The sequence below is a fragment of the Flavobacterium sp. FG19 genome, assembly GCF_057809475.1.
Map to the genome: position 1 here is coordinate 346,029 of NZ_JBMDKA010000001.1, position 57,671 is coordinate 403,699.

Below are 57,671 nucleotides of genomic sequence, written 5' to 3' on the forward strand. Positions count from 1 at the left end.
TAAAATCAATGAAAATATCAACGGACAGTTTCATATAACCGATTTTCAGTATAAATTTTTAACCGGTTTTCCCAATTTTACACTGGCTTTGAAAGAAGTCGAACTGAAAGACCGTCAATGGAACACCCATCATCATACTTTATTAAAAGCACAGGAAATTGAAGTACGTTTAAATGTTTGGAGTTTATTGCAGAAAGAAGTCAACATTCATAAAATCCTGATTAACGATGCTGCGATTTATGTTTATAAAACCAAAGACGGATACACCAATGCGGATATTTTTAAACACAAAAAGAAAAAAACACCCGAAAGTAAATCTGAAACTGAAACCACTATTGACCAAATCGACCTTAGCGATGTTCATATTACTATTGACAATCAGCTGGGAAATAAATTGTTTGATTTTGAGGTTCATAGTTTAAAATCAAAAGTAGATTACGACGGAGATAACTGGAATACCAATTTGTTTATTGAAACCAAAATAAACAGTCTCGCTTTTAATACCGTTCACGGAAGTTTTGCCAAAGAAAAAGAACTCAAAGGAACCCTTTACGTAACATATCAGGCTAACAAACAAAAAATTGATGTAGTAACCAAAAATCTTCAAATTGGTACTGATGCTTTTGATATTACAGCGTTTTTTAATATTGGTAAAAACAATTCGCTTTTTGGCATCAACATCAATACCCGTATTTTATGGAGCAGTGCTTCAAATTTATTATCCGGAAACATCAGTTCTAAACTCAACCGTTTCGATTTAAAGAAACCTATCGATGTAAACTGCGATTTAAAAGGCGATCTCAACGTACATGATGACCCCAAAATTGTGGTTCAGGCTTTGTGCCGAAACAACGAACTGACGATTCCTGACGGACAAATTGACAATTGCAGTTTCAGGGGAATTTTTACCAATAATTTCAAACCGCAAAATGGATTTAACGATCCTAATTCGGCCATTATTTTAACCCGCTTTAACGGGGAATTTGAAAATATTCCGCTTACGATTCCGCAGATTGTCATCAGCAATCTCGAAAAACCTATTGCCACCGGAATGGTAAGTTCTGATTTTGATATAAACAGACTTAACGAAGTCAGCAACGAAAAATGGATTCATTTTACCGACGGCCATGTCAAAGCCAGACTGAAATTCCAGTTTGATATCGTAGACCTTTATATCAAAAAACCGAAATTTATTGGCAATGTCGATGTCGATGATGCCTCTTTTCATTATATTCCAAAAAACATTCAGGCCGTAAAAACCAATATTCATCTTGATTTTACCGAGAAAGCCCTGCTGATCAAACAAATTGCCTACAAGCACAAAAAAAATACTATTTTTATTGAAGGCAAAATCGATAATTTCCTGAATCTATATTACGACGCTCCCGAAAAAATGATCGTAAACTGGAAAATTCATTGTCCCAATATCGATCTGAAACAGTTTTTGGGTGTTTTGGCTTCTTCTCAGAAAAAGAAAGCTACTGTAAAAAACACTAAAAAAACGACGATTTCCAATCATCTTCGAAACGTAATCGATAAATGCGTGGTCGTGATCGATATTAAAGCCGATAAAATCAATTACAACAAACTCACAGCCACGAATACTACAGCCAGTATTCAGATGCTGGACTCGAAACTGGTTATCAAAAACGGTTCGCTGCAGACTTCCGGCGGCAGTATTACTTTTAACAGCGAAGTGATTCCCAGCGGAAAAAACTATGCTTTCAGCTCTAATGCACAGGTAAACCGTGTGGATATTGCGAGTTTTTTAAAGTCTTTTAATAATTTCGGGATTACATCTTTCAATCCAAATAACATCAAAGGGAAGCTCACCAGTACTGCCAATGTAAACGGATTTATAAACAGCCACGGTGAATTGATTACCAACTCCATGCGGGGAAAACTTGATTTTAAGGTCAATCAGGGGGCTTTGATCAACTTTCAGCCTATTGTAAAAATCGGCAAGTTTGCTTTTCCGTTTCGGGATGTCGAAAACATTACCTTCAGCGATTTGTCCGGTCATCTCAATATGCGGGGAGAACAAATAGATGTAAACAACCTCACCATTAGTTCAAGCGTACTAAACATTGATGTCGACGGAATTTATTCTTTCGGCCGAGGCACCAATCTTGCCCTGACTATTCCGCTCCGAAATTCGAAAAATGACGCCCAGCTCGCCAGCAAAGCCGAACGTGATGCCGTTCGGGAACGTGGTATAGTACTACATTTACTGGCCGTAGATGATGATGGAAAAATGAAAATTAAGTGGGGGAAGAAGGAGAAGTGATTAAAACCCGTATAAATACGCTATAATTTCTTTTTAATTATTGATATACTTGCCTCAATAAATATTAAAACTGTAGCATTTTTAAGATCGAAAAGATTACAACAAAATATTTGACAATCTTTTATTAAAAAAGATTAAATATGAGCTAATAACAATAAGTTAAGTGATTATAATATGAATATTGAAGATGATTTCTTAAAATTTAAATCAAAAAGTTTTCCAAATGAAAATGATTACGTCTCAATATATAAAAGATTGAAATACAAACTTGATAAAGAGGTTCATCCAGAAGTTAAAGTCAAAATGAAAGAATATCATACCAACGATTATTATAATGATCATGGTATTGATCATATAAAAATGGTTGTTGATAGAGTTTCCAGAATAATAGAATGCCTTAAGCCCATTTATACACAAAAAAATCAAAGAGATAAATATTTTATTTCTCCTTACGAAATTTTCATTCTCTTAATGTCAATCCAAATACATGATGCTGGCCATCTTTTAGGAAGTAGAAAAGAACATCCTCAAAAAGCCAAATCTTTGTTAGCAAGATTAGATGAGGGTAATGAACTCTCAGCTCCTGAAAAAAAAATGATTGGAGATATAGCAAAAGCTCATAGTGGAACAAGAGACAACCCAATAGGTAATTTACCTAATTCATTTGATTTGTCCCATCAAAACATAAGACCACAATTTTTAGCTTCTTTATTAAGATTAGGAGATGAATTAGCAGAAGATAATACTAGAGCATCAAGATTCCTAATAGAGAATGATGAAATTAATGAAACAAGTAAAATATTTCACCAATATTCTTTGAGTATAAATAGCTTCAAATTATCAGGTAATGAAATTTCTATCAAATTTTATCTCAATAATGTTAATTCAACAGCAATATATAAAAAACAAATTGGCGACAAAACTATTGACGTTTATTTAATAGATGAAATTTATGAAAGAACATTTAAGACATTTACAGAAGCACTATATTGTGGACGATTTCTTCCAGAAAACTGTCGCTATAATTCTGTAAAAGTCACTATATATATAGATGATGATGAACACGAGCAAATAATCGATCCTATTGGGTATGAAATAACTGAAACAGCTTATCCGCTTGTCAATTTTCAAGGTACAATCTTTGATCATTGCAAAGATTTAAAAATAGGCGATTTAGAGAAAGACGGTAAATATTTTGCTGATTTAATTAATTCAAAAAAAGATGAAAAATCCATTTGAAGTAAATACTCCTGAAGGAATTTCTGCAGAAGACGTTCATGATCTTTTTGTTGATGTTTTTTCTGATTTCCATCAAGTCCCTAAATCTGGGCATACCTTTTTAAATGGACCAAGAGGTTCCGGAAAAAGTATGATGTTCCGATATATGATGCCTAATTGCCAAAGAATCATTAAACTTGAAAATGATCAAATCGACTATAAGGATTTCTCTGAATTAGATTACTTTTCACTTTATATACCTATAAAATTAACCGATATCAATCTTAAAGAATTTGAAAAATTTAAGAATGATGCAAATATATTTATAAATGAACATCTTCTAACCAGTTATATCGCTTCAAAATGCTTTTTAGAATTTTATAATTTAAACGAGAATTTAGATAAATATAAATCTGATGTTTCTGATTTTTATAAAAATGTTTTTTTGTGGTATTTAGAATTATCTGGTTTTGATATTTCGAATTATGAAAATCAGGAATTTAATTCTACTAAAGAATATTTCTACCAAATGGTTAAATTAATGGATAAGGTATTCATTACATGCAAAAAATACTGGGTCGATTTAGCAATTAACCCTAATGAAAAAGGATTTTATAAAGGTTCATTGTGCAATTATCTTGACTTTTTACTTCCTGTTCTGAGAGAAATAAAAAAAATTCCTTTTATGCCTCAGGGAAAGCCTATTTATTTACTTATTGATGATGCTGGGTATTTAAATAAAACTCAAACTCAAGTATTAAATACATGGGTATCGTATAGGACTTCAAGCGATCTTTGTTTAAAAATATCTACACAAATAGATTACAAAAGTTACAAAACAACATCTGATAAAACAATAGATGCTCCTCACGATTATTCAGAGGTAAACATTGCAGATATTTATCTAACAACTAATAATAACTACTACAAGAGAGTTGATGAAATTGTAAAAAAAAGAATCAAAAAGTTTCTTCATAAAGATATTGCTTCAGAAGACTTTTTTCCAGCAGATCATGATCAATTTCTGAAAATACAATCAATAAAAGAAGAGTTAAAAGAAAAATTTAAAAATGAAGATAAAAAACATAAGGGAGGAGATGCTTCTAGGAGATATGCAACATCTGAATATTTCAAGCAGATTTCAGGAAATTCATCTACCTACAGCTACTCTGGTTTTGATAACTTAGTTTCTATTTCATCCGGTATAATTCGTCATTTTTTAGAACCGGCTTCAAACATGTTTGCAAATTGTCACAAGAATTTTGAAGTCGTTGATTTCATTCCTGATAATGTACAAAATACAGAAATAATGGAATATTCTAAAAGGTTTTTTGAAGAAGAGTTTGATAAAATCAATGAAGAACATGGAAGTAAAGAAAGCGGAGAAAGGTTTAGCAAAGCAGACAAACTCTATAATTTAGTTCAAGGTTTAGGTGGAGTTTTTAAGAAGATTTTTATGTCTAATAGAACAGAAAGAATTGTTTTCTCAGTAGCTTTAAATAATTTACCAGATACTGAGTTAAGTGAAATTATAGATTTAGCTGTACAATATGGTTATCTTCATAAAAGTACAATAGGAAATAAACAAGGTACAGGAAGAAATAAACTTTATATTCTTAGCAGAACTCTAGCTCCATATTTTAAATTAGATCCCACAGGAATTAAAGGGTATAGATTTATGAGTTCAGAACAGTTGAAAATAAGCTTAACTAATCCTAAAAAATTTATAGATGAGATTTCAAAAAGTTTAGACAATGAGTCTGATAGTTTTATTCCCACATTATTTGACAATATTGAAAATTAGAAAAAGTGATCATGAAAATAAAAAATGTAGATATTGCAGAACACATAGGTAAAATTGATTTACTTTTTTTATCATCAGGATTTGAAGATAGATCACAAACATTAAGTCTTTTTCTTGATAAATCTAAAATTAGTAGAACTGCTTTATTTCATCTTGAAGAAAATTATGCTTTAGCGGTAAATAATATGGATAAAATGATTTCTTTATTCAATATTAAAGATTTAATAAAATATCCTAAAAATGATTCATTCACTACATTTAACTTATTTTATGAAAAAATTGATAGTTTACTAATTAATACTAGAAAGAAAAAACTTAAAATAGTAATAGATGTAACCGCTTTTTCAAGAGAAATTTTGCTAATACTAATTAAAGTTTTAACTAGGCCTATCTTTATTAAAAGACTCGATATTACTTTCATCCATACTCCAGTTGAAAATTATTCTGAAGATGAAGGCCTCTGGCTAACAAAAGGCGTAAGGGAAATACGGCCTATTTTTGGTTTTTCAGGAATTATGACTCCTTCTAAGAAATTATTGCTTGTAGTTTTTAATGGCTTTGAAGAAGAAAGAACAGAAATAATAATTGAATCATTTGAACCTAACGCTTTGATATTAGCAAAACCTTCAAAATCTGGATCAATTAATTCTCAAATAAAATGTCTTGTCGATGCTAAATATGATAATATAAAAGAGAAGTTTAAGAATATCCTATTAGAAGAAAAAGAATTTTCATGTATTGAAATTGATACTTCAATTAATTTACTCAATGATATATTTAACAAATATAGTGAAGATTATAACATTGCTATTTCTCCTTTAAATAATAAGTCTTCTACTATTGGAGTTGCGATAGCTTCAATAAAAAATGAGATATTTCAAGTCTGTTACGCATCTGCAAATCAATACAATATAAATAAAAAATTAATTCCAAGCGATTACTTTTTAGTTTATAATTTAAAAGATTTTTATACATTATAACTAAATAGATTAAAAACTAAAAAAAGCCACTTCTTAAAAAGTGGCTTTTTGTTTATTATTCAACATCAAAATAAGGATTTAAAATTTCGGCCAGTTCGTTGAGCCAGTAATAGCCTTTTTCGAGGCTTACGGTTTCGGATTGCAAAGTTTCGCAGTCCCGGATTAAGCTTAAGGAAATTAAATAGTTCTGCCGCCGGATGGCTTTGGCCAGGTTTACAGGATCAACTGTGTTGCTGAAAAAATCTTTCAATCGCAATTCTGTTTCTTTCGAAAGGGTTTTGGTACTCATAATCTTGAAGTTTAGGAAATAAAAAACCCATATGGGTTAGCTGTCCTACGCCTTCAAGAAAGCGTTGCAGTTGTTTCCAATACCGCCAGCATACCACATGGGCAAGAAGTTTTGTTGTGCTCATAATCTTGAAGTTTTAGGAACTGCAAATATATCAAAAAACTATTGTTATCACCAATAACGCAATATTAAAATGTGAGTAATTTCTTTAAATTAATATGCTGCGAAAAAAAAGAGGATATCATTACGATATCCTCTTTCACTAAAAAACTAAAAAACGCTATAAAATTTATAGGCTGTATTTAATACCTAATGTTAAACCTAAACCAGAAATTCCAACGTATGAACTTAATTCGTCCATTGCTTTCGATGAATCAACACCATTTGGGTTAGTGGCAACGTTGTTTGAATTAACATCTAATCTGTCTCTGTAATTAGTATGAATCTGAGCGGTAGTTCTACCTGCTAAAGCATCCTGACCATTTACTTTAAATTCGGTAGTTTCTTTAGATTTTCCATGAACAGTAAAGTTTCTGTATTCTAACTCAGCAAAAGCAGAAATGTGTTTTCCTAATTTGTAAGTTGTTCCCATAGCTGCTGAGAATCCAATAGTTGGGTTAGGTTTTACTTTATCAACACTATGTACCGGAGCTGCAACAGTTGCAGAAATTGGTGCAATTGCGTCTGTGGTAATTTCTAAATCTCCATGAATAGGCACTAAAACACCAACTTTTGTATATGGTTCAAAACCATGAGCTTCTCCTAAAAACATCACAATCGCCGGAGCCACATCAAAAGCAGTGATTTTACCTTCTGACTTAAAGTTATAAATTGCTTTAGTTCCTTGCATGAAAATTGCATCTGTAGTGGTTTGAGCCATAGTTTTCTCATTACTTGAATAGTAATTCACTCCTAACTCAACTCCTAAGCGTACTGAAAAACGGTATCCTGCAGTAATTCCTGTTCTAAAACCCTGACCAAAAGAACCTGTTATACTTTTTTCAGATACTAACTTTCCTCCTACATAAGTTCTTGCCATTGCATCATTTCCTCCAACTGTTGGAAACTCCGTAGAAGCGGTCTGGTTGAAGTAAGATCCACCTAATTTAAAATACCAGCTTTCTGGCTTATCCGCACTTCCTGTCTGCGCCATGGCGGTCATAGAGCAAACTAATAATCCTAGTAAAAATAGGTTCTTTTTCATAATTCTGATTTAATTGATTTACTCAAATATAAGAATTTATAAACATATTCTTATAATTTAAGTGGTTAGACTTGGAACGAAATCGTTGTAATTTTGGGCAATATTACTAAAAAAGTAGTATGCATGCATATTTTTAACAGTAAAAAAATGCATTTCTCTAAACTTTAACTGTTAAAATTTAATTTAACTTAAAGTTTATCTGCATTTTCTCCAATTCTTGCAGCAATTCGGCCGAAATCTTAACTTTTAATCTGCGGCTTGGCATTGTCAGTTTTGTTACAACTTTAATTTCTTCAACTTCTTCTACTTCCTGTATTTTGGCTTCGGCGGCTGTTTCTCCCTCGTCGTTTTCGTCTTCAAAAACAGCTCCTTCATCGTCTTCAAAATCGCTTGTGGTTTCTACTTCAACCAGACGTTTGATATTTTCGATTTCCATAATCTCAAAAGTTACCGAATTATCTCCCTTATTCTCGTTAAACAAATGACTTAACTTATGAATAAAATCAGGATGAAGGTCTTTGATATTCAGCAGCACTATAAGCTTTTTAGCAAAAGCTTCGAGAATATCCTGCAGCTGGCGAATCTCGACAAACTGCATTCTCGGATCTGATTTTTTACCCGTATCGTGGTTTACCCAGCCGTCTTTGATCAAAATTTTCAAAAAGGCAAAATTGTTCTGAATTAAGAAATGGCGGAATTTCAGGTATTCTTCTCCGAAAATCTTGAACTCATAACTTTCATCATATCCTTCTAAGTTGAAAGCCGCCCAGCCTTTTCCGTTTTTAGCTACACGATGCTGTACGTTATTGATAATTCCGGCAAACATGAGGTTTTTCCCCACATACTCATTCATACTTTTAAGCGATTCCAAACGAGAATTACAGAAGTATTTCATTTCAAACCTAAAATCATCAAGCGGATGTCCCGAAATATAGATTCCGACAACTTCTTTTTCTTTCGCCAGTTTTTCCATTGTGCTCCAGTCCTCACAAGGCGGTACAACTGGTTCTGCAATTTGTACTTCGCTGGTTTCCCCAAATAAACTTACCTGAGAAGAATTTTCATTTTCCTGAAACTTGGATCCGTAACGCATCGCTTTTTCGTAGAATGTGATTCCGTCTCCATCGTCATGGAAATATTGCGCTCTGGTTGTTCCTTCAAACGAATCGAAACCTCCTGCCAATGCTAAATTCTCAATCGCTTTTTTATTGGCAGCACGCAAATCAATACGTTTCGCCAAATCAAAAATAGATTTATATCTTCCGTCTTTTCTGTTTTCTACAATCGTTTCTACAGCTCCGGAACCAACACCTTTAATCGCTCCCATTCCGAAACGAACAGCGTATTCATCATTTACCGTAAATTTATAGTACGACTCATTTACACAAGGCCCTAAAACCTGTAATCCCATACGTTTACATTCTTCCATAAAGAAAGAAACTTGTTTGATATCATTCATGTTATTCGAAAGTACCGCTGCCATATATTCGGCAGGATAATGTGCTTTCAAATAAGCCGTTTGGTATGCAATCCAAGCATAACAAGTCGAGTGCGATTTGTTGAAGGCATAACTCGCAAAGGCTTCCCAGTCTTTCCAGATTTTCTCCAGAATTTTGGCGTCATGACCTTTTGCGGCTGCTTGTTCCACGAACTTAGGCTTCATTTTATCTAGTACGTCTTTTTGTTTCTTACCCATCGCTTTACGCAAGACGTCGGCCTCACCCTTTGTAAATCCTGCCAAAGACTGAGACAAAAGCATTACCTGCTCTTGGTAAACCGTAATTCCGTAGGTTTCTGATAAATATTCGGCACAGGCATCTAAATCGTATTTGATTTCTTCATCGCCATTTTTTCTTCGAACGAAAGATGGAATATACTCCAAAGGTCCCGGACGATACAAGGCGTTCATCGCAATTAAATCTCCAAAAACCGTTGGCTTCAGATCTTTCATGTATTTCTGCATTCCAGGTGACTCGTATTGGAAGATTCCAACTGTTTCACCTCTTTGGAAAAGCGCATACGTTTCTTCATCATCAATCGGGAAAGTATCAGGATCCAGATCAATTCCAGTTCTGTATTTTACCAGTTTTACGGTATCTTTTATCAGCGTAAGGGTCTTCAGACCCAAGAAGTCCATTTTCAGCAATCCGGCGCTTTCTGCAACCGAGTTGTCAAACTGTGTTACATATAAATCGGAATCTTTTGCTGTCGTAACCGGAACATAATTCGTAATATCCGAGGGGGTAATGATAACCCCGCAGGCGTGAATACCCGTATTACGCATTGATCCTTCCAGAATTTTTGCCTGTTGAATGGTTTCTCCCGCCAAATCATCTTCATTGGCAATGGCGATTAATTCTTTTACATTATCAAATTCGTCGGAACGAAGGGCTTTTTTAACCTCATCTTCACTCTCCGAAATAAAACGCGCCAAATTCCATTTAGATGGCATCATTCCCGGAATCAGTTTCGCAATTCTGTCGGCTTCAAATAATGGTAAATCCAGTACACGAGCCGTATCACGAATCGCCGATTTGGTTGCCATTTTACCATAGGTGATAATCTGTGCCACCTGTTTCTGACCGTATTTATTGATTACGTATTCCATTACACGTCCACGACCCTCGTCATCAAAGTCAATATCAATATCGGGCATCGATACACGGTCAGGATTTAGGAAACGCTCAAAAAGTAAGTCGTATTTAATGGGGTCAATATTGGTAATTCCGAGACAGTACGCAACGGCAGAACCCGCTGCAGAACCACGGCCCGGTCCTACTGATACATCCATTTTTCTTGCCTCGGCAATGAAATCCTGTACAATCAAAAAGTACCCAGGATAACCTGAGTTCGAAATCGTCATTAATTCAAAATCGAGACGCTCCTGAATCGATTCTGTGATTTCGCCGTATCGTCTTTTGGCACCTTCCATTGTAAGGTGTCTCAAATATTTATTTTCCCCACGTACACCGCCGTCTTCTTCATCTTCGGGAACCACAAATTCTTCCGGAATATCAAACTTAGGAAGTAATACATCACGATATAGCGAATAACCTTCGACCTTATCAATAATTTCCTGAATGTTGATAATGGCTTCCGGCAGATCGGCAAAGAGTTTTTTCATCTCTTCTTCCGACTTGAAGTAATATTCCTGATTAGGAAGTCCGTAGCGATAACCACGTCCACGTCCAATAGGTGTTGCCTGCTTTTCACCGTCTTTTACACACAGTAAAATATCGTGGGCGTTGGCATCTTCTTTATTTAAATAATACGTATTGTTGGTTGCAATTAATTTAACGTTGTGTTTCTTAGAAAACTCAATCAGGGTTTTATTAACACGATTTTCATCTTCCTGATTATGACGCATTACTTCCAGATAGAAATCTTCGCCAAATTGTTCCTTCCACCAAATTAAAGCTTCTTCTGCCTGGTTTTCACCAATATTCAGAATTTTACTCGGAATCTCACCATATAAATTCCCGGACAGCACCATGATATCGCCTTTGTATTGCTCTACAATCGTGCGGTCAATCCTTGGAACATAATAGAATCCATCCGTATAAGCAATCGAAGCCATTTTGGCCAGATTGTGGTATCCGGCTTTGTTTTTAGCCATCAAAACCACCTGGTAACCGTTGTCTTTTTTGCTTTTATCTAAATGATTTTCGCAGATATTAAATTCACAGCCTACAATTGGTTTTATTTCGGTTTCGGTTGGTTCTTCTCCGGCTTCCACCAAAGCTTTATTTTTTCCGGAAGCCGCTTTATTGTGATTCATAACAGCGCTTACAAAATGAAAAGCTCCCATCATGTTTCCGGTATCGGTCATGGCAACAGCCGGCATTTTATTTTTGGCTGCAGCTGAAACAATATTTCCGATTCCAATAGTCGATTGCAGTACCGAAAACTGTGTATGATTGTGCAAATGCGCAAATTTTGCCGCTTTAAACTCCGCTTTATCTTCTTCTGAAACGACATTTTGGGTGTCATCTCCGGCTAAAGCTTTAAGCTGTTCTCTGATTTTATCAGAAGCCGCTTTTAAATTGATGTGTTTTAAACCAATTAACTTAAATGGCTCTGGATTTCTTACCTGAAAATCTTTGAAATATTCTTTTGGAACATCAAGTTCTTCTTTGGTAAAAACTTCTCTTCTGACCAATTCTAAGAAACAACGCGTAGTTGCCTCAACGTCGGCAGTTGCGTTGTGCGCTTCCGCGAATGGCTGATCGAAAAGATAGCTGTGTAATTCGGTCAAAGTGGGCAGTTTGAATTTTCCTCCACGACCTCCCGGAAGCTGTAATAATGAAGCCGTAACTTCGGTACAAGTATCCAAAACAGGCATTGAAGCCATTTGAGACTCCACTCCCATTCTATGGAATTCGGCTCCCATAATATTGACGTCGAAACCTAAATTCTGACCTACAATATATTTGGTTTTGCTTAAAGCAATATTGAATTTTTCCAAAACTTCGGCCAAGGTGATTCCATCGGCTTCAGCCAATTCAGTAGAAATACCGTGAATACGTTCAGCATCATAGGGAATATTAAATCCTTCCGGTTTTACTAAATAATCCTGATGTTCGACAAGTTGTCCCATTTCGTCATGAAGCTGCCAGGCAATTTGTATACAGCGGGGCCAGTTATCAGAATCAGTTATCGGGGCATCCCAGCGTTTTGGTAATCCGGTTGTTTCGGTATCGAATATTAAATACATAAAGTCGTAAAAGTCAAATTTTAAAGCTCCAACATTTTAAACCCTTATCACATAAACATTTGATTACATGAAGAATACTAAAGTTATGAATTAAAATTGGAGGAAGTTCAAATTTACGCTTTTTTTAAAGAAATAATAAAGTGAAAGTTGTTAACAAAAGCACCAAATAAAAACTGCCGAATGAAATTCTTAAAATTTTAAACACATAGAAGCATAGATCTTACTTTTATAAAGAGACTTTAAAAAAAATCTAGATTTTAACACATAGCTATATGTATTTAAAATAAGTGAAGCGCCTTTTTTAAGGGTTACAAAATCTATGTCTCTATGTCTTTAAAAAACTACACACAAAGCTTTTCAATTTAAAAAACTCCGATTATTCATTTTGGATAATCATTGCACCAAAATGAACACTTTTAAGCTGCAGTGTATCCTGAACTTTGCTTCATCAAATTATAACAATTAAAAAATAATAATCATGAAAACAATTTTTATCACAGGCGCATCATCAGGTTTAGGAAAAGCAACAGCAAAATTATTCCACGAAAAAGGATGGAACGTAATCGCAACCATGAGAACTCCTGAAAAAGAAACAGAACTTTCTCAATTAAAAAATGTAACGCTTTTACCATTAGACGTTACCAATTATGGTCAAATTCAAAACACTGTAAAAAAAGCACTTGAATTAAGTGACATTGATATCGTTTTTAATAATGCCGGCTATGGTTTAATTGGCCCTTTAGAAAGTCTTTCTGATGATCAGATTACCAAACAATTGAACACTAATTTGTTGGGAGTAATTCGAGTTACCAATGCTTTTATTCCGTATTTCAGAGAAAGAAAAAGCGGTTTATTTATTTCAACTACTTCTATTGGCGGATTGATTGCTTTTCCTTTAGGTTCGATTTATCATGCAACAAAATGGGGATTAGAAGGCTGGAGCGAGAGTATGGCTTACGAACTAAATCCGTTTGGAATAAACATTAAAACCGTTTCTCCTGGAGCAATTAGAACCGAATTTTTGCATGGTTCACTTGATACGAGCACTCTTCCTGAATACGAAACAATGACCAATAAAATGTTTGGAAGCGTTGACACCATGTTTGAAATGGCTTCAACTCCGGAACAAATTGCTGATGTTGTTTATGAAGCCGCAACGGACGGAAAAAATCAATTAAGATATGTTGCCGGCGAAGATGCAAAAGCACTTTACAAACAACGATTAGAATTAGGCGCAGAGACTTTTCGCACCGAGTTTGGAAAACAGTTTTTAGGCGCATAATTCATCCAAACTAATACCGTTTAGACTTTCAAAAACTGAACGGTATTAGTCCTTTAATTTTCATACTTTTATATCATGGAAAAGAAAAACAATAATCCGGCAAAAGTCTCTTCTATATCTCAATTTCATGACTTGCTTAGACTGCCAAAACCACTTCATCCGATGGTGAGTTTGGTAGATAATACTCAATTGGTTTTAAATGAAGATTTAGCAAACCATTCTTTTTTACTTGATTTTTATAAGATCTCTTATAAGTTTTCGACCAACGGGAAAATGGGCTACGGTCAAGGTTATTATGATTTTAATGAAGGCGGACTGATGTTTGCTTCTCCTAATCAGTTGATTTTTACTGAAAATGAAGAAGGAGTTGAATATGGCGGTTACACCCTTTTATTTCATCCCGATTTTATTCGAAATTATTCTTTAGGAAAAAGCATCAAAAAATATGGTTTCTTTTCTTATGATACCAATGAAGCTTTACATCTTTCAGACAGTGAGAAAACCATTATTATTGGATTACTTCAAAGTATCAACAACGAGCTCAATACTGCAATAGACGAAATGAGTCAGGACGTGATTGTTTCTTATATAGATGTTTTGCTCAATTACAGCAATCGTTTTTACAAACGTCAATTTATTACCAGAAAAACGATCAGTCACGATTTATTATTAAAGGTTGAAGAAACCCTGGACAACTATATCAGTAATGCCGAAACCTTAAAAAAAGGATTACCGACAGTTGAATTTCTGGCTTCGCAGATTAATGTTTCAAGCCACTATTTGAGCGACATGCTCCGCAATTTAACCGGATTAAATGCGCAACAGCATATTCATTCGAAATTAATTGAAAAGTCAAAAGATTTTCTGATTACGACCAATCTTTCGGTAGCAGAAATCGCTTATCAATTAGGTTTTGAGTATCCACAATCCTTTAGTAAATTATTCAAAAAGAAAACCAGTCTGACTCCATTAGAATTTAAAAATTCGTTGAATTAATTCTCAAAAATACTGCCTTCAAAAAATCAGATTTTGTCTCAAAAAATCACAAAATTTCACAAAAATACACCTCTTGGATGTCGTAGTATTTTGACCTTTTATTGAATCTAAATAGTGTCCTGAAAACTCCTTTAAAAGCTTCAAAAAACCGAAAAAGCATTCTTTTTGCAGAAATTTCAAAACTAACAATTATTACTATTTTTATACATTTTGTTAGATTTTTTCAATCAAATTCTTATATTTTATATTGATTTTGAGATAAATTTGCAAACTATTAAAACAAAAAACAAACAAGAAAAATTAAAGCCGAAAAAGAAAAAGCAAATCAGTTTCTTTATCATTTTTCTGTCAAATTTTAGTTTGCAAAAGCCGTTTGGCAATTTGTAAATTGGTTTGGGTATCGTATATAATGAAATATCGAAATTGACGCTTTTTTATCTTTTTTTACTTTTGTTTTGCTATTATAATGAACAGGAAATTGCTGTGGTTATAGAAATTACAATTAAAAAAAATAAAAAATGAGTAAGACATTATTTGACAAAGTATGGGATTCACATGTTGTGCGTAAAATTGAAGATGGGCCAGATGTGTTTTTTATTGACCGCCATTTCATTCATGAAGTTACGAGTCCTGTTGCTTTTTTAGGATTAAAATCAAGAGGCGTTAATGTGTTATATCCACAACGTACTTTTGCAACTGCCGACCACAATACACCAACCATAAACCAACATTTACCAGTTCAGGATCCGCTTTCTGCAAACCAGCTTCAGGCTCTTGAAGACAATGCTGCCGAATACGGAATTTCGCACTGGGGATTAGGTCACCAAAAAAATGGTATTGTACACGTAGTAGGTCCTGAAAACGGAATTACTTTGCCAGGTGCTACTATTGTATGCGGCGATTCGCATACGTCTACTCACGGTGCTTTTGGAGCGATTGCTTTTGGTATCGGAACATCTGAGGTTGAAATGGTGCTTTCTACGCAATGTATTATGCAGCCAAAACCAAAGAAAATGCGTATCAACGTAAACGGTCAATTGAGTAAAGGTGTTGGTCCAAAAGACGTTGCGCTTTATATTATTGCTCAGTTAACTACTTCTGGAGGTACAGGATATTTTGTTGAATATGCTGGTGATGTTTTTGAAAACATGACTATGGAAGGCCGTATGACAGTTTGTAACTTAAGTATCGAAATGGGTGCTCGCGGCGGAATGATCGCTCCTGACCAGACTACTTTCGATTTCTTAGAAGGAAGACTTTACGCTCCAAAAGGAGAAGCCTGGACAAAAGCTGTTGAATATTGGAAAACGTTAAAAACGGATGCTGATGCTGTGTTTGATGCTGAATTAAACATCAAAGCAGAAGACATCGAGCCAATGATTACTTACGGTACAAACCCTGGAATGGGAATTGGTATCACAAAACATATCCCGAATGCAAAAGAAGTTGAAGGTGGTGAGGAAACTTACAAAAAATCTTTAGCTTATATGGGCTTCAACGAAGACGACGTAATGATTGGAAAACAAATCGATTACGTTTTCTTAGGAAGTTGTACAAACGGACGTATTGAAGATTTTAGAGCTTTTGCTGAAATTGTAAAAGGAAGAAAAAAAGCAGATAATGTTACAGCTTGGTTAGTTCCGGGTTCTCACGTTGTTGAAGCACAAATTAAAGAAGAAGGAATTTTAGATATTTTGACTGAAGCTGGTTTCGTATTACGTCAGCCAGGATGTTCTGCTTGTTTAGCAATGAACGACGATAAAGTTCCTGCTGGAAAATATGCAGTAAGTACTTCAAACAGAAACTTTGAAGGTCGTCAAGGTCCTGGTTCAAGAACTTTATTAGCTTCTCCAATTATGGCTGCGGCAGCTGCTGTTACAGGAAAACTAACAGATCCGAGAGAGCTGTTCTAGTCAATGACAATTGCAATAACAATTTCAAAAATTCAATAAAATTGCTTTTAGATTTAATTATAGATTCTCACTTTCAGAAAATCTAAAATCTAAAATCCAAAATCTAAAATTAAAATGGCATACGATAAATTTAATATACTGACAAGCAGCGGAGTTCCGTTGCCAATTGAGAACGTAGATACAGATCAAATCATTCCAGCTCGTTTCTTAAAAGCTACAAAACGTGAAGGTTTTGGAGACAACCTTTTCAGAGACTGGAGATACAATGGAGACGATACTCCAAAAGCAGATTTCGTTTTAAACAACCCAACTTACAGCGGAAAAATTCTTGTTGGAGGAAAGAACTTTGGTTCTGGATCTTCCAGAGAGCACGCTGCCTGGGCGGTTTACGATTATGGATTCCGTGCGGTAGTTTCTTCTTTCTTTGCAGATATCTTCAAAGGAAACTGTTTGAATATTGGTGTTTTGCCAGTACAAATCAGCCCGGAATTTTTAGCTAATATTTTCAAAGCTATCGAAGCTGACCCTAATACAGAATTAGAAATCAATCTTCCAAATCAAACGATTACTTTATTGTCAACTGGTGAGCAGGAATCATTTGCTATTAATGGTTATAAAAAGAACAACTTAATCAATGGTTTTGATGACATTGATTATTTACAAGACATGAAGGAAGATATTAAAGCTTTTGCTGATAAACTTCCTTACTAAAAAAATCAGGTTCAGTCCTTTGAGACCCGACAGGTTTTTGAAACCTGTCGGGTCTTTATAAGTTAAACAAGCAAGACAACACAATAAAAAATTTACCATATAAAAGGAATATAGAATATCAATATGGAAAAAAGAAAAATTGAAATAATGGATACGACGCTCCGTGATGGTGAACAGACCTCAGGAGTATCATTTTCTGCTGCAGAAAAACTAACCATTGCGCAATTGTTGCTGGAGGAATTACATATTGATAGAATCGAAATTGCTTCAGCACGTGTGAGCGAAGGAGAATTTCAGGCCGTAAAAGGAATTACTTCATGGGCTGAAGAAAAAGGATATATTGGAAGAATTGAAGTTCTGACGTTTGTTGATGGAGGCGTTTCAATTGACTGGATGAAAAAAGCCGGTGCCAAAGTACAGAATTTGTTGACCAAAGGCTCAATGAATCACTTAACGCATCAGTTAAAAAAAACTCCGGAACAGCATTTTGCTGAAATCGCTGAAATCATTGCTTTAGCACAAAACAATGATATTGAAACCAATGTTTACCTAGAAGACTGGAGCAACGGAATGCGAAATTCTCCCGATTATGTTTTTCAATTCCTGGATTTCTTAGCAACACAGCCAATTAAAAGAGTTTTACTTCCCGATACTTTAGGTGTTTTAATTCCGTCTTTAACTTTTGAGTTTATTTCAAAAATCAGAGCAAAATATCCAAACATTCATTTTGATTTCCACGCACACAACGATTACGATTTAAGCGTTGCCAATGTTATGGAAGCCATAAAAGCAGGAATCAACGGACTTCACGTAACGGTAAACGGAATGGGAGAACGTGCCGGAAATGCTCCGCTTGAAAGTACTGTTGCTGTGATCAATGATTATCTGCCAGAAGTAAAAATCAACATCAAAGAAACCTCTTTGTATTCTGTAAGTAAATTGGTTGAAACTTTTACAGGCTATAGAATTCCTGCTAACAAACCAATTGTGGGCGACAACGTTTTTACGCAGACAGCCGGAATTCATGCAGACGGAGACAACAAAAACAATCTGTATTTTAATGACTTGCTTCCGGAACGTTTTGGAAGAAAACGTAAATATGCTCTTGGAAAAACTTCTGGAAAAGCCAATATCGAAAAGAATCTTCAGGAATTAGGTTTAAAACTAAACAACGAAGATTTGAAATTAGTTACGCAAAGAATTATTGAATTAGGCGACAAAAAAGAAACCGTAACAAAAGAAGATCTGCCATACATTATTTCCGATGTTTTGGACAGTCATACTTACGAAGAAAAAATTACTATAAACTCTTATATGCTGGTACATTCTAAAGGAATGCGCCCCTCTACGACTTTATCTTTAAATTTAAACGGAGAAATAATCGAAGAAAATGCACAAGGAGACGGCCAGTTTGATGCTTTCATGAATGCTTTATCGAAGATTTACAAAAGCAAGAAATTAACGCTTCCAAAACTGATTGATTATGCGGTAAGAATCCCTCCCGGAAGTAGTTCTGATGCGTTGTGCGAAACCATTATCACATGGACAAACAACGGAAAAGAATTCAAAACCCGCGGATTAGATTCAGATCAAACCGTTGCAGCGATTATTGCGACACAAAAAATGCTTAACATAATTACTTAAGGTGCTAAGAAACTAAGGTTCTGAGGTTCTAAGATTTTTCTTCGACCTTAGAACCTTAGTAACTCAAACCTTTAACCATAAAAATAAAAAACTAAGTCAATAAGAAAAAAACTTAGAACCTTAGCAACTCAGAACCTTAGAACCTTTTAAAAAATATAGAATGAAATTAAACATAGCCCTTTTAGCCGGAGACGGAATCGGACCAGAAGTAATCAATGAAGCTGTAAAAGTATCTGATGCTATTGCACAAAAATTTGGACATGAAATCACCTGGAAACCAGCTTTAACCGGAGCTGCTGCAATTGATGCAGTTGGAGAACCTTACCCGGATGCAACGCACGAAGTTTGTAAAAATGCCGATGCAGTTCTTTTTGGTGCAATTGGACACCCTAAATACGATAACGATCCTTCTGCGCCAGTACGTCCAGAGCAAGGTTTATTAAAAATGCGTAAAGCATTAGGTTTGTTCGCAAACGTAAGACCAACTTTTACATTCCCATCATTATTAGATAAATCGCCGCTAAAAAGAGAAAGAATTGAAGGAACTGATTTGGTTTTCTTGAGAGAATTAACCGGCGGGATCTACTTTGGTGAAAAAGGAAGAAAAGATAACGGAGACACCGCTTACGATAACTGCGTCTACACAAGAGCAGAAGTTCAGCGTTTAGCTAAAAAAGGTTTCGAATTAGCAATGACACGTTCTAAAAAATTATGCTGCGTTGACAAAGCAAACGTTTTGGAAACTTCTCGTTTGTGGAGAGAAACAGTTCAGGCAATGGAAAAAGATTATCCAGAAGTTGAAGTGAGCTACGAATTTGTTGATGCGGTTGCAATGCGTTTGGTACAATGGCCAAACTCTTATGATGTATTGATTACAGAGAACTTATTTGGGGACATCTTAACAGACGAAGCTTCTGTAATTTCCGGATCAATGGGATTAATGCCTTCTGCCTCTATGGGAGCTGAAGTATCTTTGTTTGAACCTATTCACGGTTCTTACCCACAAGCTACCGGATTAAATATTGCTAACCCAATGGCTACTATTTTATCTGCTGCTATGATGTTCGAAAACTTCGGATTGATAGAAGAAGGAAAAGCGATGAGAGATGCTGTAAACAAAGCTTTAGAAGCTGGAGTAGTTACTGAAGATTTAGCAAATGGAGGTAAAGCCTACGGTACTAAAGAAGTTGGTGACTGGTTAGCTGCCAATGTATAAATCATAAAAATTGTAGAGACGCACCGCAGTGCGTCTCACATAAAAAGAACAAAAAAGGGATCGACTTAAGTTGATCCCTTTTTTACTAATCCTGTTACATCGTTGCTCTCAATAGGAATTTTATAGAAAACACCTTCAGTAAAATTCATCTCATTATCTTCAGACGATGTCTTGTCATCATTCAGAGCAATAAATCTAAAAGTTCCTGAAACAGTATTATTCTCTACATTAAATTTTGTAACAACAATTTGTCCTTCGACTTCTGCAGAATAAGAAACTGCTTTTTCTGATTCTGAATCGCTATAAAAAGCTTTATTTTCAGCATCTCTACTTATTATAAATGTTCCCTCTTTTAAAGAAGTAGTCTGTAATGTAATTTTTTCCAAACCAGAAATCCCTTCTATAACAAGAGAACCATCAGTCTGTAAGTAAGCTTTAAAACTATCTGCTTTCCAAAAAGCCTTATTTTTTAAGGTCTGAAAAGCAGGATGGCTAATTTCTGCTGTCTCTGGCGTACAAGCACAAAAGAGTGCAAAAAAAGCCACTAAAAGCATCCATTTTTTCATATTTGCGGTATCATTAATCAATTTTGCAGCAAAAGTATCTATTTTGCCAGAAATAAATAAAAAGTAAAAGGCTGGCGAAGTTAGTTTTAACAAAAATGTAACTAAATTCAATTATTATTAAATTGAACGTATAATTCAGAAAAAAATTATATCTTTGCGCCCTTAATTAACAGAGGTCGAGTACCTCAAAATTTAATCACTAGATTATGTCAGTAAAAATTAGATTACAAAGACACGGTAAAAAAGGAAAACCTTTTTACTGGGTAGTAGCTGCAGATGCACGCTCAAAAAGAGATGGTAGATACTTAGAGAAAATCGGTACTTACAATCCAAACACTAACCCAGCAACTGTTGAGTTAAACCTTGACAGCGCAGTTAAATGGTTACACAATGGTGCTCAGCCAACTGATACTGCAAGAGCTATCCTTTCTTACAAAGGTGCTTTATTGAAACACCACCTTGACGGAGGAGTTCGTAAAGGAGCTTTAACACAAGAGCAGGCTGATGCTAAATTAACAGCTTGGTTAGAAGCAAAAGCTGGTAAAGTTGATGCTAAAAAAGATGGTTTATCTAAAGCAAAAGCTGATGCTAAAGCTACAGCATTAAAAGCAGAGAAAGAAGTTAACGCTAAACGTGTTGCTGAAGCTGCTGCTGCACAGGCTGAAGCTGCTGCCGCTTCACAAGCTGCTGAGACTGCTGAAGAAGTTGCTGAAGCAACTGAAGAAGCTCCTGCTGCTGAAGAGAATAACGAAACAACTGAAGCATAATTTTACCTTAGCGATAATGCGTAAAGAAGAATGTTTTTATTTAGGTAAAATCGCTAAAAAATTTAGTTTCAAAGGTGAAGTTCTGATCTATTTAGACACAGACGAACCTGAGTTATACGAAAATCTGGAATCAGTGTTTGTTGAACACAACAAACACCTGGTTCCTTTTTTTATTGAAAATAGTTCCTTACATAAAAACGACTTTCTCAGAGTCCGTTTTGAAGACGTAAATACCGAAGAAGATGCGGATGCTCTTGTTGGAAATGGTATTTACCTTCCTTTATCCATGTTACCAAAACTTACTGGTAACAAATTCTATTATCACGAAGTTATTGGTTTTGAAATCGAAGACAAACGTTTAGGTGTTTTCGGAAAAATTACGTCTATTAATGATTCTTCTGCCCAGCCTCTTTTTGAAGTTCTAAATGGCGAAGTAGAAATTTTAGTTCCAATGATTGATCAATTCCTTGTAAAAATTGATCGCGAAAACAAAAAAATTATCATGGATCTTCCTGAAGGTCTTGTGGAAATGTATCTTTAATTTAGTGTTCAGTCGCAGTTTTTAGTATTCAGTTTTCTAACTGAATAAAAATATCAATATACCAAACCATAAATCAAAATGTTTCAGTTTAAGCAATTCTCTGTAAAACAAGATAAAACTGCCATGAAAGTCGGCACAGATGGCGTATTACTAGGCTCCTGGGCTCCCATTAACCACAATCCGTTTAGTGTTTTGGATATTGGTGCCGGAACCGGAATCATTGCTTTGATGCTGGCACAGCGAAGTCATGCTGAACAAATTGATGCCCTGGAAATTGATGAAGACGCTTATGAGCAGGCTGTTGAAAATTTCGAAGCTTCTCCGTGGGGAGATCGTTTATTTTGTTTTCATGCTGGTTTAGACGAATTTATTGACGAACCGGAAGACGAATATGATTTGATTGTTTCAAATCCGCCTTTTTATGCCGAAGATTATAAAACCGAAAATGAACAGCGGGATTTAGCCCGTTTTCAGGATGCAATGCCTTTTGAAGAGATTGTCGAAGCAGCTGATTTGTTACTTTCTGAAAATGGTATACTTGCTATAATTATTCCTTTTAAAGAAGAGGAAAAATTCATTTCTTTAGCCAAAGAAGCGGAACTTTATCCAACTAAAATTACCCGAGTAAAAGGAACTCCAAAATCAGAAATCAAACGTAGTTTACTGGCATTTAGCCGAAATGAAGTTTCTCCATTTGAAATCGATGAATTAACAATTGAAATTGAAAGACACGTTTATACACCAGAATATATTGAGCTGACAAAAGATTTTTACCTAAAAATGTAAAATACCCTTACAAAGCTTTGTATGCTGACAAAACCCGCCTCATCATACTATTTCCCGCTTCTGGCAAAAAGAACAGCTCTTTCCAAAACCTCATCCCTTCCCTGCTGAATTCCTAAAAGAGTTGGTTTCACTTCAATATCAGGAACAATTCCTATTCGCTGCGTTTCCTTTTTGTCCGGATAAAAAACACCTATCCCGCTAAAAGCAGTATAAAATCCTTTTACGATCTGAAAACTGCAGACATTCCCATCAGCACCGGCAGTCTGGCTTCCTATTATGGTAACATCTGGTGCCGTTTGTAAACTCATTGCTGTAAATTCTGCATGACTTTGTGTATTTTCATCTACTAAAACAATAACTTTTCCCTTATAATGAGCAGGATTTTCACTTCCTATTTGAAAATTACGACTCCAGTAAAATTTTCCGGGATAAGTAATGTCGGGATAAGTAAATCTCGCAAAATCTTTTTCATGAGAATTAATCCAGCCGGCAATTGCAGACATTACACCATTGGGATAACAGCGATTATCAAAAATTACTGTTTTCGTATCTTTTAAATTTTCAATTAAAGCAGGAATATCATCATACATTAACGAAGTAAAATCTACATAACCAATATTATCGTCCAGGATTTTCCATTTTTCTTTCGTTACAGGCTTTACTTTAATATCCTTATAAATATAACGGTTAATTGACTTTACAGTCGTTTTTCCGTCTCTTATAAACTCAATTTCTGCATTTTTTGTCTTTCCATTAAAAATAACCGTATTCGCGTTTCTTAAAACAGTTGGAGCATTAGAACCTTCTATATACTTTGCTTTCTCTTTTAAAATTTCAGCAATGGTTTTACCATCAAATTTTGTTATAATATCACCAGTTCTGATATCATCTAATTGGGTAAGAGAATCATTTTTTGAGCTTATAACAATAGCTCTATCATCGATAATTTTTGTTTCAAAAGGAATAAATTTATCTCCGGAAAAATTTAAAAACAGAGTTCTTGTTCCCAAAAAAGCATGCGAATCGTTTAACTTTACAATCAGCTCTTTCAATGCATAATGAAAATCAACCTCTGATTCAGGAGCAATAAAGCCAGGCAGTGCTTCTGCCAGCGATTTGTCCCAATGCTGGTCCATCTGATATTTATACGGAAAAAAGTATTCTACATAATTCCAATATCTGAATAAAATTAAAAGCCTAAGGTTTTTATTTGTCCATTCAAAATCAGGATAATTATTCTCATTTTTAAATTCTTCAAAAACTCCTTTGGTATCATCTTCTGTAAATTCAATATAAAACTGTTTTGTCTGAACTCTGTTTTGTTCAATAAACTTTAATTTTTTAGAAAGTGTTTTAGAAAACAATTCTGAATTCGAAATCCAGGACAAATCGAAATTTTTATCAAAATAGTCAATCTTATTGACAGATTTAGCAGGTTTGTACGACTTAATTCCTCCTAATGACGCAATCCAATTCTCTATTACAAGAGAAAACTCCTCGGTCGTCTGAACTTTTTCAATCTGAGGTAATATCAGAAATAACTGTTCATCCCAATTTTTACTCCCATCGGCTACATTTGGATGATAATACTTTAAAAATCCCCAGACTTTGCAAACCGCAGCAAGCTTTTGGGTTTCAGTTATTGATTTTGAGAATGAACTTTGAAACAATAACAAAATAAAAATCAGCAGATACTTTTTCATTAAAATCAGAATTAGTTAAAAGGGCTTTTAGTTATATTTAAACCTGTTCAAATATGCTTTTAAATTGATATAATATTCTTTCTATCAATCGTAAATCTTCGGTTACGATTTCGGCAGTCCCTTTCATTTCCTGCTGAAAAACAATTTGTTTGCGATAAGATGTTAATAAGCCGTTAGGCAGCGCAACGTCTATGAGCAGATTACCGTCTTTATCCGGCACCAGAGAAATATTTTGAATCTTTCCTTTTAATACTCCAAACTCCCTGTCCGGAAAATTGGCCAGACGAATGTTAACCCGTTGTCCCACTTTGATTTTACCCGAGTTTAAAGCCGGAGCTTTTACTTTGCCCACAAAACCATTTCTGGCATCAGGAATAATTGAAAAAACATTGTCACCGGAATTGATGGTCTGGTTTTCGGTCCAAACCTGTAAAAAAGTAACCCTTCCGCTGATGGAGGATCTTAAAGCATAAGCCAGCTCCCAGTCTTTTATTACCTTTTTGAGCTGGTAAAAAGACTGCGCCATATTACGCCCAAGGTTTACTTCTTCTTTAGTGCTGTTAACCTGCGAGCTCTGGCTTGATTTAGTATTATCAATCAAAGAAGACTTTAACTGTGAAATCGACGATAAAAGACTTCTATAGTTCTTTTGTGCCTGAAGAAAACTTAACTTCTTAGCTTCCATTTCCTGAGCCGAAATAATACCTTTGGTATATAAAGCTTCAAAACGGGCGATCTCGTTCTTTTGAAGCTGCAGTTCACTTTCGTTAAGTACTTTTTGCTGCTGCAGGATCTCTAATCTTTCTTTTAGCTGGATTTTTTCTGAAATCTGAGCCCTGTTTTCGATAGCATACGGCTGCAGGTCATGGTTGAGTTCCTGTGCCTGATAATCTTTCTGAAAAACGGCATAAGCACTTTCAATTTCTCCCAGCTGGGTATTTTTTAATTGTGCAAAAGGAAATTCTTTTTGGGAATCATTAATATTGTATCCTTCTATTATGCTTTTTAGTAAAAACACATCTTGGTAACTGGCCGTGTTTTCGATAATGGCAAGCGTTGTATTTTTAGGAACATCTGCTTTGTTCTTAACCAAAATAGCTTCGATACGACCGGATGATTTGGCTACAATTTTCTCTGGCGGAATATTGGTGGTAATGACAATTTCAGTATTAACCACATCGGGATATTTTATAAACCAGGAAACAAAAAACAGCATGAGGATGATTACAAATATCAAAACAGTGCCCCATCGGATCATCCAATGCGGTACTTTGGTCAGGATATCCTGTACTTCTTCACTTCTTAATTCAAATGTATCTTTTTCTTCTGCCATATTTAATTTCCTAACTGCAGTTGATTTTTAACCAGTTCAAAATAATTTCCTTTCTGTGCCACCAATGAGGAATGGGAGCCGATTTCGATAATTTTTCCTTTATCCAAAACTACAATCTGATCCGCATTCATTACGGTACTGAGTCTGTGCGCAATTACTACTACTGTTTTATTTTTAAAGAAAATATCCAGTTTCTGCATAATTTCTTTTTCATTATTGGCATCTAAAGCTGACGTGGCCTCATCAAAAAATAAGACTTCGGGGTTTTTATAAACAGCCCTTGCAATTAACAAACGCTGTTTTTGTCCGGTACTCATTCCGGTTCCTTCTGATCCTATTTTGGTATTATATCCTAAAGGCAGTTCGCTGATATATTCTTTAATATTGGCAACATCTGCGGCATAGACCAAACGTTCTTTATCTACTTTATCAGTACCAATAGTAATATTATTGGCAATGGTATCGCTAAAAATAAATCCTTCCTGCATGACTGCCCCAATATTAGACCGCCAGGCTTTTTGGGAAATGTTCCTTAACTGGGTACTGCCTATGGTAATTTCACCGTTTTCAGGTTCATAAAATTTAAGCAGCAGTTTCATCAGTGTTGTTTTTCCGCTTCCGCTTACGCCCACTATTGCCGTAACTTTATTGGCGGGAATTATCAGGCTCAAATCTTTTAAAACCGGAATGTCTGATCCTAAATAGCGATAGGAAACATTTTTTAGTTCGAGATCTGAATCATACGGAACATCATGGCTCTGATGCTCTTCCTGCTGGGTTTCATCTTCTTTTTCATGAATTTCTGACAATCTGGCAAGCGATATTTTAGCATCCTGAAGTTCTCTCACAAATTCAATAAGCTGGGTAACCGGTCCGTTTAAACTTCCTACAATCGAGCTGATAGCCAGCATCATTCCCAGGGTTATGGAACCATCAATGACTAATTTGGCCGACAGGAAAATGATAAAAATATTCTTTAATTCATTAATGACCGAAGAGCCTATACTTTGTGTCTGTTCTAAAACCAATCCTTTTATAGAAACCCTGAAAAGTCGTGCCTGTACATATTCCCAGCCCCATCGTTTTTGTTTTTCGGCATTATGAAGCTTGATTTCCTGCATACCGTTAATAAGCTCCATGACTTTTCCCTGTTCGTTAGAAACTTCAGCAAAGCGTTTGTAATCCAGGGCTTCCCTTCTTTTCAGGAAAAGGGTAATCCAGCCAAAATAAAAAATACTTCCTATAAAAAACACCAGGAATATCTGGAGGTTAAAATAAGCCAGTACACCTCCCATGACAAACATATTGATTACAGAAAATAATACATTTAGTGACGATGTGGTCAATATTCTTTCAATCCTGCGGTGATCGTTGATACGCTGCATAATATCCCCGGTCATACGGACATCAAAAAAGGAAATAGGCAGGTTCATGAGTTTGATGAAAAAATCAGAAATTAACGAAATGTTGATGCGGGTAGACAAATGCAGCAGTATCCAGCTCCGGATAAGTTCCAGACCGGTTTTTCCGGCAAACAAAAACAGCTGTGCAAAAAGGATCAGATAGATAAAATGAATATTCTGGTTCTGGATTCCAATATCGACTATACTCTGGGTTAAAAAAGGAAAAATAAGCTGCAGCAAACTGCTGGCCAGCAGCCCGATACTTAACTGAACCAAAAACGATTTGTAACGCCAGACATATTGCGATAACAAGGAAAATCCTAATCCCCTGTTTTCTTCTTTATCAAAATCGGACTGAAAGAATTTGGGAGTTGCTTCCATCAAGAGGGCAATTCCTTCCTGAGTCGATTCATCGGCATTATTACCGATCCAGAATTTTAAAAAATCGGATTGGTTGTATTCGATCAGACCAAAAGCAGGGTCCGAAATATAGTAAGTGCCTTTTTTTATTTTATAGAGCACCACATAATGGTTTTTGTTCCAGTGCAGTATGCACGGAAGAGGTGCTTCTTCGAGTCTTTCAAGACTTAATTTGACCCCCAGAGTCCTAAAGCCGTTTTTTTCGGCCGCATCACTCAAAAATAGCAGGTTGCTCCCTTCACGAGTCGTTTCGCTGGCTTCTCTTAAATCCTGTATATGAATCGTTTTCCCGTAATGTTTGGCAATAATTTTTAAACATGTAGGGCCGCAGTCTTTAAAATCTGCCTGTTTATAATGAGGGAATTTTTTCAAATTTAATTTAGAATTAAATCATTATCATAAATAACATTATTGTCTTCTGTCTTTACAAAAATATGATATTTCCCTATTGGAAGTTCTAATTTTATTGTTTTTCCTGTTAAAATCTCTAATCTCTTTTCGATTGGAATTCCTGCTTCTTTAAACAAATTAAATTCATCAAGAAAATCAATTTCTACCAGAACTTGTTCATTTTTATTTTTTTTAAATGTTTTACTTCTAATTTTTACATCTTTAAAAACAGAATCTGGAAAAACTTCTTTTAAACCTGGCTTAATGTTGTTAATTAAAAAAAAGTCAGCAGAAGATCTTAAACCTAAATATTCCGGAAGATAATTTCTTGGTATTAAAGTGATTTCCTGCTTTGTATCAGCACATATTGCAACTTGATTTATTGTAACAGGATTTATTCCTGATAATTCTTCAAAATATTGCGCCATCCATTTTTTTCCTTCACCTCTTTTTTCGATATGTGAATGACCAACATAAGCTAAGATTTTTGCTTCCGGATCACTTTTCAGAATGTCAACAATATTTTGAGCTTGTCCGACCTCTCTTTCAATAGCATCATCAAGATTTTCATGCCCAACAATTACAAAACCTAATTCTTTTGCTCTTCTAACAAAATGTGCAAAATAGGGCTCATTAATATAAACACCATTATTTATATTGGGAATCAAAGTAATTTTATTATCAGCCTTGAAATCTTCCAGGGAAAGATATTTAAATCCTTTCTCTTTTAGTATTTCCAAAATTTTCATCGCAAAAATCCGATGCTTAGGATAATAATGATCTTCATTAAGAAAGATCACATTATTTCTGCTTGATAATTCCCCTATCTCTTTATAAACAAAATCATTTATATAAACATCTTTACTTGATGAAATCGAATCTGCAAATACATTATATTTTTCTTTACGCTTTTTTTCGTATGTTTTAATTATCGTGTCATAACTAAAATTATTTGACAAAAAAGAATTCGTTGTCGCCAAAAGCTGCCACTTTAGACCTTTATAAGTTAATTTTTCAGTAGTCGAAGCTGTTATTTTTTTTCTAGCTTGTAAAGGATTTTTATTTATGTAATTATTAAAAATACTCATACTTGACAATTTACTACTGTTACAACTGTCAATGAAAATTCTATCTGCCAGTTTATTACCTATTATTGCAGAATAGTTTTTTAGTTTACCTGATGCCTCCAAATAAATAATAACTTTTTTTGTGCCCTTTCTTTTTTCAAAAATGGAGATATTATTCACTGTGTCCTGTAAAGTAATTTCCTGATGATAAATATTATCCTCCGCTTTCTTTAATGAATCGTAAAAAATATAAAATCTGTAGTTATTTACTTTTGAAACGCCATACAATAATATTTCTTTACGAAATAGATCTTTGTTTTTTTGTTTGATGCCTTTTTCTAATTTCTTCACATTTGGAAACTCCATGGCACTCCAAAAATCAATAGAAACTTTCGCACAATCATTATAAAAGTAATCATTGTTAAAATAGTTGCATTTACTTAAATCCTTATTTACTGAACTGCAACTCGCAAACATTATTCCAACTAAAACGAGCGAGCTAATCTTGATTAAGCCATTTATTATAGTATGGATCATAGTTACAGTTTTCTAAATTCTTTTTGCGATCATTTTCTATTTTACAACCAAATCTTCATAATAAATAGTTTGATTGTTTTCAGTCTTTACAGAAACATGATATTTTCCTACTGGTAATCTCAGTTCAATACTATTATCTACTGGGCTTATCAAACGTCTATCTATGGGAATTGCCATTTCTCCTATCAAACTAAACTCTTCGTGATCAGTCACCTCCAATAATAAAGTCTCTTTTTTATATTTCTTAAATGTCTCGTTTATAAGTAATATGGTCTTAAAAAGACTATCTGTATAAATCTTTTCAAGACTGGGCTTTAAATTATTGATTAAAAAAAAATCCGCTGATGATTTTGTTTGCGGACCTTCCTTAAGACACGCCGCTGGTACCAACATTAATTCTTTATTACTATCTGCAAATACAGCTGCTTGATTTATTGTGACAGGATCAATTCCGGATAATTCTTTTAGATATTCTGCCATCCATTTCTTTTTTTCACTTCTCTTTTCCAAATGTGATTGTCCAACATATACGTAGATTTTTGCAACACTGTCCCTTTCAATAATTTTCATTATATTTCTAGCCTGTCCCAGCTCTCTGTCAACATTTTCATCATAATTTTCATGACCTAAAATTGTAAAACCTAACTCTTTTGCCTTCCGTATAAAATGCGCAAAATATTGCTCCCTTATATAAAATCCATTATTCCGATTAGGAATAAACTTTGTTTTATCATTGCTATTAAAAGCTTCTAATGAAATATACTTATATCCTTTTTTATATAAAACATCTAACATTTTCATTCCAAGAATCCTGTGAGAAGGATAATTATGATCCTCATTAAGTATTACTATTTTATTTTCTTCAACTATCTCATCTATTCTGTTGAAAATCTCATTATCGTAGAAAATATTAGACTTGTTAGAAATAGCTTTAATAAAATCATTATACTTTTCTTTATATTTACTTTCATAATTGTTAATCAGCGAATCATACTCCTTATTATTCTGCATAAAAGAGTTTATTGTTCTTAAAAGCTGATATTTGTAATTATTTTTATCACTTGTAGTGGAGATAGGTGCCGTTTTAATTTTTTTTCTTGCTTCCAAATAATTATGAAAAGAAGTTGTATAATAGTTAAAAACTGAAAAATAAGATATTTTGTGATTTATTGTAGAATCTATTCTAACCTTACTTATACACTCCCTTGCTCTATTTACAGTGTTTTTAAAATCATTTTTAATAAAAGATTTAACTACACAAATTACTTTTTTGTTTCCTTTTTTCTTTTCAACTACTGCAATATTATTCTTTTCGTCTTTTTTAACCTCACTTATTTGGGTTAACGTATCAACAGGACTAATAACTTTTTCAAAAAAATAATACATATCAAACCTACTGTTTCTTAAAGGCCTGCATTTTATAAATAAATTATCTATTGAAACATCTTCAACTTTCTTTAATTCTTTTTTAATCTTACATTTTTTAATTTGTGACAGATCTTCTTGAATAATATTTCCTAAAAAATCAATTGATATATTTATTGAATCATTATAAAAGAAATCTCCTAAGAAATAATTATGCTTAATAACATTCTGTTTTATTGTTCCACAGTTATAAAAACAAAAGAAACAGCCAAAAATAAAAATAAGTTTTATCCCTCTAAACATGCCAACGGTTTTCATATGGATCAAATTTGCATTTTGTCTGGTGTTCATAATACTGATTCTCTATAGTTTTTTGATATGGAATTCTTTTATCTGGGCAGATATACCTAAACTGACAATCTTTACAAATCTCTATTCTATCTTTATTAACATACCAAATTGATCTAAATTCATTAGTACTGACAACTTCTCGCAATTTATTAACTCCTAGTTCCCCATATGTATTAGGATCTTTATAGTAATTTTTTATTCCTCCATCCTTATCTATGAATACAGATTTATTATACATAAAATTATATTGAAGAGATTCATTATATGCATCCAGATTCAAAACAAAGTCTTCCATACATTGGATAGAATTATTTTCTAAAATATTTTCTATAGGATCTTCACTATAAGTAAACTTTTCATTTTCTGTAAAAATCTCATTCCCTCCCATATAATTATAAAAAACTACTTCAGAAAATCGAGGAAATTTATTTACAATTCTTCTCAAGTCATTTTCTAATTAGAAACTGATATTGAAAAGCTAAAAAACAAAAATAAAATACTAGAAATAACTACTGAATCAGCGGCTTTGGTTTTCTTTTGATATTTCAATATTTAACTCAAACTCTAATTCTTGAAAGTTATTGACAACTTTCGTAATTTTGCTATTTCTGTTTAATATCATATATGTCGGAAATAGCTTTATCTCTAATTTCTCATTAATAAACTTTTGTTGATCTGCAAAAACAGGATACTTAAGAGGGTTCTTTTTGGCAAAATTTCTTATATCACTATTTTTGTCCAAAGCAAAACTTAAAAACAAAACATCTTTATTATTCCTATATTGTTCTATCATTTTGTTCATTGCAGGAATTTCTTTAATGCAAGGCGGACAGTTAATGAACCAAAATTTAATTACTACTATTTTGTTCTTTATGAAACTATTTTCATATTTGCTGCCATCTAAATCGACTAAGTTAAAGTGAGGAAAATAATGCCCTTGTTTTGAAAAATTCTCTATCTCTAAGTCAGCATTATTAATTAATACATTTTTAATTGCTTCTACTTTCCATTTCTTTATCTTATAAATAGTATAAATTTCTTCGTTCTCTTTAGAATAAATTTTAAGAGGTAAATAATGACCGGTTTTTATTTTTAGCAAAAATGTCTTTTTGTCTATTAAATTTTGATCTTCATCAAAAGCTGTAAAATCTCTTGAAAAAAAAAATATACTTATCATTATACTCAAAAAAATTATCTATACTTTTCGTTATATCCGATGGATCTCCTATTAGATTTTTAGAATTACAAGAAATAATAAAATAAAAACTTAATATAATTAGAGTTATGTTTGCTTTCATGATATTTAAAATAGAAACTACTTTAAGGCTAAAGCAGTTTCTATGTTTTTAGTTTTAACAATCTTTTAATTCATAACCAGCAGAACATGTTGGGATTCCAGTGCTAGATGCGCAGAGACCACAACGTTCTGTTCCTTGTAAACAACATTTTACAGATTTAGGGCCATCATACAATCCACTTCCTGCCATAATAATTTTCATTTCTTTTCCTGACAATCTACCTTTTGCAGTTGCAAGGGACATTTTTTTTGAACTTTCATAGTTTTACAATATTAAAATTACGCTTTGGAAAAATCAGGAAAATAAAAAGCTGCCGCGATCAATTTTTAAATTTAGATTCAATTCTTTCAAAAGTCTTAAAAATGAAAATTAGGCAATCATAATTTGTAGGAAATTTTTAAGATATTTTTATGAGCAACATATAAAAATGTAAGAAATAAAACAAATAACCTTATATTTAAGTTTTAAATTTGTTTGAAATGAAATATGAAAATTTGTTACAAGCCAGAAAAGAGAAAGGATTTACTCAGAAACAAATGGCAGATATGCTTGCTATGGAGCAAACCACCTATTCAAAAAAAGAACGGGGTATATCTCCTATCAGAGAAGACGAATGGATACGGTTTTCTAAAATTTTAGAAACTGATATTGAAAAACTAAAAAACAAAAATAAAATATTAGAAATAACTTCTGATTCAGACGCTTTGGCCTGCTTAAGTATTATTGAAACCATTATTAAATATAATCAGCAACTGGAAAAAGAAAATAATCTGCTGAAAAAACAATTGAGCAAAAAAAAATAGAGAGAAACAAAATTCCTCTCTATTTCATATTTGAATATATTTATTAGTAATACCAATTTCTCTAGGAGATGGCACTTGATCAGCCCTAACCAAATAAAACCGACCCAAGTGACCAATTATCCTGAGAATCCCGACACCAATCATCAATGTTGGGATAAATTGCTCAATGTTCCACGATCGAGCGCCTACAAATTAAAAAAAACATGACTAAATTTTAAAAAGGCTTTCTTGTATATTACTTTAAATAATTTTAAAAATTTAACAGCAAAGTCGGTTTGAACCACAAATACCGGCTTCTGTATTTATCGGACAAACTCCTCCGCTTGGTATTAGAATACATCCCGCTTCAATCGCATAAACCCAGCATTGTGGTATTCCTCCTTTTATTGTTTTTTGTTCACTTTTACTAATATGCTGAGCATCTTTCAACTCCAAAATCTTCTTTAACATTGAATGAAATTCGTCAGATTTAGCTCGGATCTGAAAAATAATAGTCTGAACACTCTTCAGAAATCATCGTATTCCAGGCATCGCAATTAGAAACTGCTTCCATATTAGCGCCAATAATCGTTTTTTGTTCACTGGCACTTATTTCTTGTGACCCTTCCAGGTTTAAAATATGTTTTAACATAACCGTTTGTTTTAATTATTCTTGGAATAGTATTCTTTGGCAAAAAAAATAATTCCTCTTCTTTTTAATGATTATGCGATTCTCTCCAAAACAGTTGTTTCTTTCTCCTCAACAAAATCATTTAAAAAATATTTCAGTTCGCTTAATTCGTATTCATTCGGAAACAATTTCTCATTTACAATTTTCACAGGAGTGTAATTAAAATTGTTTTTAGAACACCACTCATATTGTTTGTTTATTTCCTGATTGATCATCATGCTGATGTTTTCAATATGCCATTTTTTAAGCCATTTTTTAAGGCTCATTTTTTTAATATGCCAGTCTGAAATCGCCTCAACTGTTTTTCCCGGAGTCGATCTGTTTATGGTTAACAATCTTTCAACTACTGCTTTGTATGGATTATCTGTGTTTTCCGGATTAATATTAAACAAAACACTTAAAAATATTTTGTCCGGGAATTTCAAAACTAAATCAAAAGCTTCCTGAAATGTTTTATGACAATGTTCGCAGCTTGGGCTTATGATAACGGCCAGTTTTACTACCGCATTTCTGTTTCCAAAATTTAATCCTCTCAAATCTTCAAATCCGTTTGTATGAGGTACTTTTTTAGATAAAAAATTCAAAAGCGAATAATTACGTTTAAACTTTTTAAGCTCTTTTAATGAGTTTTCATTTTCAAGAACGTTCTGCGCCACAGATTTTATTACAAACCAGATCGGCACAAGCAGAATTACCGAAAACAAGAATGGAAAAACAGACTTAAAACTAAAACTTAATGTAAATAAGTCTGATGAAAACCATATGATGCTTTGCGTAAATATCAAAAACGAAACCATTAAGCACATCACACACCATTTTTGAAGTTCAAATTTTTGAATCCATATTGACGAAACAATAATCGGGATAGCCAACAAACTCAAAAAGCCAACAAAAATAGAAGAGCTCAAAGGCTGTACTACAATCGCAATAAAACTTGCGCTGAAGAAAAACAATGGTAAATCGGAGAAACTAATCCATCTGTCATTGTAATTTTCGTTAAAATTAATTACAGAGTTACAAGAAGAATTGTTACTCAAACTGCAAAATTTTGAAATAATGCTGTTTTTAAAACCCAGTTTTTCCTGAACAATCAAAATACTAACCACTAATCCTACAGAAGAGGTTAATAAAAACAGGACACTAAATAAATTATAATTGTTATAAAAGAACGAAAGACCAGCCGCCAGCAGAAAAGGAACAAGGTATTTTAACCAGCTCATTTCAATTCTTAAGTTCTCTCTGGCTACAACATTATTTGGTTCAATGGCCACAATAACACCATTCCAGTCTAAAAGAAATTTCTCATACGATACTTTTTGAGATCCCTTTTTAATGGTGCTGATACGAACAAAATCTTTTGCTCTTTCAACCAGTACCAGTTCCTCTTTAAAATAAGCCAGAAAATTGGATGGTAAATCCACTATCTGCTCTTTCGGAACTCTTATTGCAGCATTCTCAATCGACAACAAATCAAATGAATCTGTTATCGCAAATAAACTTGGATAATTGGGATGAGAAAGAAACAAATCTTTAAACTCATTTTTGACTTCTGAGTATCGGTTTATCTGAAGAAATTTTTGAATAAGTTTTAACATTTTTTGGGAGTCTTTTAAATCGTAATTCCAATGCAAATATTGTTGTTTTTATTCGAAAAAAAAGATCCAAAGCAGACATTTTATTAATTATACTACATACAATTTATAAATTATAGCAGTCTCTACAAAACACTCAAATACTTAAAAATAAGACCATTACACCTAAAAACAATTTCAAAAAACTTCAAAAACCCGATTCTCGATCAAAGGCTTATCATTTTAGTTAGTTTTGACATATCAGTAACCGTAACATGTAAAAACATGAAAAATATGAAACTAAAATTAGAAGATTTTGAGGTAAAAAAATTATCTAAAAATGAACAAAAATCAGTTCGGGGAGGAGATGATCCTGGCAATGATAAAGACCCTATAAGAGGCGGAGGAGGAACAGTAGGATAAAAATCTGAAAATTAGAAAAAAGCACTGCAAATACCCAACAACAAAAATACAAATTTATGACTAATAAAAAATCAGCGTTAGAAAACTTTATAACGGAAAAAATAGATACAACTCAACAAAAATTAGTTCGCGGCGGAGATAGCCCTGTAACTCCTGAAGATGAAAAACCGGAAGCTGCAAAAGCGGCTCCAACAGATGGCAACAAAGATCCTATCAGAGGAGGAGGAGGAACAGTGGGATAAATAAAACCTGTTTCCTTAAATATTACTCGCAAACTGGGCTGGAGAAACACCAGTCCTTTTGCGAAATGATTTGGCAAATGAAACCGCATTCTTAAAACCTACACTTTCGGCAATAGCCTGAGTCGAATATTTACGATACATATGATTGGTAATCATTTCGTTGATTACATAGTTAATTTTTAACTCGTTAGAATATTCCCCAAATGATTTTCCAAATCTTTTATTTACAACATAAGATAAATAAGTCGTATTGGTTTTAATCTTTTTCGCCACGTACGGCAGCGTAAAATCGGCATTTAAATATTCTAATTTATTCTCAAGGGCCAATAGTTTTTCGACTATTTTGTTCTCTTTTGCTTCATCAATACTTAAAGTGATATTCTCTTTTTTAAGGTGAACTTCTTCAAGTTCCGGTATCTCTTCTTTTTCTTCAACAATAATTTCGGCATTATTTTTCTTCTCCAGATTGGCTTTAAACTCTTCAATTAAAGCGTTCATTTTTTTATGCGCTTTATTCTTATCAATTATATTTTTGATCAGTAAGAATATAATCCCCACCACCAGCAGTACATAAAACACCTTTAATGCCTTATTCAGCAAAACATCTTTTTCATATTTTTTCTGAATCGTAACCATTTCCTCACTCAAATCACCTGTTCCAAGTTTATAATTTACTTCCAAAGCTTCATTATTCAGTTTGGCTTCCGATTTTTCATAATTGTCCAGATAGATTTTAGAATGTCTAAAGGCTTCCTGCGGCTCTTTATAGATATTGTATATTTTGGCCTGATAATAGTTTGATTTTAAAAAACTTTCATCTTTTAAATTATCGATTTCAGAGATAGAGTCTACTTTTTTAAAAAACACCAGCGCTTTATCATACTTTTTGGTTTCATAATACAAATTACCCAGATTATAATTAGCAATTTTGTATTCTTTCTTCAAGTTGTTTTGTTTAGCAAAAAATACTATGTTGTAATACGTTTTCTCGGCGTTCTTATAATCATTTTTCATATAATAAACATTACCCAGACTTATTTTTGCCGTGATGTTATTAATGGGTAAATTTTGAGAATAAGAAACTGTCTTCTTATAAAAATAGGCTGCAGAGTCCAGTAAATACATTGAAGACTGGTTTTTCATGTACCAGCCTTCGTAGGACGCTGCCAGTGTTAAATTATTACTGCTTTTTATAGTATTAAACTGTTCTTTGGTATAATAACTTTCGTTATTATCTATGAAAGTATTGAGCTGTTTTAAGTTCTTTATAGCCAGCTGATAATTCCCTATAGCTTCGTTTATAAAGGCAATATTGGTTTTAAATTTTACAATTTGAACAATATCTCCTATTTCGGTAGAAATTTTCATGCCCGCCTGATAGTTCTCAAGAGCTTTACTGTAATTTCCTCTTGCTCCTTCTATCAGACCTCCATAGTTATATAAATAAGCTTTTAGCTGTGTTTTATCTCTGGATTCATTCATTTTGTCCAGATATTGAAACGCCAGTGCATATTTTTCTTTAGATCTGGCTGTGCTGTCCTGCAATTGAAGTAAGTAAGCAAGCGCTACATTTGCAAAGGCTAAATGTTTATTATTGCCGGATTTTGCCATTTGGCTGGCATATACAGCAGCGCTGTCTCTGTTTGCGTTGAGATTTAATCGAATTTTATCCTGCAAGAGTAAATACTCCTGCTCTGTTAATTCCTTCTTTTGTTGGGAAAAGCCGGCACCCGAAACGAAAAAAAGTAAAAAATAGATGATAAGCTTCATTCAATTTATATTTTTTTGGAATCTCAAAATTAGTTTATATATTATCAATAAACTAAAATTAATTTATCTTATTTGTGATTATTTTTTAACTTATATGTAAATTTATAACAATTTATCTTTGTTTTGTTATATTTTTATTCCGTAAATTTGTTTTGCAAAATCTAATCAAAAATGAAACCAGACTTATTTCAGGCCCCGGATTACTTTAACCTTGATGACTTATTAACAGATGAGCATAAATTAGTTCGCGAATCTGCACGTGCATGGGTTAAAAGGGAAGTTTCCCCAATTATAGAAGAATACGCTCAAAAAGCAGAATTTCCAAAGCAAATTATTAAAGGCCTTGGAGAAATTGGCGGTTTCGGCCCTTATATCCCTGTCGAATATGGCGGTGCCGGTCTGGACCAGATTTCTTACGGACTGATTATGCAGGAAATAGAAAGAGGTGATTCTGGTGTACGATCGACCTCATCTGTACAATCTTCATTAGTAATGTATCCTATCTGGAAGTACGGAAATGAAGAACAGCGTATGAAATATTTACCCAAACTGGCCACCGGAGAATACATTGGGTGTTTTGGTTTAACAGAACCGGATCACGGTTCTGATCCCGGAAGCATGATTACCAATTTTAAAGACATGGGTGATCATTATCTTTTAAACGGTGCCAAAATGTGGATTTCAAATGCTCCTTTTGCTGATATTGCCGTTGTTTGGGCCAAAAATGAAGAAGGAAGAATTCATGGTTTAATTGTAGAACGCGGTATGGAAGGATTTTCGACTCCTGAAACCCACAACAAATGGTCTTTACGTGCATCGGCCACAGGAGAGTTAATTTTTGATAACGTAAAAGTTCCTAAAGAAAATCTTTTACCTAATAAATCAGGGCTCGGAGCTCCGCTTGGCTGTTTAGATTCTGCCCGTTACGGAATTGCCTGGGGTGCCATTGGTGCTGCCATGGACTGTTACGATACCGCTCTTCGTTATGCCAAAGAGAGAATCCAGTTTGGAAAACCTATTGCCGGAACGCAGTTACAGCAGAAAAAACTGGCCGAAATGATTACCGAAATCACAAAAGCACAGTTACTAACCTGGCGTTTAGGTGTTTTAAGAAACGAAGGAAAAGCAACTTCTGCACAAATTTCTATGGCAAAACGCAACAATGTGAACATGGCCATTGAAATTGCCCGTGAAGCCAGACAAATGTTAGGCGGTATGGGAATTACGGGAGAATACTCTATTATGCGCCACATGATGAACCTCGAAAGTGTGATTACTTACGAAGGAACTCATGATATACATTTATTGATTACCGGAATGGATGTAACTGGAATTCCAGCATTTAAATCATAAACATCTATTAAAATATATACAAAAACAATATAAAAAGCTTCCTGTTCCCCGGAAGCTTTTTATCTTTGCACCAAAATTTACCTAAATGAATATTGAAACTATACACAATAGCATTCAACCTCAAAAAGACCAGCTTTTAAATCACTCTTTATACAAAAAAATCCAAAGTATCGATGATTTACACAGTTTTGTAGAAAACCATGTTTTTGCTGTTTGGGATTTTATGTCGCTTTTAAAAGCATTACAAGCTAAACTTACCTGTACCACCACTCCCTGGTTTGCTACGAAAAACCCGGAAACACGATATCTTATTAATGAAATTGTACTGGCCGAAGAAACCGACATCAGTATCGACGGAAGAAGACAAAGTCATTATGAAATGTATCTGGAAGCGATGGAAGACTGTGGTGCCGACACTACCGAAATTCATAAATTCCTGGCCGAAGTAACTTCTCTTCACAACATTTTTGTGGCCATTAAACAAAGCTCACTTCATCCGGATATCAAAGCCTTTTTAGATTTTACTTTCAGAGTTATCGAAGAAGGAAAACCGCATCAGATTGCTGCTGCTTTTACTTTTGGAAGAGAAGACCTGATTCCGAGTATGTTTACTGAAATCCTTAAAAATTTCCAGAAAAACCTTCCGGACACTGACTTAAGCAAATTACTGTATTATTTCGAAAGACATATCGAACTTGATGCCGATGAACATGGACCGATGGCCATGCAGATGATCACCGATTTATGTGAAGACGATGCGCAAAAGTGGAAAGAAGTAGAAGAAGTTTCAATTCTGGCCTTAGAAAAACGTATCGGACTCTGGAATGCTATTGAAGAAGAAATTCTCCTAAAAACAGAAATGGTATAAAACCAAAATATCTTATTTAACGTAACTATTTGTTTAAAGAAGCCAAACTAATTTAAACAAATTATGAAACCGCAGCATAAACAAATAGTTACCGTTATCCTCTCCGTATTCCTGCTGAGCTGCAGCACCGAAGAATCATCTTCGGCAGCTCCTGTTACTACAGTGCCAGTAACACCACCGGTGACACAAGTCCCAACAACACCCATTATTTCCAAATCTGTAAAGTATCTGGCATTAGGCGACAGCTACACCATTGGACAAAGCGTGTGCGAAACCTGCCGGTATCCGGAACAGCTCAAAACCAACTTACAAATGCTTTATCCGGAAACCGCTTTTTCTTTAAAAGTAATCGCCCGTACCGGCTGGACAACTAATAACCTGCTTACTGCCATAAAAGAACAAAACCCGGAGTCTGATTATGATCTGGTAACCTTGTTAATTGGAGTAAACAATCAATATCAGGGAAGAGCATTTTCTGTATACGAAAAAGAATTTCCTGAACTGCTAAGCAAGGCCATTGTGCTCGCAAAAGGCGACCCAAAAAATGTTGTCGTTATTTCTATACCGGACTACGCCTATACACCTTACGGAAAAGCTATAGCCGGCGATCAAAGTACCCGAATTTCTACAGAAATAGATCAATACAACAGTTTCGCAGAAAAATACTGTGTTAATAATCAGGTTACCTTTGTCTCTATTACCGATATTACGCGTTTGGGACTGAGTAATCCAAATCTTGTAGCTGCAGACGGCCTGCATCCTTCTGAAACCGCTTATAAAATGTTTGTGGACCGAATGATGCCGAAGATCAAAATTGCTTTACAGAATTAAGCTTTTTCTTTTTTTTGAAGCAGAAAAACTCGTTTTCAAAAGTACGTTTAGTCCCGCTATCCGCTTTATTTTTTGTGGTCTCGTTAAAGAAACGAAACCACAAAAAGATACCGCTTCTATCGGGGCTGGATTATACGTTTTTGTTTTCAATGAACCTTTTTAAAAGGCATTGGAGGAGGCGGAGGCGGTAAAATTGATGTCAGATCTCCAAAATCTGCCATTTTATTCGTTGGTACAAAATGTAATTTACCTTTGATTTCACCTAGAGATTTTATAAATCCATCCAATTCTTTTGGAGCTTCTCTGGCATATAAATAAATCGATTTTCTTTTTTCCTGATTCGAAATCTTTATAAGATAAGCCTGCGCATCTTCTACAGTTTCTTTTGCGTAAACACTGTCAAATTTTTCAAAATTTACGTCACGAAGTAACCTGTTCAATTCTCCTTTTTCTTCAGAATTGAGAACAGCATAAAAATTCTCTACAGGTTCAGGAAATATTCTTTGATAATAAACGGTGTCACTCTTTGTAAATTTTATACAAAAAACAGAATGCAGAGCTTCGCCAGCAAAAACAAATTCATCAAATGGAAAAAGCTTTATATCCTCCTTCTTAGAACAAGAAAGCAATAAAAAAATAATGCTGAAAATTATAAGTTGTTTTTTCATCCAATCAAATATATCAAAACCAAATTACTTTTTAGTTTTCCAGATAAACCCATCCAGTAAATAATGTGTAAACTGCGGAACAGTAAGCAAAGGCACTAACAAAATCTGCCAGCCCGAAAAATCAAAACCGCTTACTGTGATGTTTTCATTCCAGACAAAAAACTCCCACAGAAACTCTTCTGAAAAAGCAATTACAAGCAGTATTCCAATGTAGATCAAAAGCCCTTTGTATTGTTTTAAAAAAGACAAACGCCCTAATTCTACTTCCGATTTTCCATCAATTTCTTTAAAATAAACCAATGCCATGTACGGAATCCCGTGTGAAACAACATTCAGCAAAGTAAAAATCAAATCATTATTAAAATAAACAATCCCAAAATACCAGGACAAAGCCGTTCCCAGAATAATACCGTTTTTAGGAATATTGAAAAATTGGTTCTGAATAGATTTTACAGCGGTATAAACACAATATAAGATCATAATTCCGATATAAATCCAAAACAGGATTTCGGGAATTCTTTCGTTTTCAAACCTAAAAAACTCCTCTTCAACAAACCAGTTAAACTGTCTTTTGGAAGAAAAAAACCAAAATAACATCGGATAAACAGTTGAAGCATAGATCGCAAGATTATCTACAACAACAGAGAGCCTTGTTTTATGCTCTTTGCGGGCATATAACCGCATAAAGCCATATTGCTGCCTTATAAAGTGAAAAACAGCCACATACGCCAAAAAAGACCAAAAAACCAAACTGCCAAAAGAAAACAGAATCAGTCCTGCTGCAAAACAAATAACAGGCAGAAGCAATAATCGTTTTTTATCTTTTTGAAATTCCTGTTTTACAAAATACGTTTTAAACAAAGTCGCATAAACATGTGCCACGTCTATAAAAACAATCAAAAAAAGCCAGGTATAAAAAGAATAATGTTCTTCGATCTGAGTTATATAATCCTTAAAAATAAAAATAACCGCCAATACAAAAAATGACGGACCAACAATAAAAGCTAAGTCGGTTTTGGGTTTATGAATCCAGGGCTGTGTCATCTGTAATTTCATTTACAATATTAATTCCCTGATGAAAAGCTTCTTCAAAAATCGAAATTCCCGATAAATCACTGTGTGCGAAATAGATCTTATTCTGAATGTTTTGTCTGGCTTGTTTTTTGGCTTCTCCAAAAATAAAACCCGGCGCAGGCGAAATCATTCCGTGACCCAAAAGAAACACTTCGATGTCTTCTGTACATTCTTCAATATCCTTATGCGCTACTTTTAAATCGTTCAGGACAAACTGTTTCCAGTATTCTTTATCTTTTTTATAAAGCTCTTTTCTCGTTTTCTTTAAATCGGCAGACGAAAAACTATAATAATACGTAATCACTTTTTTGTCCTGAACCTGATTGAGTGTCTGATGCTGATCGTAAACATAACCCAAACCTTTTGCATCATAAATAACATTGTCCCAGGAAAGCGGAAAACTAAAATTATCCGCTAAATCATTCACTACTAAAGTTGCCAAAAGCCAGGGTGTATAATGAAACTCTTTGGTAAATACTTTTCTGTCTTTAATCAGATACTGATTTACAAACTGCGGAGAAGCCATGATGACTTTATCTGCAATTATTTCAACCGACGTTTTATTGACATCATCAAATGCTTTTGCGATTACTTTATTGTTTTCTACTTTGACATCATAAACCAAATGATTTTTGAGCGTTTTGTCTTTGCTGTATTTTTTCAGATGACTGGCTAAACGTGAATTTCCTTCCGGCCAGGTTAAAACACTGTCATGTTTTTCAGGAGTACAATCTTGTTTCCTTCCGGCAAAATAATGAATTCCCGCCCAGGCCGAAACATAATCGATTCCTAAACCAAAATCGTCTTTACAGCAATAATCGATATAATTAAACAAAGGTACAGACGTAAAATGATTATCCCTGAACCACTGTTTCATAGTGATTTTATCCAGAGCTCTAGTATCTGAATCTGATGAAGAAAGATAAAGTGGAATATCAAACAGATATTTCTGGTCTTTACCTTTGGCAGTTCTAAAAACATCCATTTTTTTGAAGAATGTATCAAACTCCAAATCGTCTGAAATCAAATTTCCTTCTTTTGGAACGACACCTTCCTGCCAGTTATTCTTGTAAAACAAGCGTTCGTTGGGCGCAAAAGTCAGCTGTAATTCATCAAAAACAGGAAATCCTTTTTCGTCATAACCCAAAATTATCTTTTCTTCTTCCAGAAAATGCAGCAGCTCTTTGTCCTGAAAATTAGGCAACGGCAGATAATGTGCTCCCAAAGGATATTTAGAATATTTGTTTTCTCCGTTGGAAGAATTTCCGCCCAAATGATTTTCTAATTCTACCATCAAAAAATCGGAAATTCCTTTTTTATGAAACTGGCGTGCGGCACTCAAACCTGAAATTCCGCCGCCAACAATCAAATATGGAATTTGGATTTGTTTCACCGGTTTAGGAAAATCTTTAATCCATAAACGATGTCCAAGCAGATGTTTTGTACCCGATAGACGAATCATCAACACCGCAATTTTATCCGAACAAAACTGCAGAAACGGAACCGCGATTAAAGCCGCTCCCACTACTTTTATAAAACTCCTTCTGGATTTATTGCAGTTTTCCCCACTCTTCATCAAAATAGCGTACTAAAATCTGGTTGTCTAAACGATTGATTTCTATTTGGTTCGAAATCATATCATTTGTAAAATAATTAAAACGATCGAACTGATAATTGTAAAATTTCAATCCGTCAGCTTTTCGGTTTATCGTATTAAAAGTGGTTCCGAAACCATTGATCGCAATGGTATATCCCCATTCTCCAAACGACGGAACATACGCATGATACGCATCAACCTGCGGAAAAACCTGCATTACCGTTTTATTGATACACCAAAACGATTTCGGTGCAAAATAAGGCGAAGTCGTTTGTATCACCACCGCCGCATCTGGTTTTAAAATGGTTTTAATAGTTTGATAAAAATTAAGCGAATACAATTTCCCCAGACTATAATTGGACGGATCCGGAAAATCGATTATTGCCACATCGTATTTTTCTTTGTTGTTTTTTGCCCAAATATAAGCATCGGTATTGATGACCGTAACTTTAGGGCTATTCAACGAATTCTGATTAAAATTCGTCAATACCGAATTGGTTTTGAACAGCTTTGTCATTCCTTCGTCCAGATCGACCAAAGTTACTTTCTTTACGTCTTTGTATTTTAGGATTTCACGAACGGCAAGTCCGTCTCCTCCTCCTAAAACCAAAACATTTTCGACACTTTCTGCCATCGACATCGCGGGATGAACTAAAGCCTCGTGATAACGATATTCGTCAGCAGAACTAAATTGCAGATTATTATTCAAATAAAGCCTGTAATCGCTCTTATTATGCGTTAAAACGATACGCTGGTATGGCGTCGAATTCGTATAAATGATATTTTCTCCATACAATTTCCCTTCTGAATAGGCGAGAATATCATTCGAAAAAATAAAAACAGCCAGTAACAGCATAAAAGAAAAAACAGCTTTTGCCCTTAATAAAGAGGGTTTCTTTAATTCTCTTTTTAACAAAAAACACAAGGCAATAGCAATACTTACATTGATCATTCCGAAGAAAAGAGAGGTTCCCATAATACCCAATTTTGGCACTAAAACCAACGGAAATAAAATAGAAGCCAGAAGCGCTCCGATATAATCAAAAGTAAAAACATTCGAAACCAAGTCTTTAAACTCGACTCTGTCTTTTAAAATATTCATTAAGAGCGGAATCTCCAATCCGACCAAAAATCCGGTTACGAAAACAAATAAATATAAAATGAACTGAAAAGAACCTACATTTTCAAAAAGCAGAAACAGCACTACCGAGCTTAAACCGCCTATAAGGCCCACCAGAATCTCGATTTCTACAAAAGTGTTGAGCAGGTTTTTATGAAAAAACTTTGAAAAAAAAGAACCTATACCCATCGAAAACAGGTACACACCAATAATAAATGAAAATTGTTTTACTGAATCGCCTAATAAATAACTTGCCAGAGTTCCTGCAACCAACTCGTAAATAAGTCCACAGGTAGCAATTATAAATACGGCAAAGAGTAAAAGAAACTCAAACCTGAAAAACTTATTACCCATGAATTGCGGCACTAACAATCATCGAGATTCCGATGATAAATGCTGCTAAAACAATCGCAACAGCAACATTATTTTTTTCTGTAACTTCTTTCCAGGTGTTTTCCGGTGTTATTTTTTCGATAATAAAATAGGCGAATAACAAAATGATAATTCCTAACAAAGAAAAAATAATCGAATTAACAATTGGCTGGGTATGTATTAGTTCCATATAATTAAGTATTTATTTGTGGTAAAAACGATTTATTGATGAGTGGCTGCTTCCTGCACCTTTGTAGTTTTCTGTTCTTTCGCAATCGCAGATTCTATTTCCTGCCATTGTAAAATAAAGGTAAACGCCAAAACAAAACAGACCCAGTAACAGGGCTGTGGCATTATTACGTATAAAATCTGAAATTTTTTTCATAACTTTTTATTCGCTGTAACGAGAATAGGAACTGTCTGCCCATCTCTCTTTTTCAAGATTATAACTAAAATAGCGTATGATCAGATAAATGATTATCATACCTAAAATAACAAACCATGCATTTCGGCTCGATGGTTCATTCCAGACCACATTTACCCGCATTTCGCCATTGGTATGATCTTCCGGCGCTTTCATCGGACTTATTAAAAGATGGTATTTTCCCTCTTTTACACCACAGATATTAAATTCCTCAGACGTACTGCCTTCTGTCCAGTTTTCGCCGTCAGTATAACCGTGGTAATATTCGATATCTTTATTGGCGTAAATTTCGTCGCCCGTATTTTCATTTACCAGCGCAATATTAAGATTGGCCCACGAATTGTCGACATCTGTAGACACCTTAATGGTTATGGGTGCCGAACCTCCTTTTAAAACAAAAGCATCGGTGGTAATCTCTTTATTGTCAAACTCGCTAAATGATATAGTTTTCGAAAAAACAGTCTGCTCAAACTGATCTTTATAAATATACCAGTTGGTCGTAATAATCAATAAGGCGGTAAAACAAAAAATTACGGCAAGGTCCCTAAGGTTAAATTCTTCCGGCTGAATAAGGTTTACTCCGTGCTGATAGGGCAGTGTAATGTTTTTAAAAGCCTTTTTGATTTCTTTCTTTTTAATGTATTCTCCATAAAAAGCCGTTTCGACTCCCTTCACTCTTTCAACAGAAATCATATAAGGCGGTCTGATATATTCTACTACAGGAATTACTAAATTCTGCGGCAGTTCGAAATCAAAAAAACCTTCTGCATTAATTATAACGGTATTAGAATACTCAAAAATACTATAATCCAGGTTATCATATTCTAAAACAGAAGGATTCGACTTTACATTAAAAGTCTCTTCCATTTCGGTCAATAAAATCCAGTGTCCCTGAGAAAGCGAAAGATAAAGAAACTCTTTCTTATCATTTTGAAGTATATACTCCGTCCATCGATAGTCCGGATGAACTTTTTTAGCCAATATGCCGGTAACAGTATATTCGCTTCCTTTGAGGAATCCAACATCGCCAACCTCTAAAGGCCGACTGTCTATTTCGCCTTTATACTGCGATTTTCTGCGAAAACTTCCTTCCTTATCACGGGCATACAGACTGTGACAATTAGGACAAACAAAATTGACCACTTCAAAACCAACCTCTAATTCGGTTTCTATATTACAATCGTAACAAGGAATTTTCATGCTCTATCGGTTAATTTCAAAATCTTTAATTATTTCTGCTTCAAAATAGGCAACGTAATCGGCCATAACTCCACGTACTTTTTGCGAATTATCCTGAAGGTAATTACATAAATATACATCGAGTGTAAGCTGATGGTATTCAGGCCAGGTGTGTATACAAATATGTGATTCTTTTAGGCAGTACGAAATGGTAAAACTGTCATTGTCAAAATCGTGCACCACGGCCCCTACTTTTTCAAGTTCGTATTTTTCTAAAATGGAATTTGTAACGGCAACAAAACCACTGCTATTGGTAAGCTTCGAAATTTCGCTGACCTGTAAAGTAACCAGTTTATGCAATCCTGGCGAATAAGGAGGTAAATCCATTACATTATTAAAATTGACAAGTGCCAAATATATAATATTTCCGGAACAAAATATTGAGGGAAACCGTATTTTGAATATAACTTTTCAGAACTATATGTTTATGATTTTTTCTTTTTTGAAGGAACAGAAGTCTTGTTTTTGTAAATTTGACTCTTCGAGAATAATTATAAACCGTATCTTACAAAAAACAGCTTGTTTTTTACCAAAATTTATTTTTCTCTAAAATTTTTAAATACCTTTGATGTATGAGCACAACATCCAGACCATATCATATAGGGCGAAAAATAAGCCGTATTCGTGAACTTAGAGACATGAAGCAAGAAGCATTGGCACAGGCTTTAGGAACCAATCAGCAGACCATTTCGGCTATGGAAAACAGCGAAACCATAGACGAAGAAAAACTCAAAGAAGTGGCAAAAGTTCTTGGAATGACTGTTGAAGCCATTAAAAACTTTTCGGAAGAAGCCGTAATCAATTACTTTAATAATATTTACGATAATGCTGCTTTTAATAAACATTACAATGAATGCACTTTCAATCCTTTAGACAAAGTTGTGGAGCTTTATGAACGATTAGTTCAGGCCGAGAAGGATAAAAATGAATATTTGGAGAAATTACTGAAAGGGAAGTAAAAAACTTTTTTAAAATATAATTATCTAGGAAAGAGGCTGTCAAAGGATAGCCTCCTTGCATAAAATAAAGATACTATGACAAACCCCAGAGTGGGTACAATCTTTATAGAATTTCAATACGAAAATGATAAAAAGCTCCAGAGGAGCGACATATTTTTTGCAATTTAAACTATATGTCACTCCTCTGGAGCTTTATTGGAAACATTTACCGTTTTCTATAAATATGGTGCTTCTCCGAAGCTTACAAAAAATGAGCTGCCTTTTTGAGACAGCTTTTTTTGTTTCTAACAGAAAGCCTGTTGCATTCGTAATTCATAATTACGTTCGATCTCTTTTATTTCTTCTTCTGTCAGTACAGAAAACTCTTTTTCAATAGCTCTTTTTGAAAATTTCCCATTATTTTGTTCTAAAAAACGAATCAATAACGCCACAGTTTTGTCCGGCATTTGAAATTCATCATCCAGATAACGTTTCATTTCATCATATTTTTGAAGATAAGTCACTTCTTGCGGAATAACATTTTCAATGGTATCGTTTACACAATCATACAAAAACTCAGCTTGTTTTGTAGCATCAAAATAGCGATAAAAATCGATTGTTTCATTTAAGACTTCTACATTGTTCGATTTTGTTTTTTCCCATTCGATAAAATCAAGTAACGGATGCGAATACGATTCTAATACATTTCTATAATCATCAATATGATTTAAGATAGAAGCAGATACAGGAAAAATAATCCCCTGATTTGTAAATTTCATTTTAGATAAAATATGATGAATTATATATCGATGAATTCTTCCGTTCCCATCTACATATGGATGAATAAATACAAAACCAAAGGCAATTAATGAGGCAGACAGAACAGGGTCAAAATCAGAATCTTTAAGTTTTTTGTAAGTCTCAATCAAGCCATTGATCAATTTTTCAATATCTTCTTTTTTCGCCGAAATATGTTCTGGTATTGGTTCGCCCGTTGTACGATCATGTTCACCTACAAAACCACCTTCTTTCCTAAAACCCATTTCTATAAAACGGCTGTTTTCAATTACAATTTGCTGTAATCTTAAAAGTTCTTCCTTATCTAAAGATTTTGAACCTGCCTGACCAATTGCTTTTCCCCAGCGAACAGCCCGATTTACTGTAGGATTTTCTCCTTCGATGGAAAATGAAGCTTTTGAATCTTTTAGCAGTAAAAAGGCCGATGCTCTTTGTAAAACATCTTTATGAAAAGCTTTTAAATAAGTATCTTTTTTTTGAGAAAGGTTTTCTGCAATATATTTTTTTAGTTTGTCTGTTTTAAAAATCAGCGGACAAAAATCTACGGTTCCTGGTAAATTATTTTTAATTCGATGGCGGCTGGAATTAACAAAAGTTGATAACCCAAACTGGACATCTTCATTTAACAACGGAATAAAATTTTTGATTGTCAAATCTGGAATGTCTAGTTTTTCCTGCATTAACCATTCATATAAAAACCATATTTTTCTGCTGTATTGTCCCGTTGGTTCTAAAAGAACTAAAGCTGTTATTTCTTCTTTGGAAATTTTCTCAAATAATTTTTTAAAGAATAATAGATTTATGCCTTCATACTTTAACGCAAAAACAATATGCTTATACAAAGTATCCTCAAAACTGTTTCTGGAAGAAAATACTCTCCAATCATTTGTTTCATAAGCCCTTCTTTTAGAACTAATAATTGCTATTTTAATAGATATAGGCATATCTAATTTAAGTCCTTCTATAATTGCTGAATAGCCAGCTAATTTGCCTTCTTCAGGAGCTTTAAGTCCGTTAAATACATTAACTAAGAGTGAAAAACTACTATTATTCATACAATTTTAAAAAAAATAATTAACTCAAATATAGTGGAAAAACAAGTACAACTACGGAAAAAAAGGTATTATATTTAATTGTTTTGGAAAAATAGGTAATTAAAATATAAACCAATCGCTAAAATCATAGCCAAAGAATAATATGCAGACTTATGTTTTGCTTAGAGGTATCAAAAAGTTCAGCGATTTAACTTTAAACTCATCCAAACATCTCCACCTCTAGCCAAAAGAGTTACATGGGATTTTCCGTCAACAGTATTGTAAAAAATAAATTCTTGTTTTGCCATCTTAAAAAGAAGTTTTTTACATTAAGATTATCACAACAAACAAAAAGTTGGTAATTAGAGAAAGTTAATAAAAAAAAACCTCGAAATATACATTTCGAGGTTTGATATTATTTTAAATTAAAACTTGCAGAAAGGAAGGGATTCGAACCCTCGATACAGTTACCCATATACTAGCTTTCCAGGCTAGCTCCTTAAACCACTCGGACACCTTTCTATTTTCGGTTTGCAAAGAACACAAAAAAAAACGAGTCCACAAAGTAATTTTTAAGATTCGTTAATGCTTTTGCTAAATTCTTCCATAAATAACTGAACTGCTTTCTTTTGATAACTCCCAATGGTAAGCATAAATGAGTCTCTTTTGGTTACTACACCTGTAATTTGAATGGCTTTAAGACTATGTTCCCAGCCTTTTAAAGCCTTTTCGGCCACAATGGTTGCCCAGTCACTGTTTTCTACCATTTGCAGTAAGGCATTAATCGAATTTAACTCTATAGAAATCTTCGGTTTCATATGATGTTTTACAAACAATATTTCGACATATTCTCTCGAATTTGATCCTTTTCCCGGAAGAATCAACGGCACTTCTTCTATTTTCTTAAAAGGTATTTTTTCTAAAGAAGCCAAAGGATGTGTTTTAGCGACCGCCATTACCATGTTTGAAGTAAACAAAGGCACTTTTTGAATTGGAGGACCAATTTCATGCGACGAAATAACTAATACCAAATCTAGTTCATTGTTAATCAGTTTTTGTTCCAAAGATTCTGTTGTACCATAATCTACTATAATTCTTAAATTCTGATATTGTTTAGCAAAAGCATTCACAACCGGCAGCACCAGCAGTCCAAAAATGTAGGTTACACCTATTCGCAGTTCACCGCCAATCATTTCGTTTAAATCTTCGATTGCCTGTTTGCCGTTTGCTACATTTTCTACCACTTTTTTGGCATGAATTAAAAAAACAGAACCTGCCTCTGTAAGCTGTACTTTTTTCCCGATTCGCTTAAACAAGGGCATGCCGAGTTCTTCTTCCAGTTTTTTTATCTGCTGCGAAAGTCCCGACTGCGTCACAAAACAAAGTTCCGCTGCTTTGGTAAAGTGCAAAACCTCAGCTGTTTTAATAAAATATTCCAGTTGATAGATTTCCATATTAATAAGTTTTACTACTTGTTATCAGTAAAATTATTAATTTTTCTAATGAAATCATAATCCCGACCTTTGTATCAAATAATTTAAGATCATGTTTAAAGCCTTAAAATCTAAAAATTTCAAGTTGTTCTTTTACGGACAATCCGTTTCTGTTATTGGTACCTGGATGCAGAAAACCGCTGTAAGCTGGATGGTTTACAGCATCACCGGTTCTGTTTTCTTATTAGGACTGGCAACCTTTTTAAGCATGATTCCATCTTTGTTTCTGGCACCTTTGGCCGGAAGTATTATTGGCCGTTACGACAGACACCGTGCTATACTTCTTTTACAGTCTTTGGCAATGCTTCAGGCAGGAACATTAGCTTTGCTGATTTATCTCAAAATATACAATATCAACTTCATTTTAGCATTAAGTTTAATTCAGGGAATCATCAATGCTTTTGATATGACCTGCCGCCAGACCATGATGATTGACATTGTCGACAATAAAGAAGATCTTCCAAATGCCGTAGCACTGAACTCTACCATGAACAATTTTGCCCGAATTGCAGGTCCTGCCCTTGCCGGGATTATTCTGCACCAATACGGAGAAGATATTTGTTTTATAGGGAATTTTGTGAGTTATGTTCCGGTTTTAATTTCATTGATGCTGATGAAAATTACACCCCATATTAAAGCCGAAAACAAACTCAATATGCTCGAAGATCTTCTGGAAGGGCTGGATTATGTAAAAAAAGAAACCGAAATGGCCAGAATGCTCTTAATGCTTACCTGCAGCAGTTTGTTCGTGATTTCTTTTAATACTTTGATGCCCGTGTTTGCCAAAGATATTTTTAGCGGTAATGCCGAAACGTTCAGCTGGTTTGAAAGTGCCGCCGGAATTGGTTCTGTTTTATCTGCCGTTTATCTGGCCAATTTAAAATCGGCTGAAAATATGGGAAAACTGATGATCGCGGCCAGTTTACTACTCGGATTCAGTATTATCATTCTGGCCGTATCCAGTAGTATAACAATCGCTCTGATCTGTATGACTTTAAGCGGCATCGGCATGATGGGACAAACCTCATCGATCAATATTTATATTCAGACCCACAGTATTGTGAGTATGCGCTCCAGAAGTATCAGTTATTTTATGATGGCGTATCAGGGAATGATTCCTGTGGGAAGTTTAATTATTGGTTATGTTTCTCATTCCCTTGGCGTTAGAACTACTGTTGCGCTTCAGGGCGTTATTTGTATTCTTTCGGTTATTGTGTACACGTATTATAAAAAACATAAATCAGCAGAAGAATTAGAAACCTGTCCGGTGCACTATAAAAACTGATTTTTTCGGATTTCACTTTTCCGGACCTGGTCAAAACAGCGTATTCAAAAAACTAAGAAAATTATCATAATTTTTTATTAATGACTTTGGCTTTTACTTCCAAAATGGATAGATTTGAGAAACAATCATTAAATATAAACCGTTATGAAAATTCAGATCAACACCGACAAACACATCGAAGGACATCAAAGATTAGAACACTATTTTTCTGAAGAATTAGAAAAAGGTTTAGCCCGTTTTGAAGACAAAATTACTCGTATCGAAGTACATTTTGGAGATGAAAATGGCGAAAAATTCAGCCTGAATGATAAAAAATGCGTTCTTGAAATCCGTCCGGTAAAATTACAGCCTATTACCGTAACCGAACATGCTGAAACTCTTGAAAAAGCTTTTAACGGTGCTTTGAGTAAAGCAAAAAAATCACTTACTACCGCTTTTGAGAAACTAAAAGCCTATTAATTTTTAAACCATAAAAGATATATAAGTTCATAATAGCAAAGCTAAAAAAACAGAACTTAATCCTTCTATATTTTAAAACCATATACGTTACATAAGTCTTTATTTAAGAAAGCCCAAAAGCAAAGCTTAAATTACTTAATGTAACCTATATGGTTTTATTATTTTCTCTCTGTATTTCTTTACGATTTTGGAAGCGGAGCCCCTACAGCAATATCACAGCGGTGCCCCGGCTGTCCGTGCGGAGGGTTCATTCCTTCGGCAACTGTTTTATTGGTTTCGGTACTCAGTAAAGCCGGAACCGGATTGGCGGCAGGCGGAGGCGTAACCGTAAAATTTTGTGTTGCGGTTCCGCTTTGTGCTGTTGTTGAAGCTGCTGCAGTAGTTTTAGCCGCTGGCGAGTTTAAAGGCGCTCCAACCGGAATATCACATCTGTGGCCTGGCTGTCCATGAGGCGGATTCATTCCCTTTGCCACTTTCACGGGTGATGCTGTGGTTGTGGTTACTACATTTTTCTGTCCGGAATTTACCTGAACCGTTTGCGGCTGAGAAGCCTGTACCTGTTGGGTTGGTACCGAGTTCAAAGGGGCTCCCACAGCAATATCACAACGGTGTCCCGGCTGTCCGTGTGCGGGATTCAAACCTTTGTTGTCGCTTAAAACAGTATTAGGATTTGAAGGAGAAGCCTGAGGCTGCTGTACTACCGAATTGGTTTTGGCAGTGTCTTTCATCAAACCTAATTTGACCAATTCAGAAGCAGGTGTGCTTTCCTGCGGTTCCAGTTCCTTTTTGCAGGAAACAAAAAGCAGGGATGTTACAGCAAGTGAGCTTATAAAGATTTTAGGGTTCATACGTGTGGTATTTTAAAAACTCTCAAATATACTTGTTTTTTCAAACTTAACCCTATACAAAATGTAAGATAATTTAAGTTTAACTTTGGTTTGCTTTTCCTTTCTGTAAAGAGCAATCCTGGCAACCGCCAGATTCCTTTCTGCTTCTTCCCGAATAATCCTGTGCTTAAAAAAAATTAATACCTTTAAACTCAAATACAATATCTCATGAAAAAAACACTTTTACTTTTTTTATTTGTGGTTTCTTTTGCCAATGCTCAAACCGACAAAGACAAAATCAACCAAACCCTTGATGCCTGGCATAAAGCAGCCGGCGAAGTTAAATTTGATGCCTATTTTAATGTTCTGGCCGAAGATGCCGTTTATATTGGAACAGATGCTGCCGAAAACTGGACCAAAAAAGAATTTGCAATTTGGGCAAAACCCTTTTTTGACAAAGGCACTACCTGGAATTTTAAAGCGCTTGAACGCCACATCTTTTTTGATAAATCCGGAAAACTGGCCTGGTTTGATGAGTTATTAGATACTCAAATGAAAATCTGCCGTGGATCAGGAGTTTTAATCAAAATAGGAAAAGAATGGAAAATCCAGCATTACGTTCTGTCAATGACCATTCCTAATGACGAAGTAGAGGCGGTAACCAAATTAAAAGCTCCTATTGAAGACGCTTTGATTGCGAAGCTTCAAAAAAAATAAACATTTTTCAGCTTTATTCTTATAAACATAACTTTTCCAGCACCTAATACGTTAAAATATCAATTTAATTTTAATGTAATTAATAAAATTAGGCGTAAATTAGGGGATCAAAATAAAATAGTCTTAAAAAAATAGGGTGTATTTTACAAAATTGTTCAAAATAAAAATACACCCACTATTTTAACAGCCCTTAAAATCAAAATATTTAATTTTTTATAACTTTGACCCCAAAAAAAATAGGGTTCAATTAAGTATTTTAAAAATGAAAATAGAAAAACGCTGGATTATCTCCTTCCTTATGATAAGTGTTGTTTGTACGATAGGTGCATTTTGGCCAACAGTTACAGAAAATAAATATGTTTTATCAGAATTTGGGACTACAGACCATATTGTACCAGCCGATGTTGCCTGGATGCTTACTTCAAGTTGTTTAGTATTGATTATGACTCCGGGATTATCTTTTTTTTACGGAGGAATGGTAGGCCGTAAAAATGTAATCTCAACCATGCTGCAGAGTTTTATCTGTCTGGGAGTTGTAACTCTTTTATGGGTAGTAGTCGCTTTTAGTCTTGCTTTTGGCGAACCTGTTGGTTTTGGATCCGGAGACCATTTTTACAGCTTTTTTGGAAATCCCGCTACTTTTGCCTTTATGGATTATGTAGGTGTTCTGCCTCATAAACAGCTCGCTACCACTATTCCGTTTATGCTTTTTGCTTTGTTTCAGATGAAATTTGCTATTATCTGCCCGGCTATTATTACCGGTTCTTTTGCAGAACGTGTTCGTTTTATCTCTTACTTAGTGTTTATCAGCTTATTTACGATTTTTATATATGCGCCTTTGTGTCACGCTGTATGGTATCCAACAGGTGTTTTAGGAAGCTATTTTGGTGTTAAGGATTTTGCCGGAGGAACGGTTGTACACATGAGTTCCGGTTTTGCCGCTTTAGCCGGGGTTTTAGTTTTAGGAAAAAGGAAAAACAGCCAGCACATTCCAACCAATATTCCGTTTGTGTTATTAGGAACCGGAATGTTATGGTTTGGATGGTTTGGTTTCAACGCCGGATCTGCACTGGCTGCCAACGGAACAGCAGCAATGGCTTTTGCCACGACAACAACCTCATCTGCAGCTGCTATGTTAACATGGATTTTCTTTGACAGAATGAACGGAAGAAAAGTTTCGGCATTAGGAGCCTGTATCGGAGCCGTTGTGGGATTAGTAGCTATTACGCCAGCCGCAGGATTTGTTTCAGTACCGGAAAGTATGTTTTTTGGTTTTGTAACTGCACTGGTTTCAAACTCGGCCGTAAACTGTCGTTTTTCTAAAAAGTTTGATGACACATTAGATGTTTTTGCCTGTCATGGTGTAGGCGGAATCATGGGAATGATCTTAACCGCTATTTTTGCCCATGGCGAAAATGCGAGTCTGTTACATGGCGGATGGAATATTTTTGGCCACCATATGATGGCATTGGTTCTCGTTTCTGTATTCACTTTCTTTGGAGCTTATTTCTTATTCAAAGTAACCAACTTTATTATTCCGTTACGAGTTTCAGAAGAATCAGAACACATGGGACTGGATTTATCACAGCACGATGAAACGCTTGATCCAAAATTAAAAGCTATTACAGAACCACATTACGGTTAAAAAAAATATTTCTTTCCGCCGCGAATTCACAAATTATTCTAAAAATAAAATTTGTGAATTCGCGGCGGAAAACTTTTAAAGCTAATTCCGCTATTTTCATTCGTTTATATTCCTTAATTTTGCCGAAAATTTTTGAAAAGTGGGAAGTAAAAACAAACTTAAGAGATTCAGAGAAAATGAAACGTTTCAAAACGTTTTCCAGCCAACCAGAGAAGAAGTGGTAGGCGATTTAATGCCTTTAAAAGGAAAATGGAACTCCGATTTCTTTAAAAATGACAATCCTCTGATTTTAGAATTAGGATGCGGGAAAGGTGAATATTCAGTTGGACTGGCAGAAAGATATCCCGACAAAAATTTTATCGGAATTGACATTAAAGGTGCCCGTTTCTGGCGTGGTGCCAAAACCGCTGTTGAAAACGGACTTCATAATGTTGCTTTCGTTCGTACCCAGATCGAACTTATTAACCATATTTTTGCCGAAGGCGAAGTAGACGAAATCTGGATTACTTTTCCGGATCCGCAGATCAAATACAAAAGAACCAAACACAGAATGACCAACTCTGAGTTTTTGAAACTGTATAAAAAAATCCTTAAAAAAGATGGTGTTGTAAACCTCAAAACCGACAGTGAGTTTATGCACGGTTATACTCTTGGATTACTTCACG

Annotated in this window: 51 protein-coding genes and 1 tRNA gene (2 of these 52 cut by a window edge); 25 read left to right on the top strand and 27 right to left on the bottom strand. The window is 34.4% G+C overall.

The window, feature by feature from the left end:
* From ACODST_RS01525 to ACODST_RS01540, 4 genes are all read left to right on the top strand, one after another.
* A protein-coding gene (locus ACODST_RS01525; RefSeq protein ID WP_488930348.1) for an AsmA family protein crosses the window boundary here: on the top strand, positions 1-2,287 show its 3' portion. 176 nt of this gene lie to the left of the window's left edge; the window shows 2,287 of its 2,463 coding nt (coding positions 177-2,463); the start codon falls outside the window, past its left edge; its stop codon occupies positions 2,285-2,287.
* Between the two features lie 174 nt (positions 2,288-2,461).
* Entirely contained in the window at positions 2,462-3,526 is a 1,065-nt protein-coding gene (locus ACODST_RS01530) for an HD domain-containing protein (protein WP_488930349.1), read from the top strand.
* Complete coding sequence (locus ACODST_RS01535) at positions 3,510-5,309, top strand: ORC-CDC6 family AAA ATPase (RefSeq protein WP_488930350.1); 1,800 nt, start codon at positions 3,510-3,512, stop codon at positions 5,307-5,309. The genes ACODST_RS01530 and ACODST_RS01535 overlap by 17 nt, the downstream gene beginning before the upstream one ends.
* 11 nt (positions 5,310-5,320) lie before the next feature.
* The gene (locus tag ACODST_RS01540) at positions 5,321-6,289 is read left to right on the top strand and encodes a hypothetical protein (protein ID WP_488930351.1); all 969 of its coding nucleotides are present in this window, start codon (positions 5,321-5,323) and stop codon (positions 6,287-6,289) included.
* Positions 6,290-6,344: 55 nt separating this feature from the next.
* Here the strand turns inward: ACODST_RS01540 and ACODST_RS01545 are convergent, their stop codons facing one another.
* From ACODST_RS01545 to dnaE, 3 genes are all read right to left on the bottom strand, one after another.
* Positions 6,345-6,578 (bottom strand): hypothetical protein, encoded by a 234-nt coding sequence (locus ACODST_RS01545; RefSeq protein WP_488930352.1) that lies wholly within the window; start codon positions 6,576-6,578, stop codon positions 6,345-6,347.
* A gap of 289 nt (positions 6,579-6,867) precedes the next feature.
* On the bottom strand, positions 6,868-7,782 hold the full coding sequence (locus ACODST_RS01550) for an outer membrane beta-barrel protein (protein ID WP_488930353.1): 915 nt from the start codon (positions 7,780-7,782) through the stop codon (positions 6,868-6,870).
* A gap of 178 nt (positions 7,783-7,960) precedes the next feature.
* Positions 7,961-12,496, bottom strand: a complete 4,536-nt coding sequence (gene dnaE, locus ACODST_RS01555; protein WP_488930354.1) for a DNA polymerase III subunit alpha — start codon at positions 12,494-12,496, stop codon at positions 7,961-7,963.
* A gap of 478 nt (positions 12,497-12,974) precedes the next feature.
* On the opposite strand from dnaE, the gene ACODST_RS01560 reads away from it, so the two are divergent.
* From ACODST_RS01560 to leuB, 6 genes are all read left to right on the top strand, one after another.
* Positions 12,975-13,778, top strand: a complete 804-nt coding sequence (locus tag ACODST_RS01560) for an SDR family oxidoreductase (protein ID WP_488930355.1) — start codon at positions 12,975-12,977, stop codon at positions 13,776-13,778.
* A 75-nt stretch (positions 13,779-13,853) separates the two neighbouring features.
* Complete coding sequence (locus ACODST_RS01565; protein WP_488930356.1) at positions 13,854-14,774, top strand: helix-turn-helix domain-containing protein; 921 nt, start codon at positions 13,854-13,856, stop codon at positions 14,772-14,774.
* Between the two features lie 518 nt (positions 14,775-15,292).
* A complete protein-coding gene (gene leuC, locus ACODST_RS01570; protein ID WP_488930357.1) occupies positions 15,293-16,687 on the top strand; it encodes a 3-isopropylmalate dehydratase large subunit in 1,395 nt (464 codons plus the stop codon).
* Between the two features lie 114 nt (positions 16,688-16,801).
* Complete coding sequence (gene leuD, locus ACODST_RS01575; protein ID WP_026727052.1) at positions 16,802-17,398, top strand: 3-isopropylmalate dehydratase small subunit; 597 nt, start codon at positions 16,802-16,804, stop codon at positions 17,396-17,398.
* Positions 17,399-17,521: 123 nt separating this feature from the next.
* Positions 17,522-19,042, top strand: coding sequence for an alpha-isopropylmalate synthase regulatory domain-containing protein (locus ACODST_RS01580; RefSeq protein WP_488930358.1), 1,521 nt, complete (start codon positions 17,522-17,524; stop codon positions 19,040-19,042).
* Between the two features lie 160 nt (positions 19,043-19,202).
* Positions 19,203-20,258, top strand: coding sequence for a 3-isopropylmalate dehydrogenase (leuB, locus tag ACODST_RS01585; RefSeq protein WP_488930359.1), 1,056 nt, complete (start codon positions 19,203-19,205; stop codon positions 20,256-20,258).
* A 65-nt stretch (positions 20,259-20,323) separates the two neighbouring features.
* On the opposite strand, the gene ACODST_RS01590 is transcribed toward leuB, so the two are convergent.
* Positions 20,324-20,935, bottom strand: a complete 612-nt coding sequence (locus ACODST_RS01590; RefSeq protein WP_488930360.1) for a DUF6252 domain-containing protein — start codon at positions 20,933-20,935, stop codon at positions 20,324-20,326.
* A 95-nt stretch (positions 20,936-21,030) separates the two neighbouring features.
* Between ACODST_RS01590 and ACODST_RS01595 the strand changes: the two genes are divergently transcribed.
* The 3 genes from ACODST_RS01595 (at position 21,031) to ACODST_RS01605 (ending at position 22,918) form a co-directional block, all read left to right on the top strand.
* Positions 21,031-21,591, top strand: a complete 561-nt coding sequence (locus tag ACODST_RS01595; RefSeq protein ID WP_488930361.1) for a 30S ribosomal protein S16 — start codon at positions 21,031-21,033, stop codon at positions 21,589-21,591.
* A gap of 16 nt (positions 21,592-21,607) precedes the next feature.
* Positions 21,608-22,132 carry a ribosome maturation factor RimM gene (gene rimM / locus ACODST_RS01600; protein ID WP_488930362.1) on the top strand — a complete coding sequence of 175 codons (525 nt, stop codon included), beginning with the start codon at positions 21,608-21,610 and terminating at the stop codon, positions 22,130-22,132.
* Positions 22,133-22,210: 78 nt separating this feature from the next.
* Positions 22,211-22,918 carry a tRNA1(Val) (adenine(37)-N6)-methyltransferase gene (locus ACODST_RS01605; RefSeq protein ID WP_488930363.1) on the top strand — a complete coding sequence of 236 codons (708 nt, stop codon included), beginning with the start codon at positions 22,211-22,213 and terminating at the stop codon, positions 22,916-22,918.
* A 47-nt stretch (positions 22,919-22,965) separates the two neighbouring features.
* Here ACODST_RS01605 and ACODST_RS01610 read toward each other — a convergent pair whose 3' ends face one another.
* From ACODST_RS01610 to ACODST_RS01645, 8 genes are all read right to left on the bottom strand, one after another.
* A complete protein-coding gene (locus ACODST_RS01610; protein WP_488930364.1) occupies positions 22,966-24,621 on the bottom strand; it encodes a S41 family peptidase in 1,656 nt (551 codons plus the stop codon).
* Between the two features lie 37 nt (positions 24,622-24,658).
* Positions 24,659-25,954: an HlyD family secretion protein gene (locus tag ACODST_RS01615; protein ID WP_488930365.1), complete on the bottom strand. Its 1,296-nt coding sequence runs from the start codon at positions 25,952-25,954 to the stop codon at positions 24,659-24,661.
* A 2-nt stretch (positions 25,955-25,956) separates the two neighbouring features.
* Complete coding sequence (locus tag ACODST_RS01620; protein WP_488930366.1) at positions 25,957-28,149, bottom strand: peptidase domain-containing ABC transporter; 2,193 nt, start codon at positions 28,147-28,149, stop codon at positions 25,957-25,959.
* 2 nt (positions 28,150-28,151) lie between these two features.
* Positions 28,152-29,771, bottom strand: coding sequence for a hypothetical protein (locus ACODST_RS01625; protein WP_488930367.1), 1,620 nt, complete (start codon positions 29,769-29,771; stop codon positions 28,152-28,154).
* Between the two features lie 36 nt (positions 29,772-29,807).
* Entirely contained in the window at positions 29,808-31,454 is a 1,647-nt protein-coding gene (locus ACODST_RS01630; RefSeq protein ID WP_488930368.1) for a hypothetical protein, read from the bottom strand.
* Positions 31,432-31,932, bottom strand: coding sequence for a hypothetical protein (locus tag ACODST_RS01635; protein ID WP_488930369.1), 501 nt, complete (start codon positions 31,930-31,932; stop codon positions 31,432-31,434). The genes ACODST_RS01630 and ACODST_RS01635 overlap by 23 nt, the downstream gene beginning before the upstream one ends.
* 72 nt (positions 31,933-32,004) lie before the next feature.
* Positions 32,005-32,664, bottom strand: coding sequence for a TlpA family protein disulfide reductase (locus tag ACODST_RS01640; protein WP_488930370.1), 660 nt, complete (start codon positions 32,662-32,664; stop codon positions 32,005-32,007).
* 175 nt (positions 32,665-32,839) lie between these two features.
* Positions 32,840-33,028: a hypothetical protein gene (locus tag ACODST_RS01645; RefSeq protein ID WP_488930371.1), complete on the bottom strand. Its 189-nt coding sequence runs from the start codon at positions 33,026-33,028 to the stop codon at positions 32,840-32,842.
* Between the two features lie 236 nt (positions 33,029-33,264).
* Between ACODST_RS01645 and ACODST_RS01650 the strand changes: the two genes are divergently transcribed.
* The gene (locus tag ACODST_RS01650) at positions 33,265-33,588 is read left to right on the top strand and encodes a helix-turn-helix domain-containing protein (protein WP_488930372.1); all 324 of its coding nucleotides are present in this window, start codon (positions 33,265-33,267) and stop codon (positions 33,586-33,588) included.
* Positions 33,589-34,057: 469 nt separating this feature from the next.
* On the opposite strand, the gene ACODST_RS01655 is transcribed toward ACODST_RS01650, so the two are convergent.
* On the bottom strand, positions 34,058-34,219 hold the full coding sequence (locus ACODST_RS01655) for a hypothetical protein (RefSeq protein ID WP_488930373.1): 162 nt from the start codon (positions 34,217-34,219) through the stop codon (positions 34,058-34,060).
* A gap of 71 nt (positions 34,220-34,290) precedes the next feature.
* On the bottom strand, positions 34,291-35,853 hold the full coding sequence (locus tag ACODST_RS01660; protein WP_488930374.1) for a vitamin K epoxide reductase family protein: 1,563 nt from the start codon (positions 35,851-35,853) through the stop codon (positions 34,291-34,293).
* A gap of 270 nt (positions 35,854-36,123) precedes the next feature.
* Between ACODST_RS01660 and ACODST_RS01665 the strand changes: the two genes are divergently transcribed.
* Both ACODST_RS01665 and ACODST_RS01670 read left to right on the top strand, forming a co-directional pair.
* Positions 36,124-36,252: an rSAM-modified peptide gene (locus tag ACODST_RS01665; protein WP_488930375.1), complete on the top strand. Its 129-nt coding sequence runs from the start codon at positions 36,124-36,126 to the stop codon at positions 36,250-36,252.
* A gap of 56 nt (positions 36,253-36,308) precedes the next feature.
* A complete protein-coding gene (locus ACODST_RS01670; protein WP_488930376.1) occupies positions 36,309-36,494 on the top strand; it encodes a hypothetical protein in 186 nt (61 codons plus the stop codon).
* Positions 36,495-36,509: 15 nt separating this feature from the next.
* Here the strand turns inward: ACODST_RS01670 and ACODST_RS01675 are convergent, their stop codons facing one another.
* Positions 36,510-38,264 (bottom strand): helix-turn-helix domain-containing protein, encoded by a 1,755-nt coding sequence (locus ACODST_RS01675; RefSeq protein WP_488930377.1) that lies wholly within the window; start codon positions 38,262-38,264, stop codon positions 36,510-36,512.
* A gap of 171 nt (positions 38,265-38,435) precedes the next feature.
* Between ACODST_RS01675 and ACODST_RS01680 the strand changes: the two genes are divergently transcribed.
* From ACODST_RS01680 to ACODST_RS01690, 3 genes are all read left to right on the top strand, one after another.
* Complete coding sequence (locus tag ACODST_RS01680; protein WP_488930378.1) at positions 38,436-39,617, top strand: acyl-CoA dehydrogenase family protein; 1,182 nt, start codon at positions 38,436-38,438, stop codon at positions 39,615-39,617.
* Positions 39,618-39,702: 85 nt separating this feature from the next.
* Positions 39,703-40,485 (top strand): DUF3050 domain-containing protein, encoded by a 783-nt coding sequence (locus tag ACODST_RS01685; RefSeq protein WP_488930379.1) that lies wholly within the window; start codon positions 39,703-39,705, stop codon positions 40,483-40,485.
* Between the two features lie 63 nt (positions 40,486-40,548).
* Complete coding sequence (locus ACODST_RS01690) at positions 40,549-41,316, top strand: SGNH/GDSL hydrolase family protein (RefSeq protein ID WP_488930380.1); 768 nt, start codon at positions 40,549-40,551, stop codon at positions 41,314-41,316.
* Between the two features lie 146 nt (positions 41,317-41,462).
* Here the strand turns inward: ACODST_RS01690 and ACODST_RS01695 are convergent, their stop codons facing one another.
* From ACODST_RS01695 to ACODST_RS01730, 8 genes are read right to left on the bottom strand one after another with little or no spacing between them, the layout of a single operon-like run.
* On the bottom strand, positions 41,463-41,984 hold the full coding sequence (locus ACODST_RS01695; RefSeq protein ID WP_488930381.1) for a DUF6438 domain-containing protein: 522 nt from the start codon (positions 41,982-41,984) through the stop codon (positions 41,463-41,465).
* Between the two features lie 24 nt (positions 41,985-42,008).
* Positions 42,009-43,040: a hypothetical protein gene (locus ACODST_RS01700; protein WP_488930382.1), complete on the bottom strand. Its 1,032-nt coding sequence runs from the start codon at positions 43,038-43,040 to the stop codon at positions 42,009-42,011.
* Complete coding sequence (locus ACODST_RS01705; protein ID WP_488930383.1) at positions 43,006-44,634, bottom strand: flavin monoamine oxidase family protein; 1,629 nt, start codon at positions 44,632-44,634, stop codon at positions 43,006-43,008. Before ACODST_RS01705 ends, ACODST_RS01700 begins: the two co-directional genes overlap by 35 nt.
* Positions 44,609-46,129, bottom strand: coding sequence for a polyamine aminopropyltransferase (locus ACODST_RS01710; RefSeq protein ID WP_488930384.1), 1,521 nt, complete (start codon positions 46,127-46,129; stop codon positions 44,609-44,611). Before ACODST_RS01710 ends, ACODST_RS01705 begins: the two co-directional genes overlap by 26 nt.
* Positions 46,122-46,337, bottom strand: coding sequence for a DUF350 domain-containing protein (locus tag ACODST_RS01715; protein WP_488930385.1), 216 nt, complete (start codon positions 46,335-46,337; stop codon positions 46,122-46,124). The genes ACODST_RS01710 and ACODST_RS01715 overlap by 8 nt, the downstream gene beginning before the upstream one ends.
* Before the next feature lie 12 nt (positions 46,338-46,349).
* Entirely contained in the window at positions 46,350-46,532 is a 183-nt protein-coding gene (locus tag ACODST_RS01720) for a hypothetical protein (protein ID WP_488930386.1), read from the bottom strand.
* A gap of 6 nt (positions 46,533-46,538) precedes the next feature.
* Positions 46,539-47,771, bottom strand: coding sequence for a DUF4178 domain-containing protein (locus ACODST_RS01725; protein ID WP_488930387.1), 1,233 nt, complete (start codon positions 47,769-47,771; stop codon positions 46,539-46,541).
* A gap of 3 nt (positions 47,772-47,774) precedes the next feature.
* Positions 47,775-48,164, bottom strand: coding sequence for an S-adenosylmethionine decarboxylase family protein (locus ACODST_RS01730; RefSeq protein ID WP_488930388.1), 390 nt, complete (start codon positions 48,162-48,164; stop codon positions 47,775-47,777).
* A gap of 218 nt (positions 48,165-48,382) precedes the next feature.
* Here ACODST_RS01730 and ACODST_RS01735 point away from each other — a divergent pair, with 218 nt between their 5' ends.
* Positions 48,383-48,769 carry a helix-turn-helix transcriptional regulator gene (locus ACODST_RS01735; RefSeq protein ID WP_488930389.1) on the top strand — a complete coding sequence of 129 codons (387 nt, stop codon included), beginning with the start codon at positions 48,383-48,385 and terminating at the stop codon, positions 48,767-48,769.
* Positions 48,770-49,053: 284 nt separating this feature from the next.
* On the opposite strand, the gene ACODST_RS01740 is transcribed toward ACODST_RS01735, so the two are convergent.
* The 3 genes from ACODST_RS01740 to ACODST_RS01750 all read right to left on the bottom strand — a co-directional run bounded on the left by ACODST_RS01740 (position 49,054) and on the right by ACODST_RS01750 (position 52,034).
* Positions 49,054-50,601: a Fic family protein gene (locus ACODST_RS01740; protein WP_488930390.1), complete on the bottom strand. Its 1,548-nt coding sequence runs from the start codon at positions 50,599-50,601 to the stop codon at positions 49,054-49,056.
* Positions 50,602-51,015: 414 nt separating this feature from the next.
* Positions 51,016-51,102, bottom strand: a tRNA-Ser gene (locus ACODST_RS01745).
* Positions 51,103-51,152: 50 nt separating this feature from the next.
* The gene (locus ACODST_RS01750) at positions 51,153-52,034 is read right to left on the bottom strand and encodes a LysR substrate-binding domain-containing protein (RefSeq protein WP_488930391.1); all 882 of its coding nucleotides are present in this window, start codon (positions 52,032-52,034) and stop codon (positions 51,153-51,155) included.
* A 91-nt stretch (positions 52,035-52,125) separates the two neighbouring features.
* Between ACODST_RS01750 and ACODST_RS01755 the strand changes: the two genes are divergently transcribed.
* Positions 52,126-53,358, top strand: coding sequence for an MFS transporter (locus ACODST_RS01755; protein WP_488930392.1), 1,233 nt, complete (start codon positions 52,126-52,128; stop codon positions 53,356-53,358).
* A 144-nt stretch (positions 53,359-53,502) separates the two neighbouring features.
* Complete coding sequence (locus ACODST_RS01760; RefSeq protein ID WP_488930393.1) at positions 53,503-53,817, top strand: HPF/RaiA family ribosome-associated protein; 315 nt, start codon at positions 53,503-53,505, stop codon at positions 53,815-53,817.
* 179 nt (positions 53,818-53,996) lie between these two features.
* On the opposite strand, the gene ACODST_RS01765 is transcribed toward ACODST_RS01760, so the two are convergent.
* A complete protein-coding gene (locus ACODST_RS01765; protein WP_488930394.1) occupies positions 53,997-54,665 on the bottom strand; it encodes a hypothetical protein in 669 nt (222 codons plus the stop codon).
* Positions 54,666-54,872: 207 nt separating this feature from the next.
* Between ACODST_RS01765 and ACODST_RS01770 the strand changes: the two genes are divergently transcribed.
* The 3 genes from ACODST_RS01770 to trmB form a co-directional block, all read left to right on the top strand.
* Positions 54,873-55,361 (top strand): nuclear transport factor 2 family protein, encoded by a 489-nt coding sequence (locus ACODST_RS01770; RefSeq protein ID WP_488930395.1) that lies wholly within the window; start codon positions 54,873-54,875, stop codon positions 55,359-55,361.
* Between the two features lie 262 nt (positions 55,362-55,623).
* Positions 55,624-57,006, top strand: a complete 1,383-nt coding sequence (locus tag ACODST_RS01775) for an ammonium transporter (protein ID WP_488930396.1) — start codon at positions 55,624-55,626, stop codon at positions 57,004-57,006.
* 139 nt (positions 57,007-57,145) lie between these two features.
* Positions 57,146-57,671, top strand: partial view of a tRNA (guanosine(46)-N7)-methyltransferase TrmB gene (gene trmB, locus ACODST_RS01780; RefSeq protein WP_488930397.1) — the 5' portion only. Its footprint extends 152 nt past the window's final position; the window shows 526 of its 678 coding nt (coding positions 1-526); the start codon lies at positions 57,146-57,148; its stop codon lies beyond the right edge, outside the window.

Coding starts and splice junctions, on each gene's coding strand:
- ACODST_RS01610 (WP_488930364.1), bottom strand. CDS start 24,621: ATGAAAAAGTATCTGCTGATTTTTATTTTGTTATTGTTTCAAAGTTCA.
- ACODST_RS01630 (WP_488930368.1), bottom strand. CDS start 31,454: ATGAAAACCGTTGGCATGTTTAGAGGGATAAAACTTATTTTTATTTTT.
- leuD (WP_026727052.1), top strand. CDS start 16,802: ATGGCATACGATAAATTTAATATACTGACAAGCAGCGGAGTTCCGTTG.
- ACODST_RS01640 (WP_488930370.1), bottom strand. CDS start 32,664: ATGATAAGTATATTTTTTTTTTCAAGAGATTTTACAGCTTTTGATGAA.
- ACODST_RS01725 (WP_488930387.1), bottom strand. CDS start 47,771: ATGAAAATTCCTTGTTACGATTGTAATATAGAAACCGAATTAGAGGTT.
- ACODST_RS01755 (WP_488930392.1), top strand. CDS start 52,126: ATGTTTAAAGCCTTAAAATCTAAAAATTTCAAGTTGTTCTTTTACGGA.
- ACODST_RS01680 (WP_488930378.1), top strand. CDS start 38,436: ATGAAACCAGACTTATTTCAGGCCCCGGATTACTTTAACCTTGATGAC.
- ACODST_RS01540 (WP_488930351.1), top strand. CDS start 5,321: ATGAAAATAAAAAATGTAGATATTGCAGAACACATAGGTAAAATTGAT.
- ACODST_RS01550 (WP_488930353.1), bottom strand. CDS start 7,782: ATGAAAAAGAACCTATTTTTACTAGGATTATTAGTTTGCTCTATGACC.
- ACODST_RS01650 (WP_488930372.1), top strand. CDS start 33,265: ATGAAATATGAAAATTTGTTACAAGCCAGAAAAGAGAAAGGATTTACT.
- ACODST_RS01615 (WP_488930365.1), bottom strand. CDS start 25,954: ATGGCAGAAGAAAAAGATACATTTGAATTAAGAAGTGAAGAAGTACAG.
- ACODST_RS01720 (WP_488930386.1), bottom strand. CDS start 46,532: ATGAAAAAAATTTCAGATTTTATACGTAATAATGCCACAGCCCTGTTA.
- ACODST_RS01605 (WP_488930363.1), top strand. CDS start 22,211: ATGTTTCAGTTTAAGCAATTCTCTGTAAAACAAGATAAAACTGCCATG.
- ACODST_RS01700 (WP_488930382.1), bottom strand. CDS start 43,040: ATGAAATTACAGATGACACAGCCCTGGATTCATAAACCCAAAACCGAC.
- leuC (WP_488930357.1), top strand. CDS start 15,293: ATGAGTAAGACATTATTTGACAAAGTATGGGATTCACATGTTGTGCGT.
- ACODST_RS01545 (WP_488930352.1), bottom strand. CDS start 6,578: ATGAGTACCAAAACCCTTTCGAAAGAAACAGAATTGCGATTGAAAGAT.
- ACODST_RS01675 (WP_488930377.1), bottom strand. CDS start 38,264: ATGAAGCTTATCATCTATTTTTTACTTTTTTTCGTTTCGGGTGCCGGC.
- leuB (WP_488930359.1), top strand. CDS start 19,203: ATGAAATTAAACATAGCCCTTTTAGCCGGAGACGGAATCGGACCAGAA.
- ACODST_RS01765 (WP_488930394.1), bottom strand. CDS start 54,665: ATGAACCCTAAAATCTTTATAAGCTCACTTGCTGTAACATCCCTGCTT.
- ACODST_RS01660 (WP_488930374.1), bottom strand. CDS start 35,853: ATGTTAAAACTTATTCAAAAATTTCTTCAGATAAACCGATACTCAGAA.
- ACODST_RS01595 (WP_488930361.1), top strand. CDS start 21,031: ATGTCAGTAAAAATTAGATTACAAAGACACGGTAAAAAAGGAAAACCT.
- dnaE (WP_488930354.1), bottom strand. CDS start 12,496: ATGTATTTAATATTCGATACCGAAACAACCGGATTACCAAAACGCTGG.
- ACODST_RS01655 (WP_488930373.1), bottom strand. CDS start 34,219: ATGTTAAAACATATTTTAAACCTGGAAGGGTCACAAGAAATAAGTGCC.
- ACODST_RS01715 (WP_488930385.1), bottom strand. CDS start 46,337: ATGGAACTAATACATACCCAGCCAATTGTTAATTCGATTATTTTTTCT.
- ACODST_RS01735 (WP_488930389.1), top strand. CDS start 48,383: ATGAGCACAACATCCAGACCATATCATATAGGGCGAAAAATAAGCCGT.
- rimM (WP_488930362.1), top strand. CDS start 21,608: ATGCGTAAAGAAGAATGTTTTTATTTAGGTAAAATCGCTAAAAAATTT.
- ACODST_RS01770 (WP_488930395.1), top strand. CDS start 54,873: ATGAAAAAAACACTTTTACTTTTTTTATTTGTGGTTTCTTTTGCCAAT.
- ACODST_RS01775 (WP_488930396.1), top strand. CDS start 55,624: ATGAAAATAGAAAAACGCTGGATTATCTCCTTCCTTATGATAAGTGTT.
- ACODST_RS01645 (WP_488930371.1), bottom strand. CDS start 33,028: ATGTCCCTTGCAACTGCAAAAGGTAGATTGTCAGGAAAAGAAATGAAA.
- ACODST_RS01665 (WP_488930375.1), top strand. CDS start 36,124: ATGAAACTAAAATTAGAAGATTTTGAGGTAAAAAAATTATCTAAAAAT.
- ACODST_RS01670 (WP_488930376.1), top strand. CDS start 36,309: ATGACTAATAAAAAATCAGCGTTAGAAAACTTTATAACGGAAAAAATA.
- ACODST_RS01705 (WP_488930383.1), bottom strand. CDS start 44,634: ATGAAGAGTGGGGAAAACTGCAATAAATCCAGAAGGAGTTTTATAAAA.
- ACODST_RS01710 (WP_488930384.1), bottom strand. CDS start 46,129: ATGGGTAATAAGTTTTTCAGGTTTGAGTTTCTTTTACTCTTTGCCGTA.
- ACODST_RS01530 (WP_488930349.1), top strand. CDS start 2,462: ATGAATATTGAAGATGATTTCTTAAAATTTAAATCAAAAAGTTTTCCA.
- ACODST_RS01560 (WP_488930355.1), top strand. CDS start 12,975: ATGAAAACAATTTTTATCACAGGCGCATCATCAGGTTTAGGAAAAGCA.
- ACODST_RS01750 (WP_488930391.1), bottom strand. CDS start 52,034: ATGGAAATCTATCAACTGGAATATTTTATTAAAACAGCTGAGGTTTTG.
- ACODST_RS01695 (WP_488930381.1), bottom strand. CDS start 41,984: ATGAAAAAACAACTTATAATTTTCAGCATTATTTTTTTATTGCTTTCT.
- ACODST_RS01565 (WP_488930356.1), top strand. CDS start 13,854: ATGGAAAAGAAAAACAATAATCCGGCAAAAGTCTCTTCTATATCTCAA.
- ACODST_RS01760 (WP_488930393.1), top strand. CDS start 53,503: ATGAAAATTCAGATCAACACCGACAAACACATCGAAGGACATCAAAGA.
- ACODST_RS01625 (WP_488930367.1), bottom strand. CDS start 29,771: ATGATCCATACTATAATAAATGGCTTAATCAAGATTAGCTCGCTCGTT.
- ACODST_RS01580 (WP_488930358.1), top strand. CDS start 17,522: ATGGAAAAAAGAAAAATTGAAATAATGGATACGACGCTCCGTGATGGT.
- ACODST_RS01535 (WP_488930350.1), top strand. CDS start 3,510: ATGAAAAATCCATTTGAAGTAAATACTCCTGAAGGAATTTCTGCAGAA.
- ACODST_RS01690 (WP_488930380.1), top strand. CDS start 40,549: ATGAAACCGCAGCATAAACAAATAGTTACCGTTATCCTCTCCGTATTC.
- ACODST_RS01685 (WP_488930379.1), top strand. CDS start 39,703: ATGAATATTGAAACTATACACAATAGCATTCAACCTCAAAAAGACCAG.
- ACODST_RS01740 (WP_488930390.1), bottom strand. CDS start 50,601: ATGAATAATAGTAGTTTTTCACTCTTAGTTAATGTATTTAACGGACTT.